At 39.3% G+C, this 57,671-nt stretch carries 45 protein-coding genes; 17 read left to right on the top strand and 28 right to left on the bottom strand.

All coding sequences use genetic code 11. The features are described 5' to 3' along the window. The first annotated feature begins 244 nt into the window (after window positions 1-244). A complete protein-coding gene (locus KO525_RS07085; protein ID WP_215963098.1) occupies window positions 245-1,240 on the top strand; it encodes a LacI family DNA-binding transcriptional regulator in 996 nt (331 codons plus the stop codon). Between the two features lie 104 nt (window positions 1,241-1,344). On the opposite strand, the gene KO525_RS07080 is transcribed toward KO525_RS07085, so the two are convergent. After that, the gene (locus KO525_RS07080) at window positions 1,345-2,751 is read right to left on the bottom strand and encodes an MFS transporter (protein WP_252736533.1); all 1,407 of its coding nucleotides are present in this window, start codon (window positions 2,749-2,751) and stop codon (window positions 1,345-1,347) included. 577 nt (window positions 2,752-3,328) lie between these two features. Between KO525_RS07080 and KO525_RS07075 the strand changes: the two genes are divergently transcribed. From KO525_RS07075 to KO525_RS07055, 5 genes are read left to right on the top strand one after another with little or no spacing between them, the layout of a single operon-like run. Beyond that, the gene (locus KO525_RS07075; protein ID WP_215963097.1) at window positions 3,329-4,504 is read left to right on the top strand and encodes an AGE family epimerase/isomerase; all 1,176 of its coding nucleotides are present in this window, start codon (window positions 3,329-3,331) and stop codon (window positions 4,502-4,504) included. Further along, window positions 4,491-5,093, top strand: coding sequence for a sulfatase-like hydrolase/transferase (locus KO525_RS07070; RefSeq protein WP_215963096.1), 603 nt, complete (start codon window positions 4,491-4,493; stop codon window positions 5,091-5,093). The genes KO525_RS07075 and KO525_RS07070 overlap by 14 nt, the downstream gene beginning before the upstream one ends. 13 nt (window positions 5,094-5,106) lie before the next feature. Next, window positions 5,107-6,471, top strand: a complete 1,365-nt coding sequence (locus KO525_RS07065; RefSeq protein WP_215963095.1) for a phosphomannomutase — start codon at window positions 5,107-5,109, stop codon at window positions 6,469-6,471. Window positions 6,472-6,484: 13 nt separating this feature from the next. Beyond that, complete coding sequence (locus KO525_RS07060; RefSeq protein ID WP_215963094.1) at window positions 6,485-7,279, top strand: GDSL-type esterase/lipase family protein; 795 nt, start codon at window positions 6,485-6,487, stop codon at window positions 7,277-7,279. A gap of 1 nt (window position 7,280) precedes the next feature. Continuing rightward, a complete protein-coding gene (locus KO525_RS07055) occupies window positions 7,281-8,546 on the top strand; it encodes an SGNH/GDSL hydrolase family protein (protein WP_215963093.1) in 1,266 nt (421 codons plus the stop codon). Between the two features lie 125 nt (window positions 8,547-8,671). Here the strand turns inward: KO525_RS07055 and KO525_RS07050 are convergent, their stop codons facing one another. From KO525_RS07050 to KO525_RS07010, 9 genes are all read right to left on the bottom strand, one after another. Then, entirely contained in the window at window positions 8,672-9,445 is a 774-nt protein-coding gene (locus tag KO525_RS07050; protein WP_252736534.1) for a DUF2167 domain-containing protein, read from the bottom strand. A 509-nt stretch (window positions 9,446-9,954) separates the two neighbouring features. Beyond that, window positions 9,955-11,196: a glycoside hydrolase family 27 protein gene (locus KO525_RS07045; protein WP_215963092.1), complete on the bottom strand. Its 1,242-nt coding sequence runs from the start codon at window positions 11,194-11,196 to the stop codon at window positions 9,955-9,957. Window positions 11,197-11,341: 145 nt separating this feature from the next. Then, window positions 11,342-14,461: a TonB-dependent receptor gene (locus tag KO525_RS07040; protein ID WP_215963091.1), complete on the bottom strand. Its 3,120-nt coding sequence runs from the start codon at window positions 14,459-14,461 to the stop codon at window positions 11,342-11,344. Window positions 14,462-14,571: 110 nt separating this feature from the next. Continuing rightward, window positions 14,572-17,817, bottom strand: a complete 3,246-nt coding sequence (locus KO525_RS07035) for a glycosyl hydrolase (RefSeq protein ID WP_215963090.1) — start codon at window positions 17,815-17,817, stop codon at window positions 14,572-14,574. Window positions 17,818-18,733: 916 nt separating this feature from the next. After that, window positions 18,734-19,342, bottom strand: coding sequence for a glutathione S-transferase family protein (locus KO525_RS07030; protein WP_215963089.1), 609 nt, complete (start codon window positions 19,340-19,342; stop codon window positions 18,734-18,736). A 102-nt stretch (window positions 19,343-19,444) separates the two neighbouring features. Continuing rightward, on the bottom strand, window positions 19,445-20,497 hold the full coding sequence (locus tag KO525_RS07025; protein WP_215963088.1) for an NADP-dependent oxidoreductase: 1,053 nt from the start codon (window positions 20,495-20,497) through the stop codon (window positions 19,445-19,447). A 26-nt stretch (window positions 20,498-20,523) separates the two neighbouring features. Then, a complete protein-coding gene (locus KO525_RS07020) occupies window positions 20,524-20,952 on the bottom strand; it encodes an organic hydroperoxide resistance protein (protein WP_215963087.1) in 429 nt (142 codons plus the stop codon). A 139-nt stretch (window positions 20,953-21,091) separates the two neighbouring features. Beyond that, complete coding sequence (locus KO525_RS07015) at window positions 21,092-22,249, bottom strand: iron-containing alcohol dehydrogenase (protein WP_215963086.1); 1,158 nt, start codon at window positions 22,247-22,249, stop codon at window positions 21,092-21,094. Between the two features lie 165 nt (window positions 22,250-22,414). Further along, the gene (locus KO525_RS07010) at window positions 22,415-23,101 is read right to left on the bottom strand and encodes a type 1 glutamine amidotransferase domain-containing protein (protein WP_215963085.1); all 687 of its coding nucleotides are present in this window, start codon (window positions 23,099-23,101) and stop codon (window positions 22,415-22,417) included. Between the two features lie 200 nt (window positions 23,102-23,301). On the opposite strand from KO525_RS07010, the gene KO525_RS07005 reads away from it, so the two are divergent. Then, complete coding sequence (locus KO525_RS07005) at window positions 23,302-24,204, top strand: LysR family transcriptional regulator (RefSeq protein WP_215963084.1); 903 nt, start codon at window positions 23,302-23,304, stop codon at window positions 24,202-24,204. A 112-nt stretch (window positions 24,205-24,316) separates the two neighbouring features. Here KO525_RS07005 and KO525_RS06995 read toward each other — a convergent pair whose 3' ends face one another. From KO525_RS06995 to KO525_RS06985, 3 genes are all read right to left on the bottom strand, one after another. Then, entirely contained in the window at window positions 24,317-25,774 is a 1,458-nt protein-coding gene (locus tag KO525_RS06995; RefSeq protein ID WP_215963083.1) for a hypothetical protein, read from the bottom strand. 232 nt (window positions 25,775-26,006) lie between these two features. Further along, window positions 26,007-26,657, bottom strand: a complete 651-nt coding sequence (locus tag KO525_RS06990; protein WP_215963082.1) for a DsbA family oxidoreductase — start codon at window positions 26,655-26,657, stop codon at window positions 26,007-26,009. A gap of 141 nt (window positions 26,658-26,798) precedes the next feature. Continuing rightward, complete coding sequence (locus tag KO525_RS06985; protein WP_215963081.1) at window positions 26,799-27,350, bottom strand: carboxymuconolactone decarboxylase family protein; 552 nt, start codon at window positions 27,348-27,350, stop codon at window positions 26,799-26,801. Window positions 27,351-27,560: 210 nt separating this feature from the next. Here KO525_RS06985 and KO525_RS06980 point away from each other — a divergent pair, with 210 nt between their 5' ends. Beyond that, window positions 27,561-28,223, top strand: a complete 663-nt coding sequence (locus KO525_RS06980) for a haloacid dehalogenase type II (RefSeq protein WP_215963080.1) — start codon at window positions 27,561-27,563, stop codon at window positions 28,221-28,223. 62 nt (window positions 28,224-28,285) lie between these two features. Here the strand turns inward: KO525_RS06980 and KO525_RS06975 are convergent, their stop codons facing one another. After that, a complete protein-coding gene (locus KO525_RS06975; protein ID WP_303520908.1) occupies window positions 28,286-28,894 on the bottom strand; it encodes a TetR/AcrR family transcriptional regulator in 609 nt (202 codons plus the stop codon). A 273-nt stretch (window positions 28,895-29,167) separates the two neighbouring features. Here KO525_RS06975 and KO525_RS06970 point away from each other — a divergent pair, with 273 nt between their 5' ends. After that, window positions 29,168-34,213, top strand: coding sequence for a C39 family peptidase (locus KO525_RS06970; RefSeq protein ID WP_215963079.1), 5,046 nt, complete (start codon window positions 29,168-29,170; stop codon window positions 34,211-34,213). A 122-nt stretch (window positions 34,214-34,335) separates the two neighbouring features. Beyond that, window positions 34,336-36,318, top strand: coding sequence for a bifunctional diguanylate cyclase/phosphodiesterase (locus KO525_RS06965; RefSeq protein WP_252736535.1), 1,983 nt, complete (start codon window positions 34,336-34,338; stop codon window positions 36,316-36,318). A gap of 39 nt (window positions 36,319-36,357) precedes the next feature. On the opposite strand, the gene KO525_RS06960 is transcribed toward KO525_RS06965, so the two are convergent. From KO525_RS06960 to KO525_RS06940, 5 genes are all read right to left on the bottom strand, one after another. Further along, a complete protein-coding gene (locus KO525_RS06960) occupies window positions 36,358-36,885 on the bottom strand; it encodes an NUDIX hydrolase (RefSeq protein ID WP_215963078.1) in 528 nt (175 codons plus the stop codon). 122 nt (window positions 36,886-37,007) lie between these two features. Continuing rightward, complete coding sequence (locus tag KO525_RS19650) at window positions 37,008-37,922, bottom strand: hypothetical protein (protein WP_252736536.1); 915 nt, start codon at window positions 37,920-37,922, stop codon at window positions 37,008-37,010. A gap of 203 nt (window positions 37,923-38,125) precedes the next feature. After that, window positions 38,126-38,464 carry a DUF3718 domain-containing protein gene (locus KO525_RS06950; RefSeq protein WP_215963077.1) on the bottom strand — a complete coding sequence of 113 codons (339 nt, stop codon included), beginning with the start codon at window positions 38,462-38,464 and terminating at the stop codon, window positions 38,126-38,128. Between the two features lie 337 nt (window positions 38,465-38,801). Next, complete coding sequence (locus tag KO525_RS06945) at window positions 38,802-40,583, bottom strand: GGDEF domain-containing protein (RefSeq protein WP_215963076.1); 1,782 nt, start codon at window positions 40,581-40,583, stop codon at window positions 38,802-38,804. Window positions 40,584-40,829: 246 nt separating this feature from the next. Then, window positions 40,830-41,225: a hypothetical protein gene (locus KO525_RS06940; protein ID WP_215963075.1), complete on the bottom strand. Its 396-nt coding sequence runs from the start codon at window positions 41,223-41,225 to the stop codon at window positions 40,830-40,832. Between the two features lie 572 nt (window positions 41,226-41,797). Between KO525_RS06940 and KO525_RS06935 the strand changes: the two genes are divergently transcribed. Genes KO525_RS06935 through KO525_RS06915 form a run of 5 tightly spaced genes read left to right on the top strand, consistent with a single transcriptional unit; the run spans window position 41,798 to window position 50,617 of the window. Beyond that, window positions 41,798-45,571, top strand: a complete 3,774-nt coding sequence (locus KO525_RS06935) for a DUF1592 domain-containing protein (protein ID WP_215963074.1) — start codon at window positions 41,798-41,800, stop codon at window positions 45,569-45,571. After that, entirely contained in the window at window positions 45,568-46,923 is a 1,356-nt protein-coding gene (locus tag KO525_RS06930; RefSeq protein WP_215963073.1) for a DUF1552 domain-containing protein, read from the top strand. Before KO525_RS06935 ends, KO525_RS06930 begins: the two co-directional genes overlap by 4 nt. Before the next feature lie 46 nt (window positions 46,924-46,969). Beyond that, complete coding sequence (fucP, locus tag KO525_RS06925; RefSeq protein ID WP_215963072.1) at window positions 46,970-48,319, top strand: L-fucose:H+ symporter permease; 1,350 nt, start codon at window positions 46,970-46,972, stop codon at window positions 48,317-48,319. Window positions 48,320-48,357: 38 nt separating this feature from the next. Then, the gene (locus tag KO525_RS06920; protein WP_215963071.1) at window positions 48,358-48,882 is read left to right on the top strand and encodes a sigma-70 family RNA polymerase sigma factor; all 525 of its coding nucleotides are present in this window, start codon (window positions 48,358-48,360) and stop codon (window positions 48,880-48,882) included. Next, window positions 48,872-50,617 carry a LamG-like jellyroll fold domain-containing protein gene (locus tag KO525_RS06915; RefSeq protein WP_215963070.1) on the top strand — a complete coding sequence of 582 codons (1,746 nt, stop codon included), beginning with the start codon at window positions 48,872-48,874 and terminating at the stop codon, window positions 50,615-50,617. The genes KO525_RS06920 and KO525_RS06915 overlap by 11 nt, the downstream gene beginning before the upstream one ends. A gap of 189 nt (window positions 50,618-50,806) precedes the next feature. Here KO525_RS06915 and KO525_RS06910 read toward each other — a convergent pair whose 3' ends face one another. Continuing rightward, a complete protein-coding gene (locus KO525_RS06910) occupies window positions 50,807-51,241 on the bottom strand; it encodes a hypothetical protein (RefSeq protein WP_215963069.1) in 435 nt (144 codons plus the stop codon). 366 nt (window positions 51,242-51,607) lie between these two features. After that, entirely contained in the window at window positions 51,608-53,317 is a 1,710-nt protein-coding gene (locus KO525_RS06905) for a sulfatase-like hydrolase/transferase (protein WP_252736537.1), read from the bottom strand. 423 nt (window positions 53,318-53,740) lie between these two features. Here KO525_RS06905 and KO525_RS06900 point away from each other — a divergent pair, with 423 nt between their 5' ends. Beyond that, entirely contained in the window at window positions 53,741-53,980 is a 240-nt protein-coding gene (locus tag KO525_RS06900; protein WP_215963068.1) for a type II toxin-antitoxin system ParD family antitoxin, read from the top strand. 54 nt (window positions 53,981-54,034) lie between these two features. Further along, a complete protein-coding gene (locus KO525_RS19645; RefSeq protein WP_371744384.1) occupies window positions 54,035-54,271 on the top strand; it encodes a type II toxin-antitoxin system RelE/ParE family toxin in 237 nt (78 codons plus the stop codon). A 58-nt stretch (window positions 54,272-54,329) separates the two neighbouring features. On the opposite strand, the gene KO525_RS06890 is transcribed toward KO525_RS19645, so the two are convergent. The 7 genes from KO525_RS06890 to KO525_RS06860 all read right to left on the bottom strand — a co-directional run bounded on the left by KO525_RS06890 (window position 54,330) and on the right by KO525_RS06860 (window position 57,464). Beyond that, on the bottom strand, window positions 54,330-54,773 hold the full coding sequence (locus KO525_RS06890) for a hypothetical protein (RefSeq protein WP_215963067.1): 444 nt from the start codon (window positions 54,771-54,773) through the stop codon (window positions 54,330-54,332). 128 nt (window positions 54,774-54,901) lie between these two features. Continuing rightward, window positions 54,902-55,201 (bottom strand): type II toxin-antitoxin system RelE/ParE family toxin, encoded by a 300-nt coding sequence (locus KO525_RS06885; RefSeq protein ID WP_215963066.1) that lies wholly within the window; start codon window positions 55,199-55,201, stop codon window positions 54,902-54,904. Further along, window positions 55,189-55,446, bottom strand: coding sequence for a type II toxin-antitoxin system Phd/YefM family antitoxin (locus KO525_RS06880; RefSeq protein ID WP_215963065.1), 258 nt, complete (start codon window positions 55,444-55,446; stop codon window positions 55,189-55,191). The genes KO525_RS06885 and KO525_RS06880 overlap by 13 nt, the downstream gene beginning before the upstream one ends. A 166-nt stretch (window positions 55,447-55,612) precedes the next feature. Continuing rightward, entirely contained in the window at window positions 55,613-55,900 is a 288-nt protein-coding gene (locus tag KO525_RS06875) for a hypothetical protein (RefSeq protein ID WP_215963064.1), read from the bottom strand. Window positions 55,901-56,010: 110 nt separating this feature from the next. Next, window positions 56,011-56,304 (bottom strand): HigA family addiction module antitoxin, encoded by a 294-nt coding sequence (locus KO525_RS06870; protein ID WP_215963063.1) that lies wholly within the window; start codon window positions 56,302-56,304, stop codon window positions 56,011-56,013. Beyond that, window positions 56,304-56,582 carry a type II toxin-antitoxin system RelE/ParE family toxin gene (locus tag KO525_RS06865; protein ID WP_215963062.1) on the bottom strand — a complete coding sequence of 93 codons (279 nt, stop codon included), beginning with the start codon at window positions 56,580-56,582 and terminating at the stop codon, window positions 56,304-56,306. The genes KO525_RS06870 and KO525_RS06865 overlap by 1 nt, the downstream gene beginning before the upstream one ends. Before the next feature lie 162 nt (window positions 56,583-56,744). Then, window positions 56,745-57,464 carry a CPBP family intramembrane glutamic endopeptidase gene (locus KO525_RS06860; RefSeq protein WP_215963061.1) on the bottom strand — a complete coding sequence of 240 codons (720 nt, stop codon included), beginning with the start codon at window positions 57,462-57,464 and terminating at the stop codon, window positions 56,745-56,747. Window positions 57,465-57,671 lie beyond the last annotated feature (207 nt).

Here is a 57,671-nt window from a genome sequence, read left to right as displayed (position 1 = left end):
TAAAACTCAATCCATTAATAATTAGTATTAAATGAACCGCAGCAACTAAATGAAAAAGCAACTGTTACCAGACGCTTCTAAATACTAAACAACCACAACATGAACCGGTTCATTTACGTAATTTATATTGTTTAGTCATTATTTACTAGAATTATTTCACCTTGATTGAATATTCAGGTTAAAATATCGGAATAATTGTTTTAATTTCATCGAAATACCGTCAAATATTTTGGAAAGGATCTGTATGAGTACAATTAGAGATGTCGCAAAAGAATCGGGGTTATCCACCGGGACGATTTCAAAAGCCTTGAGTGACCCAAAATCGGTGTCACCTAAAAGTTTGTCTAAAGTTCAAGCGGCTATCACTAAACTTAATTACAAACCAAACATGCTTTCCCAGAAATTTCGAAACAAACAATCAAAAACCATCGTTATTTTAGTCCCGGATATTGCCAATTTATTTTTTGCACAGGTCATTAGTGGCATAGAACATGTGGTGCACAAACATGGATTTAGTGTATTGCTAGGTGATACCAATGGTGAAAAACAACGGGAACAAGAATACATAAAGATGGTTGAAACTCGATTGGCTGACGGTCTAGTTAACTTGTGTCCGCATATGGACCAAGGTTCAATATTACCGTTAGAGAATGTGGTCGCAGTAAGTGCTGGAGGCTGTGAAAACACACCGTACCCTTCGGTTAGAATCGACAACGTTGGCGCCAGTGAAAAAGTAGTCGACTACTTAATTTCACTTGGCCATCGTCGTATTGGGGTGATTTCGGGACTAGAAGATAACCCACACAGTATTGACCGTTTAAAAGGTTATCGGAATTCAATCGAAAAAGCAGGGATCAAATTTGAACCAGAATTAATATATGGCGGCGACTTTAACTTTTGGTCTGGATTAAGTGCATCAGAATATTTCTACCGACTAAAAGATAAAATGCCTACAGCGCTTTTTTGTATGAATGACGACATGGCAATTTCAGCAATGAAAGGCATGTTAAACAACGGACTTAAAATACCAGAAGATATTTCCATCACAGGATTCGATGATCTACAGGTGTCTCGTTACGTAAACCCTGCCCTTACGACTATTTCTCAACCTGCCCAAAAGATTGGTGAAAAGTCCGCTGAATTATTGCTGCAATTACTAGAGGGGAAAAACCCAAATCAAACCGAATATGTACTGCCGTATGACTTTATTATTCGAGAAAGCACTTCAGCAATTAAATAAAACATTAAAAAGCCTAATCGAATTAACTCGCTTAGGCCTTTATTATTATTTGAAAAATCTTATAGACTGTTTTACCCGTCTCATAGTTAACGTTAATTTACGCTCTATTCAGGATTAGACACCGCTGTGACACCACTGCGTAATTTAATATTAATATCTTCTACCACGTCATCCGTTAGGCTATAAAAATAAATGAAGATCCCAGACAACAGTGCGCCAAGTCCTGGTAAATAACTCACCATCATTCGTAAGCCTTCTTTCGCTGACTCACTTTGATCTACATTTGCTTCATAACCGTAAAACGCTAATGTCCAGCCGGTAATAGCCCCGCCAATTGTCCAACCCATTTTTTGGGCAAACGATGCGGATGAAAAGATAAGCCCCGTAGAACGGCGTCCTGTCGTAAATTCAGAGTAATCGGCCGTGTCTGCATACATAGACCACAACAAAGGAAAAATAATACCCGCACACATACTAATCACAACTTGGGATAGTAAAATCATCCACACTTGGTCATTACCCAAGTAAAACACCGATATACTTAAAAATGCAGCGATAAACATGGCGTACATAAACGTATTCTTTTTACCTATATATGTCGAAATCGGTTTTGCTAAAATAACCCCAACAATATTGGCAGCTTGACCAATGACAAGGTATGTCGCAATCAAACTAAATGAAATACCAAAAATATCGATTTCTTTTATCGCAAAAAAGTACTTTAAATAGTAAACGGCAGAGCCATCTCTTATGCTGTTAAAAATAAGCGTCGATAAGGCCGCACCTAATAAAATAAACCAATGTTTGTTTTTAGCTAGATTTCTAAAATCTGACTTTAGCGAATTTTGCTGTTCTGCCGGCGGTTGCACTCGTTCTTTTGTCCAGGCAAACGTAAAATAAAACATAATTGAACATATCAAGCCAAACACCATAACCGTATACATCCAGCCAGCTTTCATGTCGGGTTCCGAGCTGCCGAAAGTACTAAAGTATGCAAGTAACGGCTCAACCATAGCTAATGAGGCAATGCCGCCTGCAAAGGCAAATACCATCCGAAAAGACGCAAGACTTGTTCTGTCTTCGCTGTATGAAGACATAACACCTAACAATGAACCATAGGGGACATTTACTAGCGTATACACCATCATCATTAAACTGTACGTAACATAAGCGTAAACAATTTTGTATTCCATCGCCCAATCCGGCGTGGTGAATGTTAATACGCCAACAAGTGCAAATGGGATCGCGCCGAATAATATGAAGGGTCTAAATTTTCCCCAACGGGTGTTAGTTCTATCAGCAATAATCCCCATAATTGGATCATTTGCAGCGTCCCAAACACGTACCAACAAAAACATTGTACCTACCGCTGCGGCAGACATACCAAAAACATCGGTATAAAAAATCATTAAATAAACAGCAAATAACTTCCAAAACATCGATGACGCAAAGTCACCAAGGCCATAGCCTACCTTTTCTTTTAAACTTGGACGGTCATCATTCAAAATCATATTTTAGTCTCTACAGTCATGTTACTGACAATTAATTTTTGTATCTGGTTTGTTAAATTATGCTCATTTTCTATTATTATTTTGCACCTACCCTTGAACCGGTTCACAAGATGACTGTATATAATCAATAATAATTTAGCCTGTCAACTTAAATTGTTATCTCGAATCAGTAACATTTGCGCGCCATACCTAATCGTAACAACCGGCCTTCTATACCTATAGTGGATCTTATTTCCGCCAAAATATTTTAATATAAACTTGTTAAAGGTGGCATGTTCACGCGAATAACATTTTCAATATAAGAAGCTGATAACAAACACTTTAAAATAGGTAGAATGTTTTTTCCACCTAACACGCATAGGGTTAACGAGAGTTTTAGCCAGTTAACCAAAACAATAATTAGTCGTTGCGTTCTTCTGTTAAAATTATGTTTAAAAATAGTAGGCTTATACTTTTATTTCCGTTAAAACAAAATAACAATTGAACCGGTTCACTTCATATGTCAAAGTATGTTCAGTTGATTAAGGAACAACCTTAACCAACGCCCTAATTTTATGACGTTAATTTGAGGTTTTATATGTCTAGTTCGCTTTTTGAGAAAATTTACCAGTTTGAATCATGGCTAAAAAATCAAGCGATACCTTTTTGGAGCCAGCAAGGCATAGATGAACATGGCGCTAGCTACGAAAAATTTAACGCCGATGCCAGCCCAGATTTAACCAGTAATCGACGCGTTCGTGTACAAACCCGACAAATGTTTGTTTTTGCTCTCGCTCAAAATTTGGGATGGATTGATAACGGTACCGAACTTATTGCCAATTTAAATGCCTACTTACTACGATTCGCAAAAGATCCCACTGGCCAACATTTTGTTCATATTTTGGATAAAGATCACAACATTATTAATCGTCATCAAGATTTGTACGATGTTGCTTTTTTATTACTTTCCTATGGCTGGCGTTATCATGTTCTAAACGATCTTAATGCGTTAAATGCCGCCAACTTATTATTGGGAGATATTGATATAAAACTCAAAGATCACCCAGGTGGTTGGAAAGAAGGTGACTACGATTCGCCTTATCGACGCCAGAACCCCCACATGCATTTATTTGAAGCGTTTCTTACCTTATATAAATTTACGCGTGATGGTAAATGGTTAGCAAAAGCAGGCGAAATATTTTGCTTGTTTGAAACGCAGTTTTTTGACCATGAAAATGGAGTTTTATTAGAGTTTTTTACCGACAATTGGCAACCTGTTGCCGGTGAGAAAGGGAATATTGTCGAACCTGGTCATATGATGGAATGGGTTTGGTTATTACGCGAATATCAAAAATACACCCAAGCCCCTGTAGATAAATATTGTCACGAGCTATACCACAATGCAATAAAGCTCGGTTTAGATAAATCGGGCGAGTTATTAGTTGACGAGATTAACCACAAGAGCAAAGTAACCACTGGTAACAAACGTTGTTGGCCAATGACTGAGTGGCTAAAAGCCAGCTTAGCTCAAGCGCAATATACCAAATCAGATCACGACTATTTATCAGACGCAAATAAAGCCGTCGCGGGGTTATTAAAACATTTTATTCGTAACCCAGACCAAGGACGTTATATTGATCAATTAAATAATAATAACGAAGTGATCAACGATACTGCCCCGGCAAGTACCCTGTATCATTTGATAATGGCCGGCTACGAAGCGACAAACTATGTTCAATCAAGCCCTAAAGAGCTTATTTATGCAGTTAGATAATACTAGCCGGTTTGGCTTTTTGAGCACAGTTAAGCGCAAAATAACTTATTGTGGCGTCTTATTCGTCCAGTTATTAGTGACTTGTTTTATTTTATGTTTACAACCTGCTTTTGCAACAGAACAAAGACCGAATATATTGCTAATTACAGCGGACGATTTGGGTTATGACGATTTGTCCTTGCACAATCATGACTCAATCCATACACCCAACCAAGACAGACTTGCCAAACAATCGGTACAGTTTAGCGACTTTTCAGTTACACCGGTATGTTCAACTACACGAGCGTCATTGTTAACGGGAAGAGATTTTTATAAAACGGGGGTTTCCGGTGTCCACGGCGGTCGCGACTTTCTTAATTTATCCGAAACGCTGTTGTCTAATATAATGAAAAAATCTGGCTATAAAATAGCAACATGGGGAAAATGGCACTTAGGTAAAACCGAAGGGTACATGCCACATGACCGCGGTTTTGATCAAGCTTATTATGCTGAATTATATCAACATAAAAATAGTTATGGTTTTAGACGTCTGATTTTAGTCCCAAAAGACACTCCATTATTACCTCAGTATCTGGCATTGCCCAATTAACAAAGAGTAAATTATGTATTCATTAAACTGTTTCAAAGCGTACGATATTCGCGGCATTGTTCCTGACGAGTTAAATCCAACATTAGCCTATGAAATTGGTCGAGCTTACGCCACAATAATAGACTGTAAAACCGTGGTCATTGGGCATGATATTCGTCTATCTGGGCCAGATATATGCCAAGCTCTCGCTAAAGGGTTAATTGACAGTGGCGTGAATGTAATTGATATCGGCCAATGTGGCACCGAAGAAATCTATTTTGCTGTTCCATTTTTTAATGCCGACGGGGGTGTTTGTGTAACCGCCAGTCATAACCCGGCAAACTACAACGGGATGAAACTCGTAGGTCAAGGTTCGCGTCCCATAAGTGGCGATTCAGGCTTAAGCGCAATTAAAGCCTGTATTGCTAATCAAAGTTTTGATTCATTACAAGCGCCGCAATCTAAAGGAAGTTATCAACAAGAACAACCTAGAGCTTTCTACATTAAAAAGCTTTTAACGTTTATTGATGTTGACCAAATAAAACCGCTTAAAATTGTAGTGAATCCTGGTAATGGCGGTGCTGGCGCTGTTATTGATGCCATCGAGCCCTTTTTACCTTTTGAATTCATTAAAGTGAATTTCGCCCCAGATGGTCAGTTTCCTAATGGCGTTCCTAATCCCCTTCTTGTTGAAAACCGAGCAGTGACACGACAGGCTATTATTGACCATAAGGCTGACTTAGGAATTGCGTGGGATGGCGATTTTGACAGATGTTTTTTCTTTGATGAACATGGTGAATTTATCGAAGGTTATTATTTGGTTGGGCTATTGGCGAGTCAGTTATTAAAAACCAACCCTAATCAAAATATCATCTTTGATCCGCGTTTATATTGGAATACCGAAGTTGCGGTAAAACAAGCTGGCGGTATCGGCATAAAAAGTAAAACAGGTCATGCATTTATTAAAGAACGAATGCGAACTGAAAACGCTATTTACGGCGGCGAAATGAGCGCACACCATTATTTTAGAGACTTTTACTTCTGTGACAACGGCAATATACCTTGGTTGTTAATTACAGAGTTACTTTGTATGTCTGGGAAAACCCTATCACAATTAGTGAATCAAGCCACCAGTCAGTTCCCATGCAGTGGCGAAATAAACTTAACAGTAAATAACAGTGACAAAATTCTCAAAGCACTATCGAACAAGTACGCCAATGGAGCATGTAAAGTCGAGTCCATTGACGGTATAGGAATTAGCTTTGACCAATGGCGTTTTAACGTGCGATCGTCAAATACAGAACCCTTGTTGCGAGTTAATGTAGAAACTCGTGGCGACCGAACACTTTTGACTGAAAAAACCAATGAACTTATCGCGTTTATTAAATTAATTAACTAATGAGCATGTAAAAATGACAAAAATAAACCTCCGTTATCTTTTACCATTGCTAGGATTTTTTGCTGTATGTTGTTTCAACCTTTTTGCACATGATGATGCAATGTCAATTGGCAAAACGCCGTCACAAGCTAACAAGTATCGGTCAATCAACGCTGTACCTAGACTAATTGATCATTCGTGGATGACATTATCGACATGGTATCAACGTCATTCCGAACATCTACAATTAGCCCGCGAAAGCTCTCCAGATATACTGTTTTTAGGTGACTCAATTACCGAAAGTTGGAATTGGGGGGAAGGCAGACAAGAGGTTTATCAACAATACTTTAGTCAATACAAAGCTGCTAACTTTGCTATTGGCGGCGATATGACACAAAATTTACTATGGCGTTTACAACATGGTTTAAAAGGTAATTTGTCCCCTAAAGTTGCAGTTATAATGATTGGTACCAACAACTTTCTGCATCAACATCAGAGCCCAGAAGAAGTCGCCATAGGTGTAAAACACGTTATATCCCAGGTACAAATTATGTACCCAGACATCAAAGTACTTACTCTTGGTATATTACCGCTATTTCAAAACGCAGATAACAACAGTCGTTTGTACGTCGCACAGACAAATAAATTAATAAACAATTTTGCTGATGATATGTCTGTGACTTTCTTAGATTTTAGTAGCAAATTTTTAGATAAAAATGGCGACATACCGCAGGCATTAATGGCAGATTTCATTCACCCAACAGCCCAAGGTTTACATATCGTTGCAAAACATGTGGCACCCGCCATAAAAGTATTATTAGGAAAATAACATGACGATACAAAGTAAATTGGTTATCGCTAAGGTAGCTAAAATCAAATCTACAAGGTTAAAATCAACACTTAAAAGGTTGTTAACCGCTTGTCTTGTAACCCTAACTTTAACGTCATGTGTCACCACAGAGAACAAATCGGGTATAGTAAAAGCCAACAACGATAAAATAACAGTTATGGGTCGCACCATAACAACCCTGGACGGCGCTGTGCAGTTTAGTTATCCAGGCGTTACCTTTGTAATGAATGTGAAAGCAAAAGGCTTCACGGCAAATCTATCAAGCACGAATGGTACAAACTATATCGATATAAGTATTGATGGTGGAGAACCTAAATCTTTTAAAATTTCCCAACAACGCCAAAACATAACATTATTTATGTCACAAAACATTGAGCAACATAATGTCGTTATTCAGCATCGTTCAGAAAGCTGGCATGGCACTACCACATTACATAACCTAACGCTTAATGATGGGCAGTTACTAGACGCCCCGACCTTACCAAATAAAAAGATACTATTTATTGGCGACTCCATAACCTGTGGTGATGCGATTGACCGCCCTATTCCATTGGCTAAAGAACAGTGCAAAAAAACTAATGCTTGGTGGAATGCCAAACAAACCTTTGGCATGTTACTCAGTGAAAAATTTGACGCTCAGGCTCACCTTGTTTGTTTTGGTGGCAAAGGGGTAGTAAGAACATGGCAAGGCAAAACTAACGAACTTAACGCTGAAGACTTTTATCTCTTGTCCGCACCAGACAACAAAGATAAATCAAGATTATTGGCTACGTCTTTTCGAAACCAAACAAACCTAGACGTTAACAAAAAGGCCAGTGACCAGCATAAAAGTGACATATACAACAATGACAATCAAATAGAAAAACGCCTTTGGCCTCAACAAAACTATCACCCGGATCTTGCGGTTGTCGTGTTAGGCACTAATGACTTCTCAAGTGCTGCCGGAGCATTTCCTGAACAAGAACACTTTGTTAAAAGTTATCGACGACTAATATATAAAATACGCAACGACCACCCAGGCGTTAAGATAGCGATTAGCGATGGACCAATGTTAAGTGGCGAAGCAAAACGAACGCTCAGAATGTACTTAACGGAAATAGTCGAACATTATAAAAGCGACGAAGTATCTTTGTTGTTGGCCGAACATAATCCAGGTGATAGTTGCGATTATCATCCAAATAAAGACATCCATAAAGTTATTGCAAATGACTTTTATCAACCGTTAAAACAGTTGATGCATTGGTAAAGACGGCTTGAGTTTGGCTGTTAACAACGAATAAGTAATGCGCTTTAAAATAGAAGTTGGAGGCCATTGGGCCTCCAATGTTAAATAAAATAGGTACAGCTGCTAATTTGATTATTTAAGCTTATCTATGCTTCTTTGCGCTTAAACTTGCGTTTAAAAAATGCCCCTATTGCAACAATAAAGATGACCCCAAATTTTTTCAGAAAAATAATTGCAGCGGCAATAAATCCTGTTTTAGCAATAACTTTACCTGCCACTAATGCGCCTAGGCCATAAGCGGCAACGTTATCAATTTCTGGGTCAAAATCTCGATAGGTGGACCCTTGGTCGAACTCTGCTATCGCCAACACCGAACCTAATCTCGATTCAATTAACGCTTGTTGTTCTATACTCGCGATGAAATTAAGTACTAAAACTCCTTTTCGACCTAATACGCGAATGTTGTAATTCAGAGTATTTATCTCTTGCTCACCAAACTTTATTTCTTTTGCCCAGTGCAACTTATGGCTCTCTGCGTCGTAATAAGGTGGAGCAGCCCAGCCGATTAAAGCAACAGCACCATAACCAAGTTTAATACGTTCTTCATTGACCGAATCAGTGTCTGACTTCATTTGCACTAACAGCTCAGAATAGTCAATGTCATCTGCGTCTTCGTCAGATACATAACCATCTTCCTCATATTCAATAGTGACTGCCCAAGATGTTTGATCAAATGGCGTCATGTCCGCTGGGAATAACATGCCTAATGTGTTTTGTCCTGGAGGGTTGCCCCAAATTTCTACCAATACCTTTTCCGCATCTTCAGGACTTAAGTAGTAAAAATCTTCAGGGACGTTTAGGGTGGCAACTGCATTAGGTAATTTAATATTACCAGTCTGTAGGTCTAATGAGGCCAACATCTGTTTGGCCCATACTGTGTACTTTTATTCATCCGTTAATTCTGTCCCTTTACTTGCATTAACAAATAATGGCAGGAACAAAAATATTGAAATAATATTTCCTGTGAAATTCATCTATATTCCCTTATATGATTTTTGACGCTTTGGCCTCTGTAATTCAACCAATCGAATTGGCATTACCTACCTGTTGGGGTTGTAAATCAACACCCAGACACAATATTATTTATAACGTAATTAATTCCTTATTGAAATAACTCAGGCCATAAATTAGCTAACACCAAGCAATAAGTAGAATAAGTATGTTTTTCGCTATTAGGTTATCGAAAAATAGAAGCTCAAAACACTAAATTTAGCTACATGCATTGTACCTATGGATAAGCGGAGTTTGGCCGAATGAAAAACACATAAAGTCAGGTGAAGTTTCAACACCAGCCAAGCCCCATTTAACATATTACCTATCAAATTGTCTTACACAACTAAACGCAATAAGGCACTGTTTTAGTTTTTAGTTAATGTTTATCTTTGTTGCTGATCTTATCAAGACGATAAACAACCACACTATGACTTGCCACTTCGACGGTTAGCGCTTTATTGGTTGTGCCTAGCGATCTTTTATTCCACAAATCAGTTATTTGAAATCGTGAATTAATAAAGTTGGTTTTATATTTATTGCCTTCTACTGGAAAAAACGGGTCAACGACATCTTCTTTTTTCCAGTCAAAATGGACTTTTTGTGACTTCTCACCACGATTTAATATCATCATCGCCCATGACTTGTCAGCAAGTGGTTTAAACCAATATTCCATCTCGTGTTCCACTTTATATTTAAACGCCTGTACACCATGCTTGTCTTGATTTATCGCAATAATGTCACTATTTGTTAATGTGTTTTTAGCCTCTACTGACATCGTTCTTAGGTCATTTCCTGCAATAAGTGGCGCGGCTAACATAGCCCATATTGAGAAGTGAGCTCGGTCTTCATTTACCGACATAGAGTTACCAACTTCCATCATGTCAGGGTCGTTCCAATGCCCCGGTCCAGCGTATTGACGCAGACCATCCTGCATATCTAAGATCCGCATGATGCCCCACGATGACCAAGTTCCATGGTCAACTTCACAATCCCAACAGTCGATAATATCACCTGTAGTTCGCCACAGGTGTCCCATTTCCTCTCCCCATAACCAAGGTTTGTTGTCGCCCCATTCGCAGATACTTAATACCACAGGTCGTTTGGCCGAAAATAAGGCATCACGCATAGTGCGATAAGCGCCTTCAGCTTTTAGATTTTCAGTATTACACCAGTCGTATTTTAAATAATCTACTCCCCAACGTGCGTACTGCAAGGCATCTTGATATTCATAACCATTACTGCCAGGTTTACCGCCACAGGTTTTATCCCCTGCGTCTGAATAAATACCCAGTTTTAATCCTTTGCTATGTACGTAGTCGGCAACTGCTTTCATTCCCGATGGAAAACGCGTTGCGTCAACTTGAATAAACCCATTATTGTCGCGTTCACCGTGCCAGCAATCATCAATATTAATGTATTCGTAACCAACAGCTTTCATGCCAGACGAAACCATTACGTTGGCCATGTCTTTAATTAGTTCTTCGTTAATATCGCAGGCAAATGTATTCCAACTATTCCATCCCATAGGCGGCGTTTCAGCAATTCCTTCAAACTTATTAGCGCTAGCTTGCACTGACAATAGAAGGATACCTATAGCTGCAATTTTTTTTGTTTTCATAAACACTTTATTTCCATTTCATTTATTATTTACATCAACGTCTTAAAGGAAAAACCAACTAACTCTTGTGTTAGACATCGATACTGTTTTTTAATAAAAGCAAAAAAAAAGCCCATTTATATGGGCTTTTCTATCGTTAAATTAATTACATTTTAACTTGTATACCAAAGGTTAAACGACGTTCCGCATAAACACGGCTATCAATGTTTGATTCCCATTGGTGGTAATTTTCTTGATACTCTTCAGTTAAGTTTGTGCCTTGAAAAGACACAGTAACCAATGGAGTAACGTCATAACTTATTGAGGCATCAATATAGTTTGTTGCATTGGTGTAATAAGCAAATGCATAGTTACCTTCATATTTAACACCATTAAACATTTTGCTACGGTAGTTATGAGCGATACGCGCCTGTAAGCCGTAGTTTTCATACCATAACGCTAAGTTTGTTTGGGTTTCTGAATTACCAATGCCGGGTAACGAACCACCGTAAAAGTCCAAATCGTTACTGTCACTTGGTGAATAAGTAAAGTTAGCAGTTACGCCAAAGCCACTCCAAAATCCGTCTAAAAAGTCGAATCCTTGTTGATAACCCACTTCAACTCCTGGGTCACTCCAGTCGCCTTCAATGTCGAATGTTTCAGTCGTTTGAATTGGCACCGTACCGGTAAACTCACCAGACGTTAAGTTGTAACCACGGACAACACCATCACTATCTACAATGTCGTCACGTTGAATAAGTGATGTCCTAAAATCAGTATTCCCTTTAACCATAAAGGCACCAATATTAAACATACCGGTTTCGCTAAAATACCACTCGTAAGACACTTCGGCGTTGTCATTACGATTTGGTTGTAAATTAGGGTTACCATCTTGGCCGCCGCCAGTGGCACAGAAAACCTCTTCGCCCTGGGCATTGTCTATCGCACAGTTTTTAACGCGATTAACGGTTAAACCACCAGCTAAACTATCCGTGTTATGAGTAGAAACTGTTTCGGTATAACTAAACCTAAGAATTTGCTCTTCAGTTAAATCAAACGCGATGTTGAGAGCCGGCAAAAAGTCCTGATATTTATTAATCGTATTAATTTTATTGCCATCAGGTTGTAAAATCCCTGGGCCAATTAAATAAGATTGTCCATTAAAAACGGCTGAATTGCCCTGTAAACCTTCACTTTGGGTAATATCAAACTCGGTTTCGATATAGCGAAATCCAACATTACCTGAGTAAGGGAAGCCCGCTAGTTCACCTTCAAGGTTAAATTGAACATACGCTGACGAAGTCGTTTCTTTAACGTTATAGATATTAGCTGCGTCTGGTACAAGTACGTTTGTACCATAGATGTCATTATGCCAAGCGATAGGATCTTTCATCGCTTCTGGGTCAATAAAATACAACTCGCCTAACCCTTCTGCTCCATGAAAATCGCTAATGCCTTTAATCATGCCTTTTTCGTTAAGCTCGGTAAACGACATGGGGTCAATATAAGACTCTAACGTAATTGGTGCCTGAGTAGCTGTATCTTTCCAACGAGCTAAAAACGCATCACCGTATTCATTTGTCCGTGCAACACCGCCATACCAGCCTTGTTTAGTGACTTCTCGTTGCCCTAAACGTACACCAAAATCAACAGATGTCACCATTTCAACGACATCCAATTCTAAATCGTAAGCGCCGTCTAAACGAACTACGTCAAGATTTGCATTTGAAAACTCACCGTAAAGGTTACTCGACTTATTGCTATAACGATTTAAGTTACTACCAAACTTTTCTGTCGAACCATCTTCTAGTACCACGTCATCGAAGGCCCAATTTTGAGTGCCACCAAAATACGAAATATTCACTGGAATTTGGGTATATGAATCCACTTCAGTACCATCTGGCAATCGTGCATTTACGCCATCGTAACCCCAAGGATTAGCATCGCTAATAAAGTCAGTACCTGGACCGTGGAAGGTATCGCCAATCTGAGAACCAGAAGTTACAAATGAATCGATAATACTGCGACTCATATCGTTATTTGCTTCACCGTGCACCCAACGTAAGCTGAGTGTAAGTGCCTCACCGTTGTCATACGCTAACTCTAAATTAGTATTTAGCGCTTCTTTTTCTGTCGCCCAAGTTTGAGAATGGGTTTTTACTGCTCTAGCTTGGTAATCAGCAGACTGAATTGTGTAAAAACTACCTTCATTAGTCACCGGCTCACCATCAACCTGAGTAATATTTGGGTATTCAGTTACAGACTCTGGCGTATACCACCCTGTAACCCCCTGCCAAGCCTGGCTCGCAACAACACCTGCAAAGTATTGATACTCGTTAAGTTTTGTATAGAAAACGTCACTCGTTATGCTCCACTCGTCCGTTATTTGAAATTGAACCGAAGCGTTTACGCCTGTGCGTTCACGGTCAATAAACCGGTTAGCGGCTTGATGCCCTTGGAAACCGTAATACACGTCATTTAAGTCGCCATCGCCATTTACATCTACATTGTCTTGGACAAAATTAGACGCCTCTGACGCCATAAACGCCCAACCACCATATTGACCAGGTTCACCACCTTGAGACCCAGTAGTATAGTCAGCCAAATAGCTGTCTGATTTAGACACGTTTAGTGTGAAACCAAATTCGCTATCGAGGTTATAACCAACAAATGCTGAGATTGATGGGTCAGTTTCTTTACCTAATGAACCTTGGCTTACTTCTGCTTTACCTAAAGCAGTCCAACCATCTTCAAGTAAAAACGGACGGTTTGTACGTAAATCGATAGTTCCGGCCAAACCACTAATTAGGTTATTGGCTTGTGATGACTTATAAACATCTAAGCCAGAAACCATTGTAGATGGAATGTCAGCAAAATCAGGTGTCACGGTTGTAACATTACCTGCAGATAACATTTGCTCGCCATTCAGCGTGGTCATTACGTTACCATTACCACGAATGTTAACTAAGGCTCCTTCACCGCCTGAACGTGTGATTTGGATGCCCGTAATACGTTGCAGTGAATCTGCAATTGTTGCATCGGGTAACTTACCAATATCAACAGCAGATATTGAGTCAACAACACTTCCTGAAAAACGTTTGGTGTTCATCGCATCAATTAACGACCCTCGAATACCTGTGACCTCAATTACTTCTATTTTATCAGCACTGTCTTTTTCATTTGTCACTTCTTCCGCTGCGTATACTGGTACCGCAGTCATAAAAATTCCTGCAACGATACTTGCAGACAGTAAATTCTTTTTAAACTCTTTCATATTGGAAGACATATTCATTCCTATTGACATCAGGTTAACTGTGTAGTGGTTGGGGGGAATATCCACGATATTTCCCCGGCATTACCACTACTTATATTTATTATTTTTAACGGTGTTAGGGATTACTCAAACGTAATGTTGTCGACATAGTATTTCGACTCAGTTGCGTTGTTCACCGCTCCCATAAATCGAACACCAAATCCACTAATCTCGCCCATATCACTAATATCTAACATCAGTTCAGTTCCAGTTGATGCTAAGTCAACTGCACCGCTGTCGCGCCAGACACCCTCTTTGTCTTTTGCAAATAGCTGTACTTGAACGGCATCACCTGCATTAGCGGCCAGCGCCGTGACCTTTAACATGGTTACGTCACCTAATAACAAACCACCTGCTGGGTAAGTTTGTAAAATCACGTCATCGTCGCCATCAACTAACTGTGCTGTTCCAACAAGAGAATTTTCTCCTTGTGCTGCCCAATCAGTTGCTAACAGCAAACCTGCTGTTGGTGTCCAGTTAACTTGGAACTCCCAATTATTTGTCCCTTCAAAGTCGTATATAACTTTGTCGTCTAAACGGACGTTATCAAGATAAAAGCGTGCGTCTGTAGCTGAAGCGTCTATGCCTTCATATTGGAATCCAAGTCCGGCTAACCAATCAAATTCAGTAACATCAACAGTAAGCTCTACACCACCGTCAATAATTGTTACTGCGCCACTATCTGCCCATTCCCAGTCATCACCATGTTTAACAAACAGTTTTACCGTCACGCCCACACCGGCACCAATAGCATGACCACTAACTTTTACTGTCGTCACATCACTAACGTCGATACCACCTTCTGGGTATGCTTGGAACATTGCGCCGGTAGGCTCTGTAAGCACACTAAGATCTTTGATCATCGTTAATGCTTTGTTGCCACTTGCAGACCAATCAGACGTTACAGTTAGACCAGGTACACCACTCCAGTTTATTTGGCTTTCAAAGCCTGATGTATCAGGTTCAAAATCGTAAATAACTGTGTCGTCTAGGCGTACATTATCTAAGTAGAATTCAGCAGCAGTTGATGTCGCTTCAAACCCTTCAATTTGGAAGCCGAAGCCCGCTAACCAGTCAAATTCAGTCACGTCGATTTCTATTTCAACACCACCGTCAACAACTGAAACCGCACCACTGTCAACCCAAACCCAGTCATCTCCATGCTTAATAAAGAACTTAATCGTTGTACCAGCACCTGAATTTATGGCGTTTCCGCTCACTTTAATCGCAGTGACATCAGTAACATCTAAACCACCAGCTGGATACATTTGGAACATCACACCCGTTGGTAATTCAGCCTCTGCACTTAAGTCTTTAACTAAGGTTAATGCGCGAGTACCACTTGCTGCCCACTTATCACTAGTTGCAATACCTGTTGTTGGGGACCAATTGATTTGTGCTTCAAAATTAGCCGTGCTTACTTCAAAACCCTCGAACAATCCTGCTTCTGTTTTGCTTCTTCCACCTGGGATATCCGCTAAGTTAATAACACCTTCATAGGCATAGTTTGCGTCAATAATTGTCGCCTCCGCGCCATCAGGACCGATGTCATCGCCTTCTTCCCAAATATTAGAATTCCACGTAATAAAGAATGACCACCAGGCGTTTTGCTCGTGCATGACTGCAATGTCTGGAATTGTGCCAGTCTCTGTTAGTGCAACAAGTTTTTTGCCATTGTGACGATCTTTAAGTTTGGAATATTGGCTTTGAAAACTGTCGCTGGCATTATTAGTTGGTTCGGCATAACCGTCATAACCTACAATGTCGACATACATGTCACCTGGATACCACTCAGTATCGAGATCCCTGGCGTGGGTATAAACCCATATCAAATTGTTAAGGCCGTGATGATTAGTCATACGGTCATACATGATGATCCATAATTCTTTTAATGCATCTGGACCAGCAGCCCCCCACCAAAACCAACCACCTTCTGCTTCGTGTAATGGACGCCATAAAATTGGAATATCCATATCCGTCGTAAACTTTTTAAGCTCTAACGAAACCGTGTCGATATCAGCAATTAGCGCAGCGTAATTCGCACCCGTTTTATCAGCAAGCGCCGCAGCTAAATCAAATGTTGTACCATTTGGATAACCTTCAGATTGAGTATAAAAACCCTGCCACCAATTTTCTTCATCAATATCAGTTGGCGCATTCCAGTGGAATAACGCCGACAATATGACATTTTTATCATTGTGTGCGGCTATCATGTCTTCAGTAAGACCTTGAGGTGATGTATGTGATGCTCGTGTAGCAGAAAAATCAAGATAATCGAACGCAACAATTGCAGGCGCATCATCATTTGTCGCAGTTACAATTTTATCAAATTCAGTTAACGGGAAATGCCCATCCACAAGCGTAGGGTATTCTGTTTGACCAGATAACGTAGCCGTTCCGTAGTTAGAGGTTAAATACTCCATTAAACTAACCGTTGCTGCTGTTGCATTGGGGTTAACCAAATCAGCAGGTACGGCTAATGGACCGGCAGGCTGTGCTGCTGGGACTGTCATCAAGTAGTCAAAACGGTAATAATTCCAACCATCGCTGACCTCAATAACATTATTACCAGCATTTAACTTAACAACCCCAATGCGGTATTCAGAAAAATTACCAGTCGCATCTACGGTAAATTCATTACCTACCCCGTTTACCGTAATTACCGCATTTTTACTGCCATAACCCGATGCTGGAATACCAAATGCGGCATACAAGGTAACAAACGTATCTTGTTCCATAGTAATGTTATAGGTAACTGATGCCCCGGGAATGATATCGAGGGTATGAGATCCCGACGCGCCATTTAAATATCCATCTTCACCTGCAGATACAAGTTCAACACCAGCTAACGTCGCGATACTGTCATCTTCAACTTCGTAAAAAACTTTTGTTGCAGGGTCAAAGACCACAATTTCTATAATATCAACTAAAGGATTTCCGTCAGCATCAACAGCTGCAGTGCCGTCACTTTCACGAGCAGAAATTTCAAACGTAAATGATTCTATACCAAGGATATTTGGTGCAATAAAAGAGAGCTCAGTTGACGACCAATCGGTAATACCTGTGATAGGTGTACCTGCGGTTTGCGTCCATAAAACTGTTTGGTCCGTTACTGTTCCAACAAGACGACCAGAAAGCAACACTTTACTTCCAGGTTCGTATTCAGCGCCTTCACCAGCGATTACACCAAGTGGTCTCTCTTCTGGTGTATATTCAACAGTATCAGTATTTAATTTTGCTTCTTCGATCCCACAACCGCTAAGAAGTCCTGACAGCGACACTGCTACTATCAATGCCCCCACAGATTTATTTTTTAATAACACACTCATTGTTATTCCTCTTTTTATTTTTATATTTACCAACCTAACAATAATGAGGTTGGTAATCTCCCCGTAGATACAATTTTTTCACACCACACAAATGAACCGGTTCATTTAGTTATGCAAAAAAAATCCGATTCAATCCTAAAACCAAAAGAATGAACCGGTTTATTTATTCCATCGATAAAGCTAAACTAAAATTAACCTCATTTCAATAACTATTTTTAGTTAAATATAAACGACTAATATTAAAAACAATTTTGATTATTGGTCTATTTCATTACAACTAATTTACGTAATAGGATAATAAAATATGACTAAGGAAACCGTTCGTTGTGGTTCTACTTTGTTGCTAAGAGTATATAAATCAATAAAGTAGATTAATGTCGGAAGGAAATATCTTTGCATTCTCGTCTGCATCATCTAACAATAGGTTTGTAACAACCACTTCTAATGCCAGCAAGGTATCTCACAAATTAGTTGGTTTTTATTTTAATACAAAGCCCCTTTTAGTTTTTTAAATGATATTTACGGCTTTTTTTTCAGCCCAATTGACGTTAATCGCACAATCAAGGAAGAAAACAAACCGACTAACAAAACAACAATCTAAATATTCAATATACATCGTAAGTGTAATACCTGAAAATGTAATCTAGCTTGTTGTTAACCATTAAATTAAAATGAAAAAAACTAAAATTGTTACTTCTATAAGAAGGTACAAAAGATAAAAAATGAGGATGTGAATTATACGGTATTCACAATTCAAAATTGGCTATTTTTGAACCGGTGCATAATATTAGGTGTGAGAATAACAAGGGTGATAATACTGCCCAACACAGACACTTTTTACCGAAATTACAGCAGTAAACCGAGATAACGTGCCTAATGATTGATTAGGCACTTCAATGCAAGTTAGCCTTTAATTTTAGCCTTGGCTAAACGCCGCTTGATAGGCGGCCCTGCTTTGCATCGTTGTTAAATAGGCCAATGTATTAGTGCGTCCCTTTAACATGCCTCGTTTACCGGCAATTTCTAACATAATGGTCATCATGATGTCAGCCGCGGTAAAGTTATCGCCGGCAAAATAAGGACGTTGGGTTAACGTCGATTCAATATAAGAAAAATCGAGGGCAATTTCTTTAGCGATATAACCATCCATTGGTTTAGTGCCGTCGCGCCCTTCCATCGTCATAAATAAAGACGTAATCACGGGGAGGCTTAATGAGCCTTCAGCAAAGTGTAACCATTCTAAATAATGATAATATTCCTGCGAACGGGCAACCGGACGTAATCGGTTTTGTGGGTCTTGGTCTAATAGGTATTCCATAACCGCACCTGATTCACAAAGTGTTAGCTCACCATCGACAATGACCGGCGCTTTTGCAAGAGGATGAACTTGTTTTAAACTATCAGGAGCCAATTGTGTTACCGGGTCCCGCTGATGCTTTACCACGTCGTAAGGTAACTGCAACTCTTCGAGTAACCACAGAACACGTTTTGAACGTGACGCATTTAAATGATGTACCGTTATCATAACTTTCCCTTAGCTTATATAGCCGTTAACTGGTCTATATTTTGATTCATACAAACAAAATGCCCTTACTGTTAAAGTAAAGGCATCCATTTAAAATTTAAGTTAACTTAGGTTGTCAGGGCCAATACGAACCACCAACTTGCCAAAGTTTTTACCTTCAAGCAAACCGATAAATGACGATACCGTATTCTCGAATCCTTCCACCAAATGTTCTTTGTATTGAATTTTACCCGCAGATAACCAGCTGGCCATCGCCTCGCTAAATTCATTGTATCTATGACCATAGTCATCAAATACGATAAACCCTTGCATCTTAATGCGCTTAACAAGTAATGCGCCCATCAATGCCGAGGTACGGTCAGGTCCACTTGGTAATTCGGTGGCATTGTATTGTGAAATAAGACCACACAGCGGAATACGTGCACTTGAGTTAAGTAAAGGCAATACCGCGTCAAAGACTTTACCGCCAACATTTTCGAAATACACATCGATACCGTCACCGCATGCATTTGCGAGTTGTTGTGGTAATTCATCTGAGTAATGATCTAAACAGGCATCAAATCCAAGCGTATCGACTACGTATTGGCACTTCTTTGCGCCACCAGCAATACCAACGACTCGACAACCTTTGATCTTAGCTATCTGCCCTACTAAACTGCCAACGGCACCAGACGCTGCTGCTACGACTACGGTTTCACCGGCCTTTGGTTGACCTATATCTAACAATCCCATATAGGCAGTTAAACCAGGCATACCCAATACGCCTAACGCATATGAAGGGTTAGTGATCGTATCATCAAGCTTAAGCAAGTTGTCACCATCGGAGATGCTGTAATCTTGCCAGCCACCATATGCAACAACCCAATCACCTTGATTAAAGTCAGCATGATGAGACTCTTCAACACGACACACACTGCCGCCGACCATCACACCATTTATTGCAACAGGGTCGGCGTAGGATTTGGCATCATTCATTCGGCCACGCATATACGGGTCAAGTGACAAATAAACGGTACGTAACAAAACCTCTCCACTTTTAGGCGTAGGTCGGTCAGTTAATACCGTTTTAAAATTGTCAGTTGTTGGTGCGCCAAACGGGCGTGATGCCAATACAATCTGACGATTGGCCGTTGCTGATTGGTTATCTAACGTCATCAAAAAAATCCCTCTTAGCCAGTTATTTATAAAACGTTTAACGTAACTTTAATATTGCCACGTGTTGCATTCGAATAAGGGCAAACAACATGCGCTTTTTCGACCAATGCCGTCGCTGTTTCTTTATCAATATTACCTAAAGAAATGTTGAGTTCTGCTTCAATACCAAAACCTTGAGTAATTGGACCAATAGATACTTTTGCATTTACATAGCCATCTTCAGGAAACTTAATTTTTGCCTGGCCCATAACAACTTTAAGTGCGCCGATGAAACATGCAGAATAACCCGCAGCAAACAATTGCTCAGGGTTCGTGCCTTCGCCGCCAAGTCCGCCGAGGCCTTTTGGCGTCGACAAAGAAATATCTAAGTGGCCGTCAGTTGATTTAGAAGCGCCGTCACGGCCACCTGTTGTGGTAACTTCCGCGGTATAAAGTACTGAATTTAATTCGTTCATATTAATCTCTCTATCTAATGAGTCGTTAGGTTACTAAGTGACGGTTTTGCTTTATGACAGACAATCAGTAACCTAATTATTTGAGTCCAATTCTAAGATTGGCTCGGCCGTAATCATGGAATAATTCGTATGTTTTAAGCTAAAGCGCTAACTCGACAATTTCACGACTGACATCCAATGTAATATCACCGTGTTCGCCAAGTTGAACCATGCCATGTTGTTTTAACTTATCTATAATGCCATCAACGTGTGTTTCGTTAATGTCGACATCCGATAGGCGAGTTGGTACACCCATACGTTTAAAGAAGTCTTCGGTTAACTCGATAGCTTTATCAATTTTTGCAGCATCGTCATTACCCGACAACGACCATACTCGCTCAGCATATTGAATGAGTTTTTCACGTTTTTCATTTCGCTTAACTTTCATAACGGCAGGAAGAATAATTGATAAGGTTCTTGCGTGGTCAATACCAAAACCACCAGTTAACTCGTGACCTATCATATGAGTAGACCAGTCTTGTGGCACACCAGCCGCAATGAGGCCATTTAGCGCCATCGTCGCGGACCACATAATATTAGCGCGAATTTCTAAGTCTTCTTTCGTATCTGCTTGTAATGCTTTTGGCCCTTCTTCGATTAGAGTCAATAATAAACCTTCTGCGAAACGATCTTGAACCTTGCCATTTACGCTGTATGTTAAATATTGCTCCATTACATGCACAAATGCGTCTACTACACCGTTACTGATCTGACGGTCAGACAACGACAATGTCACCTTAGGGTCTAGTACAGCAAACTGCGGGCGTAATAACGGGCTTGAGAATGGTATTTTATTCCCATCACGTGTCACTACTGAATTACCATTACTTTCAGAACCCGTTGCCGGTAAGGTTAACACTGCGCCAATGGGTAAAACGTTATTTACAGGTGATTGTTTAACAAGAATGTCCCAGGGATCGTCGCCTTCAAATAAAGCGGCAGCTGAAATAAACTTAGCACCGTCGACAACAGATCCACCACCAACAGCCAGTAAATAATCAATACTTTCTTGTTTGATGATATTTTGTGCTTTCATTAATGTGTCGTAGCTTGGGTTTGGTTCGATACCGGAAAACTCAAACCATGTGTGATTAGCTAATGCCGTGACAACTTGGTCGTAAACACCATTACTTTTTATCGAACCACCGCCGTATACTAATAAAACCTTAGCATCTGCTGGAATTTCTTTAGTGATCTTAGCGATTTGACCTTCGCCAAAATGAATTTTTGTTGGGTTTTGGAAACTAAAATTTAACAAGGCTAATTCCTTTTCTTTTAGGGTAATGCAACGCAATTAAGTTGAGTCAGCTGCATGGAAAAATAAAGCGCTTAACTATATACAACATAGGTAGTTAGCTAAGCGAAAAAATGATCACTTTTATTTAACTATTTTAGAAATAACGTGGTTATGTCCAAACGGTAATTAAACAATTGTACTTAACAGCTTCTGTGCCACTAGTACCGAACTTGCTGGATTTTGACCTGTGATAAATAAACCATCTTGAACAGAAAACGCATTCCAGTCAGCCACCTTTTGGTAGTCGCCACCACGTTTAATTAATTCATCTTCTAACAAAAATGGAACAATATCGGTAAGTTGCACAGCGTCTTCTTCAGTATTTGTAAAGCCTGACACCGCTTTTCCTTTAATCGCATATGCACCAGTAGCGTCTTTAACGTTTAAAAGTGCTGCCGTTGCGTGGCAAACCGCCGCAACCGGTTTATTTGCAGCAAGAAAGTTTTCAATCAATTTAATGGAATCGTTATTATCTGTTAGATCCCATAATGGACCGTGACCGCCAGGGTAGAACACAGCGTCGTAATCTTCTGCATTAACATCAGCTAATACGTGCGTGCTCGCAACAATGTCCTGTGTTGCCTTGTCTGCATAATATTTGATTGTTGCAGGGGTTTGGAAGTCATCTAATTCGCTTTTTGGATCAATCGGTGGTTGCCCGCCTAATGGCGACGCTAATGTCACTTCAATACCCGCATCAATAAATGCGTAATATGGTGCAGCAAATTCTTCAACCCAAAAACCTGTTTTTTCGCCTGTATTGCCTAAATCCGCATGCGAAGTAAGTACCATTAATATTTTTTTTGCAGTCATGTTGAGCCTCTATGTGTTCACTTTTTGAAAACGAATAACAAACTATTTTGTATCGTTGTTCTTGTTAGTTCTATTAACTTGGGTAGAGCTTACAGAACGCAAACAAAGCTGACAATGCAGACAAAACAAACATCTTTGTATCAATAAATGATACAATCTAAATTCAATTGTCTATGGCATATATGAAGTGAGCTAACCCATTGGATATTTCGTTTGATCAACTAAAAAGTATGGTGGTATTTGCCCAAGTTATCGAGCAAGGCACCCTAAGCGGTGCGGCAAAAAGGCTGGGCCTATCTCGTGCCGTGGTGAGTTATCATATCAAAAAGTTAGAGGCACATTTGGGCATAAAATTGCTCAATCGGTCAACACGTACCATCTCGTTAACCGAGGCCGGCAGCGACTACTATCAACATTGCCGGGTTATTGCCGAACAAGCCTCCGCTGCCAATCAACAAATCGAAAACTTAAAACATGAACCTGTGGGTCTTCTTAAAATAACCTGTCCAGTTAATGTTGGACTTCAAACCATAGTGCCGGCATTAAATGAGTTTAAAACCCTTTACCCTAAAATCGAACTCGATGTCATGTTAACTGATGAAGTTGTGAACATCATGAAAGAAGGCATAGACTTGGCAATTCGTGGCGCTCCGCTTGCTGACTCAGGGTTACAAGCCACAAAACTATCTACGCTTCGTACTTGCCTTTGTGGTGCACCGTCCTATTTTGAAAAGTTTGGTATTCCTACACACCCGACAGATCTTGATAAACACCAATGGGTTATCTATAAACTGACCTCTGGCACTTTGGAGTTAACCAAGGGCACACGGTCGTTTAGCATTGAAATGAAAGGCTCTATAAATACCAATAATGCTGCTGCAAGAACAGCCTTTGTGGAAGGTGGACACGGGATCGCTCGAATTCCAATATATGATGCTAAGCCCAAAATTCAACAAGGCTCGCTTATTTCCGTATTAGACGATTATGCGATGAACGATATTAATGTCTACGGCGTATTTCCACCCGGCGGCGCTGACTCAAAAAAGCTAAGGTTGTTAATCGATTACTTAAAAGCATACTTTGTGAAGCCCCTGTTATTATAAACAAAGGCGTAGCCACTAATTTATTAGTTATGGTTTAGGTTTAGGTTTAGGTTTAGGTTTAGGTTTAGGTTTAGGTTTAGGTTTAGGTTTAGGTTTAGGTTTAGGTTTAGGTTTAGGTCAATGTAAATACCATCGGCTTTTTCAACCAATCTTGTTTTGGTAAACCTGTTTTACGATCTTTTTCGCGAACTAACCACGCACGCACAGTAACCGTTAACTCACCAGCGCTGCTTTTAACAAAATTTAGTGTACAAAAGTGCTCTTTGGTTCGACGATTTAAATAACGTATATCAAACAAATTATATTCAGATGTGACTTTCCAGGGAGTTTCATAACTAATTTTACAGTTTTCAACACCTGGCACCGTTATCGGGGGGAAGTTTTTGAGTCTGGAGCTTCGTGTAATGTCGCTGGTTGCAATACTGCTCATACCGGACAAATTAGACATTGGAGAAGAGACAACTTCGATTAATTTATTATCGCGATTAGAAAATTCCACAGTTGAAATACGGCCATGATGTACATCCCCGCTTAGCACCACAACGTCATGTTCTGCGTCATGTAACGCTTTTATGAGTTTTTTGTATTGCTTTTCATAATACACAAAATTTCTATCGTCATTTCCCGACTGTTTTACCATAAGTGGCTGAGACAAAACCAATACGCCCGGACAGGTTAACCCCTTCACCCAATTTAGAATGTCTTTAAAATTGGTTTCCGGCATTATGTTTCTTGTCGTACGATAAGCTCGAAGATCAGCCAGACAAAATGACAATTCATTAGCGATGGTAAACACTCGAACAGGTTGACTTCGCTGCACATTTTTAACCCCATCTTTAGCGGTTTTTCGCCACGCATCTTTTACCGATGGGATCTTCAAAGCCTGGATAAACGGTGACAACCCTTTCACCAGCGGGTAGTTATTCCAAAACTCATGATCGTCCGATAAAAACCAAGTTGCGCCATTCCTAAATGCGCCCCTCAACGCCTGCCAATGCAGCGCATAATCGTTTGCTATTCGATCTCGTATTTCCTTCGGAACTAAACTGAGCGAATCCCAACCAATATCTAAATATACTTGGTCCCCCGTTAGAAATTTAATATGAGGTCTGTACGTAGACTCATCAAATTTAACTAAGGTTTCGTAGGCAAGTCCTACGTGTCCGCCATCAAATTCTTCATAAAAACAACTGCCAAGCCCAACCGTAAAACCGTTATCCATGTCGGCAATCGAATTAGGTAATGTGGTGAACGTACCCGCAGAGAGCATGATTTCAGGTTGCATACTTGGATCAGCAAAAACCTCACTGACCACTACTTCATAATCCTGACCCGGTAAAAGTCCATCGAAGGTGACTAACTTGCAGAAACGTTGGGATTTTATGTCGCTAAATGGTCTTTCCCATTCGGCTTTTAAAACAGATTGGGTAGCAACGAGTTGAGAGTTTGTATCGGTGATCTTAACGTTTACTTTGATAGGTTTCCGGCAATCATGGAACAAGGTGCCCAACCAAATATTTACGGTTTGTTCTGTGACTTCGTGTACGACTAAACTCCATCTGTTTTTCATATTAGTTTCCTTACTGTTTGCCACTTCGATTGTATGTTTTTCATACAGAGTGTCAATGTCTTATTGTTCGGCGTGTATGTATAATTCAAGCGGCATTTTGAGGTTTTGAGGTTTTAAACACGAATGACGTCGTGTTTAAAAAGTAGAGTTAACTAAAACTAGCATTAAAAAGGCCGCTCTGTAAGCGGCCTTTTACTTATGTCAGCTATCATAAGTCACTAACACAGCAATGTTAATTGCTAATATTAAGTTCTTTTGCGAGAAAACTTTTGAATGTTTCTACAGGGTGGGCACCTGCAATGCCACTCGATTGATTAAAGACAAACGTAGGTACGGACGTCACACCAATACCTTGCCAAAATTTTTCATGCTCTATAACCGCTTGAATCGTGTCGTCACTGTCTAATGTTGCCATCGCCTCGTCAGCATTTAAACCAACGGCAGCAGCTTCTCTTCTAAGCACATCACGGTCTGACACGTCTTTGTGCTCGGAAAAAAATGCAGAGAACAAACGTAATTTCAGCTCGGTTTGTAAGCCATACTCTTTGGCGTACTCTAACAAAATGTGATTTTCGCGAGTATTAACTATCTTCATATTATCGAAATAGTCAAAACTGAAACCAACTTCCTTGCCACGGTTTGTCATATCAATTCTAAACTGAGCACTACTTTGTGGCGTTGAGCCGTATTTTCTTGCTGAGTGGGCCCGTAACTCTTCCCCTTCAGGTGGCATATCAGGATTGAGTTCAAATGGCTGCCACTGTATCTCGACCCTATCTGCAACATCCAACTCGGCAATTGCTTGTTGCAAATTTTTGTAACCGATAATGCACCAAGGACATACAACATCAGATATGATGTCTATTTTCACTTTATCCACCATTAACACTTTCCTTATAAAACCAACTTAAAGCGCATTTAAACACGTAAATTGTCTAAATATCGTTAAACAAACATTAGGCTAAAAACACAAATTGATAAACGTGTGCATCATGTTGGGAACACGTTTATCAGTGGAAGTGGCTTACGATTTTTCCCAACCAAATGGTTGAAAAGGTGCATCTAGTGGCGTGTTTGCAATGTGATTTGTATAGTTACTGATCACTTTTTGAGACAAGCCTAGAATGATTTCTAGCACTTGTTGCTCACCGTATCCTGCCGCATAAAACGCAGCAAGTTCTTCAGGAGTGACATGACCTCTATGACGGACAATTATTAATGTCATGTCTAATAGTGCCTGTAACTTTGCCGTAGGTAATGCCGTTTGGTTACGTAATGCTTCAGTTATCGCTGGATCAACTTTCATTGAATGTGCAATCGCCGTATGCGCAGGGACACAGTATGTGCAGCCGTGTTCCACATTAATGCCCTGCCATACAACTGTAAGTTCTTCAGCGTTAAACGACGAATCCATAAACAACTGATGTAATGATTGATAGGCTTTTAATGTACTTGGTGCAGATGCCAAAACACCGTGTAGATTTGGCAACATGCCATTGGTTTTTACGGACTGCTCTAATACAGGCTTGCTTTCAGCAGGTGAAGATTCAATTGTATGTATCGTTAATGATGTCATTATAATTCCTAATTTTTAGCGATTTGAATAGAACGGCTCGGACTGAAGCTTCGACCTAATAATAAGCGTCAAAAACATTTTCATACCGACCGGTACATTATAATTTTCCCGAATTATACCGACCGGTACGATAAAGTCAATGATGAATTAGTACAAAGCGCTATTTAAATCTATTACTATGCGTAAATCGCTTTTAAAAAGAGGTAGAAGATGAAACCAACACTTGCTTTTGACGTATACGGTACGTTAATTAATACCCATGGCGTTGTAGCGCTTTTAGAAACTTATATGGGTGAGCATGCAATGGTGTTTTCAGAGACTTGGCGAGCTAAACAACTCGAGTATTCTTTTCGCCGAGGCCTAATGAAGCAATATGTTCATTTCTCGATTTGTACCAAAGACGCCTTAGCCTTCACATGTGAACATTTAAACCTTCATTTAACCCAAGCGCAGCAAGACTCGTTACTGCAAAGTTACAAAACCTTGCCTGCTTTTGATGATGTTAAAAAATCACTGTTGAGACTCAGTGAACGCTTTACGTTAATCGCATTTTCTAATGGCGAGCGTAGTTCGGTCGAAAGCTTACTAAACTATGCCCAAATAGATTCATTATTTAACGACATCGTATCGGCAGATGAGATCAGTACATTCAAACCAAACCCAGATATCTATCAACATTTATTAACTCGAACAAACTCTAAAGCGGGATCAACTTGGTTGATATCGAGCAATCCGTTTGATGTTATCGGCGCTAAGTCCTTTGGTTTACAGGCGGCTTGGGTAAAACGAAGTGATAATGCTGTATTTGATCCCTGGGGCATTGAGGCAGATTGTATAGTCAATAGCTTAGAGGCGCTATTTCAACACAACTGAATCTTAGGTGCGGTCATAAATAATAAAAACAGGGTTAACGAACAACAGAATAGATGAATATTCTAGTGGAGCTGAGTGCTTATGCCCGCAAGCACAGCGTCGACACTATATTCAAGTTGAGCTTTATCGACACCTGAACGGGCCATAGCTGCGGTACCTTTTAGCGTCGTGTACAAACACAAGGCATTCTCTGCCGCCTTAGTGTTCAGGCCAAGCTCTATTGACTCCGGATCCGTTTTAAATAATTCAGTGAAAATTTGCTTTGGTATTGCATCCGCTTGTTTTAACAAAGTTTCAGCTTCTGCAGGAATTTCGCCGCTTTCGAGTTCAGATTGGCATAAAACGAGATAACAGCCTTTGGCTCCGTCATCGCTGCATTGCATCGATACAACCGACATCATATGATTTTTTAAACGTTGTTTAAGGCCAACTCCCTCTGCAAACAACAAGTCTAAATGGGGTTTCATTTTAGTATCGAGATAACACTGAGTGGCTTTTACAAATAAAGCTTCTTTATTGCCAAACGAGCTGTACATGCTTGGCTTGTTAATGCCCATACGTTGAGTTAAGTCAGTTAACGACGCACCTACATAACCCTTTTGCCAAAAAACATCCATCGCAGCATTTAAGGCGGTGTTTTCATCAAATGCTTTTTTTCTGCCGCTCGCCACAATGTTCCCAAACTTATTTATTCAAAGAGCTTAAATTGTACCTACCGGTATACAACGAGTCAACTATGGGCGATATCGACTCAATCTAGATGCATTTCCCACCTTAAAAACACTCTACATAAACGACGTTATAACAAACAAAAACATATATTTTATAGTGCTAAAGCATTGTTCTGGTTAACTTATCAGTTGATGTTTTAATTTATTCGCAATACCTATACACTCAAACAAAAATTATTTTATGCGTTTAAAGTCAAGATTAAGGGAATGTAAATGACGACAGTTGCAGTAGAAAAAGAAGATGAGCAATTAAAAACTGCTGTAACAAAAACTAAGGCGTTATTGAAACAAGGTCTTTACACTGATGCCTTAACGTTTAGCACAAACCTCTGGGGGCCAATAGACAGTTGGCAACTCATTGCGCAACGTAAAATTGCCAGTGCCATTTATGCGCATTTAGGGGGGGACAGAAACGCTGAGGCCATCTCGCTAAAACTCTATAGACAATTTCCAGATAAAGCGGAACAACTTAAAGATCATTGGTACTACTTACTTAATAAAGACGGTTGCATATTAGCCAAAGAGTTTTTTGACCGGACAAAATCCCAAATAACCGAGCCCAAAGATGAAGATGACATCATTGGATTTGAAGCCATTTTACAACGACTTTTTCATAACTACGAACAGTCTGAACAACTAATAGAAAAAGGCCGGCAAGTCACCGATAACAAGGCTTGGTTTGAAATATTGCATATTTCAAACCTCATTGCTCAGGATCAATTTGAACAAGCTTATAATGTCGCTAAATCCCTATATGAATCCGAGCCTAAAGTATCAACTTTACGTGCCTATTTTAATTCAGCTCAGCACGCTAAAGGCCTAGAATTTGCGATCGACATTTATTGGCGTGAACTGCCAAAATTTCAATCAGCGTCAATGTGGTTAGACTGTGCAACAAGTTACGCCGAACTTTTAAATTGGCCACAATGTGAACTCGCATTACAAAAATATGATGCGCTAAAAATAGCAGAAGACCGTCAAAGCAAACGCAACTATTTAATATTACATGGCCAGTGTTTACTCGCAAAAGGTGACACTGAACAAGGCCAACAGGTGTTAAAGCAAAGTAAACAGTACTACTGGCAAGCGGTTTGTCGCAACATAGACACGTTTAAACAAACGGCATTAGGAGCCAAAACTAACCAAAACACTGACCAAAACGAAAACATCAATGAACACGTCAGTGCTGGTAAAAAAATTCTCGATGTGCCCTTTTACCGACAAAAACACCTGACTTGCGCACCCACTACAATGGCAGCGATTGCGAGTTTTTTTGGCAAGCAATATGACTCTGAGCTTATCGCTGAAGATATTTGTTTTGATGGCACGCCAGACACCAAAGAACGACAATGGCTCAGAGACCATGATTTTTCATTTGCAGAGTTTGAATTAACAAAGCCACTTTTGATTAACTTAATTGATCAAAACATTCCTTTTGCTTTAGTCACCACATCGGGCTTTAGCTCTCATATGCAAGCCGTAATCGGCTATAATTTGCCCCACGGCAGCATGTATATCATGGATCCGAGTTCGCCTGCGATGCAGGAAATGTTGATAGACGAAACCATAGAAAAAGAATCGTTTCTTGGCGCTCGTTGCATGGCTTTTGTGCCAAAAGAAAACAGTCACACATTAGATTTTATCGATACAACTTGTCGTCACATATTCCCAATTCAAGATCAATATCAACTCGCAAGGCAAGTACAAGACGCTGACAAAATGACAAGTGTGTTTGAGCAAATGAAAACTATTGCGCCTGATCATCGTTTGACCCAAATTATGGAACGCGATTTGGCGTGTTTTTTCAACGATACCAAACTGATCCAATCCGCCAACGACAAATTACTTGCCATAGCCCCAAATGAAACCGTATTACTTAATTCACAATATTTCTGTATCCGTGACTTAGGTGACCGTAAAGGCGCGTTAAAGTGGCTTAGTGATTATTTAGACAAAAATCACAATCTCGACCTTACAGAAACCCTATTTAATGAAATATGTGACACTTCAGAAAACCCCAAATTAGTAGAGAAACTTTTATTAAGATTAAAAACTATTGGATGCAGAAGCGCTTCGGTTTACTACTCTATCGGCAATTATTATTGGGCAATTCAAGAGTTTTTAAAGGCCAAAGAATATTACTTTATTAGTCACTGCATGAGCGAAACTAACGCGGTTTATGTAGAAAACTACTTTAAAATGGCCAACATTTTAGGTGAAAGTGAAAGTGCCCTTTCTTGGTTACAAAGACGCGTAGAAAAGTATCAAGAACGTTCGGCCTCACCCGCAATTTCACTTTACCACGCCTATTGCATTATCAATCAAAAAGCCAAGGGAATTGAAGTACTGCAAAATGCGTTAACCATGCATCCAAAAGACAGTGACTTGGTTTCAACACTCGCCTTTGCCTTAGCCGACGTAGGAGAAATTGAAGCCTTACAAGCACTAATTGAAAGTAAAAAAGACGTCCTATCCGAACGTCTAAGGGTAAAATTAACTGCCCGGTTAAATGAATTACAGGGATTGATGGAACAAGCCTGTAACTGTTATTACCAGTTATATTCTGACGCCCCTTTTATCACTGACATTGCCAACCTATATTTCCAGAGTTTAAGTAAATTTGGGGCAACTGAAAAACTCAATCTAGAGTTACAGTCACTCATTAAACAACACCCTAAAATTTCATCTGTTTATGTCTATGCGGCCAACTGGCATAACGATCCTCAATTTCTTGTTGATAACCTAGTCACTGGGTTAGCGTTGCGACCAGACAATTGGTTTTTGCATCAAACGTTAATCAATGCATATTTGCAATTAAATCAATATCCAGAAGCGTTAAAACAAGCACAAGAAGCATACCAACGACATAATTGTGGACCATTCCAAACGGCGTTTTTAGCTAAGTGTTATTACTATTGTAACGACTTCGAACAAGCAACACAGCTAGCAAAACAAGCGTTAAACATCGATGTTGATAATAGCGCCGCTCTTTGGCTGATCACGGCAACCACTTCGAGTCGCGAAGAAAAGCAAAACTCCCTCGCCTTTGTTAAACAATTGCTCTTAAAGCAACATTCAATAGACAGTGGAATTTGGCATTACTGGCATGAAGGACAACACTTACTGCCGGAAAGTGAATTGCAAGATTTTGTCGACATGTTGTTAGTTCGCTATCACAACGAGTGGTTTACATACTGCATCGCAGCGCAGTTTTACAGTCAGTTTCATAAGATGGATAAAGCCATTGAGATCCTTAACACCGGTCAGGAAAAGTTTCCGCTAATTCCAAGAATGTACAGTGAACAAGCCGATATAGAGCTTGCCATTGGGGATATTTCAGCAGCGATAGAGAGCACTAAAAAGGCACTAAAGATAAATCCATCTTGGGACACAGTTGCCAAAAAACAATCGGAGCTATACGAAAAACAAGGCAACCTAAATCAAGCATTGCAAACCATAGCGGATTGCTTAAGTCACAATAGTCTTGACGGTATACTGCATGGCTTTTACGCTGATTACGCATTAAAATTAAATAAAAAACAAGAAGCCTTAACTCATCTGAAACAAGCCATTCGTTTTAATATTGATTACCCGTGGGGCTGGGAGCAACTTCAAGAAATAACGGCCGAATTAGGGGTGCCTGAGCAAGCATTCGAGTTAGCAAATGAACTCACGACTCATCAGCCACATTTAGCACCAACATGGCGTTTCAAAGCCTTTTTAGCCGATGACAGACAAACTAAAAAGCGCTGCATTGAACAGGCGATTCAATGCGATCCAATGGATGAGTCCAGCTACGCCCAACTGTCGCAATTATATACACGACAAGGTGAATTTACCGCTGCGATAGACCTACTCAATTCAACTCCCTGGGGAGAACAATTGCCCGTGGAATTAGCCACTGCGAAAGCTGAACTATTATCTCAAACAGGTAGAGACGATGAGGCCGCGACAGTACTCTATCAATTATTGTTTAATAAAAGTGGGTTAATTCAAGCTTGGCAAAAACTCTATGGCATTTTCGATCGACTGATTGAACACGACGATAAATCTAAATTACGAGCGGTTGAAGCTGCACAACGGCACATTACACTAAACCCACACGACCCAGACGTTTTGTGCGTTGCAGGAGAACAAATTTTAGCCTACGGCGATAAACAAGAAGCTACGGATTGTCTAAAACGAGCTTATGAACTTTCACCGAGCGATGAATATATCATGCTGACTTACGTCGACCGATTAGTCGACTTGGCACAGTTTGACGCTGCCCTGACATGCTTAGTTGAATATGAAAAAGTTAGCTTGGTAAACTTTGCCCTCGCAAGGAAAGTAAATGTATTGACCCAACTTCATAAAATTGATGAAGCTCTTGACGCCTTTACGTTGCTAATAAGCAACCACTGCGATATATACGGCACCTTGCACCATGCATATAAAAGTTTAAACAATCATGTTCCATCTGAAAAACTCATCGAACTGTTGAGTCTGCAACTTGAAAATTGTGGCCGCATGCAATCGAGTTTATGGGCAGATAAGTTTCTTCTGCATAATAAACGCAAACCGGTTAATAAGTTACTCGTACAAATCGAGGCCATTCAATCGCAACCCAGTTGGGCCGGCGCATTTTCAAGCATTCTCGACTATCTACATGAAAAAAGTGAAATACCAGACGACAAAATGATTGCAGATAACAAGTCTCGTTTACATCAAGATGACCAGTTAGTCATGAGGCTAATGGATGTCTATATTCAAGCGGGTCACTATTATAATGTGATCCATTTATTTGATGGAATTGACGACCTATCAAAATTACCAATGGCAGGATTTTACAATTATGCAGTTTGTTTATTAATGCTCGACAGAGGCCAAGATGCCAGCCCAATTATTCATCAAGGACTGCAAGTAGATGCCGATCACACTTTGCATAACTTGTTAGTGTGGAGTCATGCCGATAACTGGATCCAAACAAATCAAATTGTCCCCGAAGAGCTTAATTTAATTGACCAAAGAGAGCTTATCGCCACCGAACAATACATATTTGATGCGCTAAATCTTATGTCTGACTTAGCGAAAAGCGAAAAACACAACAGCATTTTAGCAATAAAGCCCAAACTTAACGAACTTAGAAATAGGTATAAAGTGGTCGCGGGGATGACCGTATGTGATGGCTTTCATCGCAAATGTAAAACCGCAATTAAAGCCCTTATTGCACCGCAAGGAATTTGGCAAAAGTTGCAACTTAGCTGGCTACTTAGATAGTGCTAAATACAATGGAATAGCATATTTTTACAAAACCGTCATTTTAATTATGCAAAACGCGCTTTTTATTAAATTTAGGCTATGGTTAAGGTCATAGTCTAAATAGAAGTAAGATTGTTTTTTTGAACAAAAATAATTTGGAATTAAATAAGCACGTCGAACAAGACGCGGCTGTGCTGTTATATGGTAACGCCATTTCTGGCATTTTAATCACTTTACTCACCTCCAGCTTTTTAGTTTTTGCTTTTGACAACCCGCAAACCGCCGATTTCAAAACAGTATGGTGGCCGATAATGGCAGCCGTCCTTTCTCTTCGATTTATTGATGCTATGTGGTGGAATTTTAAAGAAAAAAACACCGACTTTGACGGAAAAAAAGCAATCACACGGTTTATTATCGGGGTTAATTCAACCGCTATTGTATGGACCACTTATCTAGTTTATGCCACAACACATAGTAGCGGTATAGAATTGACCACCACCGTTATTACTGTCGCTTCAATGGCTGGTGGTGCGGCAACGATACTTGCGGCTCACAAATACACTTCGATGTTTTATCCGGTTATTTTGCTCGTCCCCGGCGCCATTGGTTTACTTTTTTCCGATATAGAGGCATTACAACTCCTCGGTGTCCTCGGTTTAGCATTTGGCTTTGTTATGTTGGCAACATCAAAAAAATCGGCTGATTTCACGCGAAATGCATTATTTTTAAAAAATGAAAACGCGGTTTTAGTGCACCGGATGGAAGAAAAAGTAAAACAACGTACTCAAAAAATCTATGAATTATCCAATTTGGATCCCCTTACCGGGCTATACAACCGCACGGCATTTTTAGACGCGCTAAAAATGATGGTATCTAAACCAATAGAGCCCTTCTCATTGCTGTTTATTGACCTCGATGGCTTTAAAAAAATAAATGATTCAATTGGGCATAAGGCTGGAGACCAAATTCTAAAGAAAACAGCCAATCGCCTTAAAGCCTATACGTTAGAGTCACAATTGTTATGTCGTTGGGGCGGTGACGAATTTATTATCGTGTTTACCAATACCCGCCAATCAAGTGCCATAGAAAAATCAAAACAATTAATAGAAAAGCTGTCTGAACACCACAAAATTGAAAACAGTGTTTTATCGGTAGGTGCAACTATTGGTATCGCTTTGTACCCAGAACATGCGACAACTGAAGATCGCCTAATTCAATTAGCCGACATGGCAATGTATTTTCAAAAGAAGCAAATGCGCTCTACCGTTGCAGTGTTTTCAGAACAGATGGAAAAACTTTATTCCAAAGAGTTACGTTTAAAAAACGGTTTGACCAAAGCAATCGAACAACACCAACTCAGGATAGTGTACCAACCTATAATCCGCTCAGAAGATAACACAATAGCGGCATTTGAAGCCCTACTTCGATGGCGAAATGAAGATGAAAACATACCACCTGATGAGTTTATTCCCATTGCTGAACAATATGGCCTCATTCACGAAATCGGCGCCTGGGTACTCAATCATGCTTGTCAGCAAGCGAGTCAATGGGGCTTAGGACGTAACGTAGCTGTTTGCGTGAATGTTTCAGTGATCCAATTTCAAAATGAAAATTTTATCAATGTTGTTGAAAATGCTCTTTTAAACAGTGGGCTGCCGGCAGAATTATTACATCTTGAAATAACCGAGTCAGTTTTTGCTGCCGATTTCGACTCAACATCTAACCTGATAAAACAACTTCAAAGAATGGGAATTAAAGTCTCTATCGATGACTTTGGAACAGGGTATTCATCGCTATCTGTATTGCAAGATTTAGCGGTAAATATGGTCAAAATAGATCGTTCATTTGTCGCTAAAATGGATTCAAATGGTGCAGCCATTGTGACTGCCGTTATCAATATTGCGGACTCTTTTAACTTTTTGGTCATCGCGGAAGGTGTCGAAACAGAAAAACAAACTAATGCCCTTAAAAAACTTGGAGTGCAATATCTTCAGGGTTATTTTCATTCTCGCCCGTTAGAGGTGGAAAATATCCCAAGTTATCTCCAAAGTGGCGTTTCACCTTCTACCACAAATCTGTCGCATCAAGTTGACCAACGTGGTGAGTCAATTGAAATCAACTAACTTTATTTCAAGCAAGATGTAAATCAGTGGTTTTCCTTACTAGTTTTCTAATCCCAATAATTGCTTAACAATAAGTTTTAATAAAAAGGTTTCTCTGACAATAGACAATCCTTTTTTAGGGTTGCTCGCTAAGGTTTCTTCATTATGCTTTATGGCATCAAAAATATTGATCCAAACCGGTGTCATGCCATTTTGAATTTCGTGCGGTTCTAACTTTGTGGTCAACAATTCACTATCGATATCACACACAAAGCAATAAGATTCCATGTGGACAATATCAAAGTCACTTTTGTGCCATGGCCGAAACTCTTCATATAAACCAAACTCTTTAATATTAGTTACGGAATGAGCACCGGTTTCTTCTCGCAATTCTCTTATTAATCCTTCTACATGGGTTTCACCGTCATCTATGCCACCTCCTGGTAATGTGTAGTCATGGTATCTTTGGGTGTAAAGAAGCAATATATCTTCACCCTTAAGCACGATGGCGCGTGCCGCTTTACGGGTAAACGTTGGGGCAGAAAGATCTCGTATTTCAGGGTGAACAGCTGACTTCAATAATTTCATGTATAAACTTTAGGATTTAATTTCAAGAACTAAGAACAGGTACTTAGAATAATTTAATGGCCGCCATTTTAGGTATTTACTAAGAAAATAATAGTTTTATTATATGTTCCAGAGGCTCGATACTAGTTGTTTCTATCGTGAACATAAAAGAGTGTTTGTAACCATCTTAGATCTTCCGGTCCAAGTGAGGCTTGTTTATGCAGCCTACTGTCTTCATAAACCTCCTTATAAACATGACAAATCGCTTTTTCAGTTAGCTCACGCCACCTATCATCGTCCAACTCTTTAATGCTGCCATCAGCAAGGCTTGGGTCAGTTAGCGGGTCATGTTGTGATTGAGTCGTCCTTAGCGCAAACTCTAATTCTTGTAAGATCGGATTAATAACTTGCAAGGTATCCGCGCCTTCAAATTCCTTAGCAATATGTGCTTCTGCTTCTTTTATCGATTTATCTAATTGATACTGAGAAAGCTTTTCACCCGTGGGACGCAGTCCGTATCTATTAAGTAAGCCACCAACGCTCGGTATGAGTGCTTTAGCTGCTATTCCTGCTCCTAATAGAGGATTTACAATCGCCGCCAGACCACCCACTAACAACATGCCATAGGTGAGCTTTTTATCAAGTAAATCAATTTGGTTGGCTAACGATTCAAGACTATTTAGTTTTCCATCGTTTCGAGTCCTAACCAACGTCTCAGCAGATTGACGCATAAAACCTTTAAGCATTTCTTCCGAATGTTCGTTCGGGAAATGGAAAATACGTTTTTTCGGAAGATTATTAATTTCTGGTACGCCGTTTGGTAAACACCGCATTGTATGTAACGCAAATTTATAGTCAGATAGCTCGTAGGGGATAACAAAGTAGTGTTTTTCATCGTATTCGGTATCGTCGTAGTTACCCGATTGTTCTGCCGACATAAATATCGGCAGCCCGTTTACCTTTTCTTTAACAAGGGTATAACCCGACGTTAACTCTTCTGAAGCCTTATCAGCCACAGAGCGAACCGCAGATAAACCTTTTTTTAGAAAGTTATGCATTGAGGCCGTAAATTCCTTTTTAAGTAAAAATACTGAATAGTGTAGCGCCACTATATAGGAAAATTAATAGAAAAATCACAGGTTTTCACCACCCACAAAAAAGTGAGCAATAAGCTCACTTTTGAGTTAAATCATTATCGAACCCTGTATGTTTACATTCAGATTTTGAGTCTGACCGCTTACATCAGTCCAAACGACGTTGCCTAGTATTGTACAGCGGCTAAGTCAGTAATTTTTACTTGAGTATCATACTGACCATTCATCAGTAGATTATTAATTTTGGCTGGATTTTCAGCGTGCGCTTCCACAAAAGCTAAGATGTTCTGGTCATTACACGTAACTTTTTCTGCAATGAAGTTTTTACTTAAACGGGAGTCTTTAATTGCTTTGTGCAGTTTAATTCGATCTCCTTGTGCTGCAACAACACATAGGTTAGTGGTGACATAATCATCAGCAGCGACAACTGAATTTGCCGCATTTGCCATACCAATTGTTGAAAGAGTTAATACGATTGTTGAAAGTGTTTTAGTTAATTTGTTCATAATTTTAATCCTCATGTTTAGTTATTTTCTATTTTGCAACGAGGGTGCCAACATTTAATTTATATAATTAACAATAACTTAAATAAAATTCGATACAAAAAATCAAAAACAAAATAAACTCCAAAACCAATATGTGGTCATATTAGCCAAAATTTAGCATCATATAAAAATGGAAGTTAAAATTGATTTAGGACGGTGGCAATTAAGTGTTAAATGACATCCAATTTCAGAGGTTATTAAAATGAAATGTAGATATATAAGCGTCTAGTATCGATAGAAGCGGTCTAATTAAATGGGACTAAAGCGCTAAAATCCCCTAGCTTATCGCAGGTGTTTTTTATGCATTAGATAATGTTACATTAAGCACTTGATCCGTTGGGTTGACACAAACTTGGTTCTTACCGTTGTTTTTTGCAGTATATAGACGTTCATCAGCTATTTTGATCAGTTGCTCTAAGGTGTTGTGACCACCATGCAAATCCACAGCGCCCATACTAAATGTCATATGGTTTAAACCATGTTCTTGTCCGCTATTACTGAGTTTAACTGAGATCCGCTTAAACAAGGCGTTAGCTTCTGCCTCTGTGGTATTTGGCAGAATAAATAACCACTCTTCACCACCATACCGACCAAAATAATCAATACTTCTAACTGCAGACTTCGAAGCATCCGCAAACAGTTTTAACGCCTCGTCACCAATGTCATGTCCATACTGGTCATTAATCTTTTTAAAGTCATCAATATCTGCAAGCGCAACGGTCATCGGAATACCAGTACGTTTTGAAACGTCTACTTCCCTTTCACCACATTGTAAGATTGAATATCTATTTTTTTCACCAGTCAATGTGTCTGTGGTTGCTAATTTTTCATATTTTAGTTTTGATTTATGATTTTTCTGATACATAAATAATACAAACGAAAGCCCAACGATGAGTAGACCAACAAGTAAAAATAAATTAACCATATGTTGTTTGTTATTTTCAATTTTAAGCTCAGATACTTTAAGTGTTTGTTCCTGTAACATTGCCTTATTTTTTTGTTCGGCCACTTTATAATTTGCTAACAACATGTCTAAGCTTTCTTCAGGTAACGACTGTTCTAAAATTGATTCGTAATAGTATTCCTGCCACACAATTGCCTGTTCAAAGTTATTTTGATTCTTAGAGATTAAAAATAGGAATTTATATAACCTGGATTTATCCAAACCAGTAAGTATTTTTTCTGTGAGTAAGTCGTTGATAACCGCTACTGTATTGTCATACAAACCATATTCAAATAATAACTCAGCCAAACTGACCCTAGCGCTGATCGAAGAACGTCGCACACCAAACATATCGAATAATTCTATGCTGTTTTCAACAAAACGAATATTTGATTGTGCTGTATTTCCAACATTGGCTGTGCCTAACAACAATTGCACATCCGCTTTTGTAACACTACTTGGCATATTGTTAATTAACTGTAGCCATTGCCTTTTTTTTGCAAAAAATTCGCGATCAGAATCAACATTCCTTAAAGGAATGGAGTCACCAATATGATACAAAACATAAGCCAGTAACTCTTTATTTCCTTGTTGCTGAGCAAAACGCAACGCCTCTTTGTAGTAAGCTTGGTGTTCCAATTGCAGCTCGGTCTCTGCATTCCAGTATAAATTTCCGATTAATACAAACAGTCTTACTTCAATCTCAGTGTTAGCAATCGGGTTAAGGTAAACGTTCAGTTTCGAAAGGGTTTCAATGGCTACTTGATAATCGACATCCCAATAGTGACTTTGTAATACCGTAAACAGCTGCCAATGAAAGTAAGGATTATTTTTATTTAGCAAATGCTGATTAGCGATCTTATCTCTAAGTTCAACAATGCTTCGTCCGTCGTCTTCTGCATCTGCGATGGCAAGTTTAGTAAATGTGAGGTGTGATTGATCAAAACAAAGTGCTGATAGTATATGAGTTTTATTTTTGAGATCCGTTACATTGAGTAATTCAATTGAAGAGTACACTTCCTGTAAAAAGGCATCTTTGTTATTACATTCTATAGGGGATAGCGCGTTAGCCGTGTTTGAGAATAAACATACGGCTAGGTAAAAAATGACGGCCCACCGACTTTTTACAACATCCATTTAATAACTATTCCTTTAAATTCCATTTATTTCGGGTAAATCCACTAAAGCCATTTCCGATATTAAAACAACATTAGCGCTATAATTTACCAGAGCTATAATTTACCAGAGCTAAAGACACAAAAAAAGCCCCTTTTACTTTTAGGGGCTTTGTCAGAGTTTAAACTTATTTTTCACGTCCTTATAAATGGCATTCCTACAAATAACATATTGCGAACACGAATTTATTTATACATAGCAATACAACTAATATGCCACTTTAGCTTTGTTTTTAAGTTTATCCTTGAATACAGGGTACAGATTATACGTAGGGTAAAATTCCGTAGAAAACGCCTTCCATGCACTTTTTTCAACAGCAAGATTAACCTCTCTTAGTTTATGGGCCGGCACCTCCAAAGTAACCACCTGCCCTATGCCCATCATCACGTACCAGCTAACAACCGTTACCCCTTTTGGTGGAAAGTTGTCAAAAAAACCTTGTTCTTCAAGGATTTTTTGAAACTCCTCAAAACTATGGCTTTGATCATGTTTGAGAAAAACAGTCAGTAATATCGCATCGTCAGGTTGCTTATGAGGGGTTTTAGATGCAAACGATGTAAAGCTAAGCATTAACAACACAATTAATATAAATAATTTAGACATAACATTGACCTTTTATGGGGGAAGGAACACCTCATATTCGAGGCGCGTTTTTCCGTTATTCATTTTAGTATTAAAAATTAGACCTAGCGCAAATAGTAAATGATTAAGCCAAGACTTAACACCAAATATTAACGCTCTAGCAACCCTGCGTATTTTGCAATACCTATCATTAATTTTATTGTAGCAGGCTTCGATAAAGTGTTGTCCAGAAAGGCCTCCCCCCCTTTAGCTTTAGCCTATGTAAACATCAAATATATTAGCGGTGCAGAGCAATAAAATGGACAAAGAAAGTAACCACCGAATAAAAGCTTAAATAGCGTAACCCTGTCATTTATCGCTCCCCACATCGCTAAAAATAAGAAGTGTCAAAAAAAGATTACGTTCTTACTCTGCTAAATCGAATCTGTTATCCAAGTTAATAAACGGTTTTTGGCTCCCAAACCTGTTATAAGTATTTTATTATAAATAATGAAACACTTTGCTTAGTCATGACAATTATATAAAACAACCAAAATAATAATAATGTTCAATGCTGTTTGTTTTCGGATTAACAGCGACAACTAGGGAAAAAGATGTATTTACGTAGATTGATTAAACCAATTCCAATTTTAATTGGTTTAGCATTAATAATAATCGCCTCCGCGCTTACAATTCCATTTAATGAAATAGATGGTCAAGGTATCGCCCGATTCTTCGGACGTTTTCATGTATTGGTATTACACTTCCCCATTACACTTATCGTGCTAATTCCAATCCTAGAGTTCTTTGTACGCAAGAAGTCACCGCCTCAAATTAGCGAAATTATTCTGTTTATATGGTGGTTTGCTTCGTTCTCGGTTTTTGTCACTGTTATGTTAGGTATGACTCTAGCCTCCAATGAAGGGTTTGGTTTTGATCAAATTCAAACCCATTTAACCGCAGGTATATGCGTTGCTCTAATAACCTTTATTTGTACAGCGTTAAAGCACACGTTGATTAGTAAAACCAGTGAAACTGGTGAAAACCCCAAAAACCAAATATTGTTAACCTCTATCTATACAACCTCATCTATCGCGTTACTCATTATTTTGTTTTTTGCTGCCCACGCTGGCGGCAATTTGGTACATGGCGAAACCTACTTAACGCGGTTTGCACCTAACGCCATTAAATCATGGTTACCTGAAGACGCTAAGGCATTTGATTTATCGGAAAGTAACGACGAAGTGTTTGTGCAAACCATCCAACCCTTGTTTGATAAATATTGCTACAGCTGCCATGGTGACGAAAAACAAAAAGGCGGAGTACAAATTTCAGCGCTAAATCCAGACTTTGTTAACGGTTACGATGCCCCGCAGTGGCATGCAATATTAGATATGATTAACTCTGGAGAAATGCCACCGCCGAAGGAACACCAACTCAGTACAGAAGAAAGACGTGCCGTAGTAGATTGGCTTACAAATGGTATTGCTACCGCCAAAGAGATGAAAAAAGGCTCAAGCAAACAGGTAATGCAACGCTTAACTAAACAGCAATACTCAAATACCTTACAAGACTTATTAGGTGTATCGGTAAACTTTGAGAGTGAATTGCCTGACGACCCATTATCCGAAATTGGTTTTAGTAATAATGCCGAACTTTTGTCGACATCAAACTTGCATCTCGAAACCTTCCAAAAAATTGCCAGAAGCGCATTAGATAAAGCAATTAACTTGGGCGACAAACCAGCAGTAAGTCATTACCGAATGCATTTTGGCAAAGGTATCGGTAAGGGCGAACCTAATACTTTGACAAAAGGTTATATGGAAGTTGCCGTTGCTAAAAATGATTTTTATGTAGAAGTTTTGGATGAAAATGGACAGGCGAAAAACGGCCAACAAGTAGAACAAATAAAACCTTATTTCAGTGCGAGTTTACGAGGTTCAAATCCTAGACGATTCAAAATGATGGAAGATGGCATCACTCTTTATTCCGCGTTGCCGCACAAGGAAACAACTCAAGCTGGCAGATATGGCGCCTGGAACGGTCCTTCACCTAACTTATCGATGCAAATTAAAGATCAATACCCACGCAATGGCGATTTTGCAATACGGGTGAAGGCGAGCAAAGGATATGCTTTTGACGTACTAGCGCTAAATGCGAAGTCATTAACCAAAGCCAAACCTTTAGCTGAACTAGATAAAAATAATACCTCGCTTAAAAAGCCAGCTAAAGGTGTAAATCGATTTGTTGTTTTAGCTAAAAATGCAAAAAAGACAATTGGTTTTGAAAAACCAACTAAAGAGACACAAATATTATTACCTAGTCCAAATAGTAAAAACGTGTCTGGCGAAATTGTGGTTCAGGCACCAGCGCGTGGCGGTGACTATTTTCAAATAGATTTAGTACACCCAGCATTGCCAAAAGGCGTTAACAGTCATATTAATTTGCAATTTACTAAAGATATTGGCTTTAACACACCTCTTGTCTCCACTGATAAATCAACGGCAAACAATTTGGTTGTTTCCAGCATAGGGGTCGCTTACTTAGTTCGAGGTGACAAACTAAAAGTAGCATTTAGCAGTGACAAACACTTTCCCGGTTTCAGCCACCTTGTATTTACAAAGTTAAAGGCTAACCATAAACATGTTAAAAACCTACCTGCGAAATATCTCGACAACAGTCAGTTTGAAGACGCTGTACCAGAGATCATGCCTTATATCGGAACCCGGACCGACGATGGTATGGATTATAAAACATTTACTAAAAGTGTCCGCGTAGAAAATATTGAAGGCAACCAAAAAGTCTTTAGTTTTTATGGCCGCCTAGAAAACCTGCCAATCCCTTTCCATGGTACACAGGGAGATCACATTACCAGTAGCAGCTTAAAAGTCGGACTTTGGAATAATAATTTAGTAAAAAGTTCAGATGAATTTGGCAGTCCTTTGCATATAGATTACATCGAATTTGAAGCCCCCTATTTTAAACAGTGGCCTACGCAGGCACATCAAAAGATCTTCATAGAATCGGCGAACAAAAACAATCCTGAAGTCTACGCCAATGAAATCATCACACAGTTTGTATCAAATGCATATCGGCGACCCGCTACCGCAGAAGAAGTGATGTTTTATTTTAATTATTGGCAAAACATAAAAGATGATTACTCGTCCTTTGAAGAAAGCATAAAAGAGACCTTAGTTGCGGTTCTATGTTCAACAAACTTCTTATTTATATATCAAGCTGATGATGAACAAATGAAGGCAGAGCTCACTGACTCTTTAACACAAGCAGCACCAGTTATAACGACGAGTAAAGTAAGTGATGAGACAACGCGACAAATGCACCAATACGCATTAGCAAGCCGTTTATCCTATTTCCTTTGGAATTCACCACCTGATAATGAATTGTTGATGCTTGCCAAAAATGGCCAGTTGGAGAGTCAACTAGAGACACAGATGAAACGAATGATAAACGACGACAAAGTCATGCGTTTTATCGATGTATTTACGAGTCAATGGCTAAGATTAGACAGACAAAAAAATCAATCTGTTGATATTGCAACCTACCCCGACTACACCCGTTTTATTAAACAAGATATGGCGCTAGAAACCCAACACTTCATACGAATTTTACTGCAGGAAAACCTACCAGCATTAAATTTGGTTAAAGCCGATTTTACGATGTTAAATCAAAATTTAGCGGAGTTTTATGGCATTGAAGAAGTCAGAGGCAGTGAGTTTGTCAAAGTACTTTTAGGTGAAGATAATGCTCGAGGCGGTTTATTATCCCAAGGGACTTTCCTAACAGGCCATGCCGACGGCGTACATAGCCACCCTGTTAAACGAGCTGTATGGTTAAAAGAAAAGATCTTAGGGGATTCTCCACCTCCGCCACCTCCTAATGTTCCAGAGCTTGATCCCGACACCCCTGGATTCGAAAACTTAACATTAAAACAACAATTAGAGTTGCATAGAGACAAAGACTCCTGCCGAGACTGCCACGCTAAAATCGATCCCTTTGGTGTTGTATTTGAAAAATACGATGCGGTTGGTCGCCTTCGTGCATCTTATAAAGGTGGCGAAATTGATGATTCTGTCGTTTTACCAGACGGCACAAAAATCAAAGGTACAGCAGAAATTAAGCAGTACCTTGTGACCGAGCAGAAAGACAAGGTGGTCTTATCGCTCATCAAACATCTATACGCCTATGCCCTTGCCAAAGAAGTCAGTTTTCATGATGAAGACGCGTTAAATGCCATATTAACCGAAGTTAAAAACAACCAGTACCAAATGCAAAGCATAATTACATCAATAATAAGAAGCCCGGCATTTGTTAGAGCACCTTCTGCACAAACAGATAAACCAGCGCCCAAGTTAAAGGAGAAGATATGAATTACATTAAAGGGTTTAAATTAGATCGCCGCAGTTTCATCAAAGGTATTGGCGTGGCGGCAAGCTTGCCATACTTAGAATGTATGGCGGAAACTAAACAACTTGGTAGTCGACTCACCGCCCCTAAACGCATGTGTTATCTGTATGTTCCTAATGGTGTTAGTTTGCCTGGCTTGGACTCCGAATATAAACAATGGAACTGGTTTCCTTCTGGCGAAGGCGACAATTATGAATTCACCAACGTATTGTCTTCACTCAACCCGCACAGACAAGACCTTTCAATTATAGGTGGTTTAAGCCACCCAAAATCGAGAGAATTACTTGGACATATCGCCGGTGATAGTTTCTTAACAGCTGGGGATCTCCGTGGCGATTACAAAAATAGTATTTCTGTAGACCAATACGCTGCTGCAATTAAAAAACACAATACCCGATACCCGTCATTGATCCTTTCCGCCGACGGCGGTGTTGGGTTTAAGTCACGAGCTTCAACCTTATCGTTTAATCATCAGGGTAAAGCCTTGCCATCTGAGCATAGCCATAGACAAATTTTTGAGCGTTATTTTGCCCCAGACGGCCAAAACACATCTGTCGAACGCAAGAAAAGTTTGCATCGAGACAAAAAGGTAGTCGACTTGTTACTCGAAGACGCTAAACGATTGCAAAAACGTTTGGGCGTTGCAGATAGAAATAAAATTTCTGAGCACTTAGCGTCGTTAAATGATCTAGAAGAACAGATTAAGCGCAATGAAGCATGGTTAGACATCCCGTTAGGGGCCTTTAATGCGGATCATATTGACCTTGCAGTAGATGCTAAAATAGACCCACAAGCCTATATCCGCACTATGTACGACCTTATTGTCTTGGCATTTCAACTCGACCTAACGGAAGTGGCTTCATACATGATTGCCCGGGAAGACGGCATGGGACTTGGAGATGCATACCCTAAAATTCAACTAGGCCTCAAAAAAGGCCACCATGCAATTACCCATGATAAAACAACCGGACATTGGCAAGATTGGGGTAAATATGACCAATGGCTTGCAAGCCATTTTAGTTATTTTATTGACCGAATGAAAAATACGACCGACCAATTCGGATCGCTATTAGACAACACGCAAATACTTTATGGCAGTGCATGCAGTAACACCCATAACGCTCGAAATTGCCCACTTATTTTAGCTGGCGGTAAAAACATGGGACTTAAACATGGTCGCTATCACAAGTTCTCCGAAGACATCCCAATGTCTAATTTATTTCTAAAAATGCTTCAAGCCGGTGGTGTACCTACAAGTCAATTTGGAGATAGTAATGAACATTTGGCGGGGTTTAGTCCGCTATTTACAGGGTAATTCAAACTACTCATATTAATTATAATAACGAAAAGATGAGAACATAATGGAAGTTAATCAAACAATCGAGGCGGCCCCAATCAGGCGAACAGCCCAAACAGACGCGTCAAAAGATGCTAATAAGATTATTTCAAAAGGCTTATTATTGCCCTTTATACTGATTACTGCCTGTTTTGCCCTATGGGGCGCGGCAAACAACATGACCGACTTGCTCGTACCTGCATTTCAGAAAGTACTTAGTATGACCTTGTTTCAATCTTCATTTATCCAATCTGCCTTTTATGGTGCTTATTTTTGCATGGCATTACCCGCGGCTTATTTGATCCAAAAGTACAGCTACAAAAACGGTGTATTAACTGGATTAACAATTTACGCCATTGGTGCTTTTTTATGTTATCCAGCAAGCCAGGCCATGAGTTTTGAATTTTTCCTATTTGCCTTTTATGTATTTGCCTCTGGTTGCGCCATCTTAGAAACAGTTGCTGCGCCATACATTATGTCTATGGGGCCAGAAAAAACCGCAACTCAACGGATTAACCTTGCGCAATCGTTCAATCCAATTGGTGTGTTAATGGGCGTATTTTTAGGTAAGGAAGTAATATTAAAAGGCTTAAATAGTGCAAATGAAACTGAACGAGCAGCCTTGTCGCCAGAGCAACTCAATACTATGCAAGCTCAAGAATTAGGTAATGTTGTCTCGGCTTACGTAATCGTCGCTCTTGTCGCATTAACATTGGCCGCATTTATCTTTTTCACTCGCTTTCCGTCTGGTAAGTCAGACGACAAATTTGGAAATTTAAAAGCTTCGTTTGGCAGATTAAAGAAAAATAGTAAATGGAAGTTTGCGGTTATTGCGCAGTTTTTCTATGTGGGTTGCCAAGTTGGAATATGGACGTATGCCATACGGTATATCATGGACAACCTATCGGGCATCACAAACGAAGCTGAAGCAGGAGACTATGTCTTTTATGGCCTGTGTGTTTATACTTGTTTTCGTTTTATCTGTACTTTTTTAATGAGTTATATTCACCCAGCTCGTCTTCTAACAATAATGGCAAGTTTAGCAATCGTGTTAATTTCTATTGCCGTTTTTGTCGGCGGTAATATTGGTACTTATGCCTTGTTAGCTTGTTTTTCTTGTATGTCATTAATGTTCCCAACTATTTACGGTTTAGGGTTAACTGGCGTTGGCGAGGACCGAAAACTTGGTGGCTCATTTATTATTATGGCCATTTTAGGTGGCGCGATAATTGTACCTATTCAAGGTCGTATCATTGATCAAACCGCCAATGTAAATCTTAGCTATTTGCTACCGTTATTCTGTTTTGCGGTCGTTTTAGTCTTTAGTTTATTTGCCCGTAAACAAGAGCAAGCCGAAGGTTATGTTAATGACTAATCCGACTGGCATCAACAACGTCAATAGCTGATGTGGACATGACTAAAGAACATCAATTATTTACATCGTTTATTCGGCAATATCAAGCGACTCTCAGGAGCTATATTCGTGGACTTGGAGTATTTTCACACGCTGTAGATGATATTGCCCAAGAAACCTTTATCGTTGCATACAAAGAGTTGGAAAAGTTTGATCAAAGTTTAGATTTTGGTCATTGGTTAAAAGGTATTGCTCGAAATTTGGTTAGGAATGAAACTCGTAAACATGCTCGGCATAACCGAATAATGAACGACAAACTAACCCTGTTTCTAATTGACTCGTTTGAACAAAGTTATGAAGTTACTTTTGGTGAGCATCAAGAGGTTAATGCATTAAAAGAATGTATCAATGCGCTACCATTAAAAAGTAAAGAACTTATTGGTCGTAAATATCATATGGAAGACGACACTCAGGTCATTGCCGAGCAAATGGCAATGACCCCAACCGCCATTCGATTATCGCTGATGAGGATCCGAACTAAATTGAAACAATGTCTAGATTTTAGGTTGAGTTATGAACAATAACATGGAGCATAAAAAACAGTTTGAAGCATTGCTTGCACTACTTTTAGATAACAAGCTAGCTGATCACGAGTTTGACGCGCTTATCGCATTGGCCGAACATAATCCCGAATTAAAAAATCAACTCAGTGAACAACTCACTATTGATAATTTAATTCGACAACGATTTGAAGCGACCGACCAACTCGATAATTTTGTGAACCAAACGGTTACTACTGCTTTTGAAAATAAGACCAATAAACGTTTTGAGTCAGACATTATTTCAGCAATTACCAACAATCAATTTGATAAAAGGCCAGCCGATGACAATATTGTTCGAGGCTATTTTCCTTGGTTACTAACCGCCTTAAGCACAGCGGCATGTGCGTTGTTGTCATTTCATTTTTTAACGGCCGAGCCTAATCACGACAAATCCAACCACGCTGAGGCCACTCAGTTAACCACACAATTATCAGAGCCAACAGAGCATAAAGCCAAACCTCAATACGAATATCAAGATCTGGGCGTTGCGGTTATCGCCAATGCCATTGGCTTGCACGAAAACGCCATATTTAAAATTGGCGACTCTGTAAAACCCGGTCAATTACATTTATCAGAGGGCTTTCTTGAGCTCGAATTTTACCGCGGCGCACAGCTAAAAATTTCCGGCCCGGCCGCCATCAATATTATTAATGAAGAACGAGTAGAATTAATAAGTGGCAAAGTAATGACCGATGTTCCCAAAGTGGCCATCGGTTTTACTATCGATACACCTAATAGCGAAATCATAGACTTAGGGACCGAAATCGGGGTTGAAGTAACAAAGGATGGCTTATCTCAAGTCCATGTTTTTGAAGGCTTAGTTGAAGTTAGAAATGACTTAGGCTATCAACAATTAATTGAAAAAGGACAAGCAATAAATTTTTCTGGGGAGACCCGTTCTGAATGGCGCGATGATATCGCCTCAAAAGCCAAATTTGCCGAGTTTAATACTATCGACGATCTCACTGGCACAGCAATAAGCCAACAGCATCAAAAATGGCTTTCAGTTAAAGCTGAGGTTCTCGCTGACTCCAATTTGGTGACGTATTACGACTTTGAACCAAGTGCTAAAAAGCCTAGAATTCTCACTAATTTATCCAGCCATGGCGATAAACATCACGGCGCTATCGTTGGTGCTCGTTGGAGCCAAGGTCCATGGCAAGGCAAACACGCGTTAAAATTTAAACGAGCAAGTGACCGCGTTCGTGTTGATATTGAGGAGAAGTTAACCAGTTTTACCATGGCAACATGGGTTAAAATAGACAGTTTAGATAGAAGATATAATTCTCTGTTATTAACCGATGGATATAAACCCGGTGATATACATTGGCAGATTTCTAACTATCGTGCCCAAGGTATAAATGCAGGGATTGGCACTATAGTTTTAGGTTTATTTTCACGCGAACTTGGCCCCAAAAACTATACTTATGAACCATTTTTTTCTGTTTCAGATTCGGGCACTTGGTATCATTTGGCAACGCGAGTTGACAGTGAACTTAAAACCGTCTCATTATTTGTCAATGGCGAAAAAGTCAAACAAACTAAATTAATGAAACCTTCAGATTATTGGTTGATTGGCCCGGCTTCCATAGGTAACTGGGACCCCAAACGGCTTCAAAAGCCATTAAGAAACTTAAATGGCAGCATTGCGGAAATAATGATATTTAGCCAAGCTTTAGATGACAACTACATTAAGCGTTTGGCCTTAATTGACTAACATTTTTGAACTTGAGCCACACAATTGTATGTTAATTTGTGGCTCAACAATCGGCCTTGATCGATTACCTCAAAATGAATCTAACTCATCTAGGCTCTCCAATAAAGGACGAACGTTACGGCTAAATTTCGTGATATAGGAGATACTAGAACTTTTATCAGCCTAAGGTTAACTGGCTACTCGGAGATATTATTCGATACAAGGTTTACTCACTTTATTGTTTGTGCCTTCTTCAATAATCCAGTATAAAACGCGCATGCCGTCTCGTTTTTTAGTTGCCAAGTAAACTTTGCCTTTTTCTGCTTTAAAGACAACGCAACCATCTCCCGATACTTGACCCTGAATATATTTCAACTCAATCTTATTATTACCGATAGGGATTTTTGCTGTTTCTGGATAACCGTCCATAGACATAAAGTCGTATGTACTTTCACCGTTTATTGAGGAAATGTAGAGTCTTTCATCGAATGCGACAAAAATACCATGGTCATGCTCTGAATCGGCCTTTAGCGTGACAAGATCAGTGTCGGCTGTATTTACAAGAGATTTAGGTACATATACCGATGTTGATTTACACCCAACAAACAAAAGACACATACTAGTTATTAATATATTTCTAAACATAAAAACCTTAAAGCAGCTAACTATCGTCGCGCAAACATACGTTAGCCTCGTTGTTTATTTTCAACCAGCGTAGCTTGAAACCTTAAAACAAACAAGATACTAGAAGTGTACAAGCGTGTTGTTATTGAGCTATTTTCCAAGCTCGGTTCTTGCCCATACAAAGGCAAGATACCTATAATAAATACAACCAGAGCATAAGCCCGCACGCCCCAAACCAGTAAGCCGGCAAAGGCAACAGGTCTATTAACCCATTGCCGTTGATTAGCTCTGCTAGGTGCACAAAGAAACAACTCCTAAAGCTTTGCCCCTAAGCTCTATCCCTAAGCAGTCCCCCTGTCCGAGGCCGTCGATATAGTCGTGCAATAGTTAATAAGGGTCTTGTGGTTTTATTTTAATTATCTTTTCATAATCAACTATTTTGTTCTCTTTTTTCCATTTGTCACACATAGCTGTTAGTTTTTTTACCAGGTCTGGTTTTAATTTTGCCAGATTATTAGTTTCACCCGGATCGTTGTTTAAATCATAAAGTTCGTATGTGATCCCTGGTTTCGCAAGTGTTTGTAGATACCAACCAGCCTCAATTAAAAGCTTCCATCGACCTTGATAAATGACGCTTTGCTGTCCTTTATCGTTGAAAAAAATAGCTTCAGGCGGTAACATTTTTTTGCCTTTAAGACTCGCCAAAACACTCCGCCCGTCTGGTTTTCTTGGTACTGATCCATGAAACTTTTCAGGAAATTCGGTGTTAGTGATCTCTAGTAAGGTAGGAGTTATGTCACCAACCCACACTAAATCATCTGAAATCGTTCCCGGCTTTATTACGTCAGGCCAACTCGCAATAGCATGCGTTCGTGCACCACCTTCCCAAAGCAAGGCTTTAACCCCTTTATAAGGTGAATTCATTAGATCACCAATATGAGATGCCGCACCATTATCTGAAAAGTACAAAATAAGCGTATTTTCATACTCGCCATTATCTTTTAGGCTTTGTATCAGCTTACCTACATTTTCATCTAACTTCTCTACCATAGCAGCGTGTACAGCAGCTTGTAGACGGAATTTCTCAATTTTTTCTTTATCTTGCTTTGTCCATAAAAAGTTATTATTAGCGATATCACCATTTTGCGGAAACAAGCCTGCAGAAACCAATCCCTTATGGCGATCATCAGCTACTTTTTGTAGATCTGTATATCGTTTTAGATATTTTTGAACGAGTTCTTCTGGAGCCTGCAGTGGTTTATGTGGCGCTCGGTAAGCAACATACATAAAAAATGGATCTGTTTGATCTGTAGCTTCTTCTATCAAATCAACGGCTCGGTCTGTAATGCCGTCGGTTGAGTAAAAGGCTTTCCCCGATTTTCCATGACAAGCACCATAATGCTTTTTGAGAAAAGGTGTGTCAGCATAGCAGTGCATATTATAATTATAATCGTATTTTAACGTTGCCCTATCATTCCCATCATAATATTGATGTTCATCTTCCGGAGTCGCAAAAAGATTTCCTTGTGCTCCAATGAAAACTAAGCTTTTCTGAAAACCTCGCTGAGGGGGCAAACTAAGGTAATCTTGGTCCATTTCATATTGGGTCAGTTCCATACCTGAATGCGACGCTATCCATTCTGGTGACATTTCTTTCGGGTTCTCTTTAATATAGCTTCCACCTAAATGCCATTTACCAACCATCATTGTTTGATAACCATTACTTCCAAGTAATTCGGAAATTAACGGTTGCTCATAAGACAATCGCCCACGGTGAGCTTCAAAAGGTAATTCACGCACCCAATCACCAACAACGCCGCCACCAAAACCAACGTGTGCAGCATCTACCCCAGTTAATAAAGTTGCACGTGTTGGACTACATCTGGCATTACTATAAAAGTTACTAAAACGGACCCCATCATTAGCTAGTTGATCAATATTAGGGGTTTCAATTTCACCACCAAAACTTCCTAAATCGGTATAACCAGAGTCATCTGAAAGAATAACGATAATGTTAGGTCGTTTATCTTCTGAATAACTACTAAACGAAAGCAAAATGGTGAGCATAACAAACCAAAGAGTTAATAATTTTTTCATGGATTCGCATCTATTGTTTATTGTTGACAATTAACGAGTATATATTAATGAATAATAAAATACAGTAAGGCAGAGCAAGTTTATTTTATAGGCTATAACTTTCAGCTCAGATCCCTCGTCATTCGTAAAGATACATAAAAGTGACTAAATTTGATTAAGGCATGCGCACATGTTTTTAATTGATTAAGAAAGCTTTAATGGAATCTTTATTTCTATAGTTACGGCAAACTATCCTACTCGAAGACACTACTGTTCAAAGGGGAACACAAAATGGAGAGCTAGAACTGCCCTTCCTTATTCATTGATGATATTTAATAGACGCGTAGCGGCACGGCAAAAAGCCAACTGTTTTTGTCCGTTTGATTACCTTGATATATTTTTCAAACTATTACCCAATATATATTGGTACTTGAGGTTTACATTATGGCTAAGAATACGAGCGTAACATTAGGCGAGCATGTTGATAAATTTATACATCAGCAACTTAACTCAGATCGTTCTGGCACTGCAAGTGAAGTCATTCGTGCTGGTTTAAGAGCATTGGAAGATCAGGAAGTAAAAATACTTAATTTAGGTAATATGCTTATTGAAGGTGAAAACAGTGGTGTTTCCGATTATTCCTATGATTCTTTGATCTTTGAGTTGGACAAAGATAACCACTAATACCTAAATTCACATTATCAGGAAAAGCTAAAACGATTTAATAAAAGTAGCAAAATACACTCTTTAACATGGGAAACCGCTCAACGAAATGATTATTTAATACTATTAGTTAATACGTTCCATCAATTAGCTGATGAACCTGCGTTAGTAGTTAATTGCGATTATTTAAGAGAAGGTTACAGAAAACGCCCTCAAGGTGGTTACGTAGTTTATTATAAAAAGCACAAAACAAATCAAATTTTGATTGTAAGAATGTTACACAAAAGTATGGGTGTTAATCGCGCGCTCTGAAAAATATAAGGCCGCATTCAGAGGCTAGAGGCTAAAAATAGTGATGCACGAACAAAAGCTAACTTGGTTTTGTCCTGTTTAAATGCCCTATACGTTTAAACACAAGCAACCAGAGTACTGGTAGCAATATAATTTCCAAAAATACACCGACAGAACCAATATCACCATAAACAAGTGTCGTTTTAAAAAAACGAACAAAACCATTAGGATCAAGCGGTATATAATTTATGTTACCGTGAAAAAGCATAGAAACTAAAATAACAATAGAAATACTTAACCACTTTTTACTTGGTTCATAACTATGAACGAGAAATGCTGGGATCAAAGCAGCTAAGCCAATACCAACAAAATTTTGAGCGATATGGTAAAAATCAAAATTATCTTTCCATTGAAACCACCAAAATATTTTACCCGCAGCAGCAATCCCTATTGCGGAAATTGTCAGTGCATAATAACAAGTGGCTATACACATACTTAGTAAGATTAATTTTAGGTAATTCATACAATATCCTTAAGAAGCGTATTACGCCTCGTTAAGAGGCAAATAATATGTTGGCTAAAATTGCGAGGAACGAGCACTAGCCAACTATTTAGCAGTGTCCGTTTAAGCAACTTGTATGGATAATAACTTCACCAAATTAGCAAGAACCGCCTAAGATCTTGTTCTTGACGCATAACGTGCAATATAAAAACCTTGTTCCCATCAATTTTATAAAATACTCGACATGGCTTTATTACTAGCTCCCTGTAATTAAGGGTCGGTATTTCCAAAGGAACTTTTCCCGATTCGGGGTGTACTTCTAGCCTTTCTATTTTACTAAATACAGTCTGAACTAGTTTTTTCGCAGCAATCAAATTAGCCACTGCAATGTATTCAGCAATTTCATCAAGCTTATTAAGAGCTGGTTGTGTCCAAACTATTTCAGCCATTTATTCATTTGCTCTTTAGCCTGCGTATTTGAAACGACTTGCTCATTTCTAATTGCCTGCTCTCCTCGAGCGATTCCTTCCAATATCGACATACGCTTTTGCATCATTTCAAAATCATCAACATCGACCAAATATGCAGATGGCTGACCATGCTCAGTAATTAAAACTGGTTCTTTAGAAGAATGGAGATCTGCCAATATTTTAGTGGCCTGCCTCTTTAAGGTTGTAACTAATTCTACTTTCATAATCGAACTCTTAACAGGGGTGAGTGCCACTATAGTATCACTGAAAGCAAAACTTTCAACTGTATAGCTAACGCCCAAATAATGGGCGGATTAGCTTGGCTAAAATGTGAAGCGGAGCGAAACCTAGCCAACTGTTAGCAGTCCCGCTTAATTTTCTTTTTATATTTCAGTTGCTTCTTTGATCTGCAAGAAATGCCGCATACTCAGATCTAGCTTTACTATCAGGTTTTATACCTTTAGATTCACACCAGCTAACAAGCTTACTAATTTTGATAGATATCTTTTTAACTTGCTCGCCATTAGCCCTAAGTTCACCAATAGCATTTTCAGCATTATGTCGCCATTCTTGATAAGTATCATCTAGCGTAGTTGGATCATCTACTGTTTCTTTTAAACACTTCCATTTTTCAGGCTGAAACCATGCGAAAGAATAAACTATTTGTTGTTCACTCATGCTTGAATACTCCGTGAAATATAACGCCTAGCTAAGAGGACAATAATGATTGGCTATAATCTTGGAGTGATGGCCAACTGTTATTTTTCCTTTTGAGCAACTTATAGTTTTTATGCCACTGTAAAATTTACTGCATGAACATTTGTTAAATTAATTTGCTGTTTAGCATGCCAAAGATCATAGTTATCTTGCATTGCTAACCAACTCTCAGGGGTTCTGCCAATTGCTTTAGACAAACGAAGTGCCATTTCTGGTGAGATAGCACTTTGCCCTTTTAGAACCCTATTTAAAGTAGATGATGCTACATCTAATTGTTTTGCCAAATAACGACAGCTAAAGCCTGCTGGCTCTAGATATACGTCATAAATAAACTCTCCAGGGTGTGGCGGGTTATGCATAGTCATTAGTGATAGTCCTCATAGTTGAGAATATATGCATTACCATCGATGAATTCAAAAGTAATGCGCCAGTTACCATTTACTGTAATAGACCAAATCCCATCACGATCCCCTTTTAATGGGTGCAATTTAAAACCGGGTAAATTGATATCATCAATTTCTTGAGCGGTATCTATTGCGGTCAGTTGCATACGTAATTTACGTTGATGTTTTGCCTGAATACCTGAAATACTTCCAGTTTGGAAGTATCTCTTAAGGCCTTTGTGTTTAAAAGATTTAATCATGCAACAAGTGTAGCGTGATGCGCATCAGTTGTCGATAAGAATATAACGCCTACTTAAGTGGAAAAATATAGTTGGCTAAAATTGTGAACGGAGTGAAACAGCCAACTGTATTTTTTCCGTTTGAAGTTCTTGTTAGCTTTCAGTCTACGATCTTTAGATACTTTAACTATTGTAGGTTGATATAAAAGCAATTGTATTGCCAACACTATGTGCAATTATAGTAGGCCACAGGTTGCGTCCACAACGATAGTAAGCCGTTCCCCATATTAAGGCTAAAACACCAGCTCCCACTATCCCTCGAGCTCCTTGCCAAAAATGAGCTAAACCAAAAATCAGTGAAGATACAACAATTGCCAGTATCCAACTTTTAGTTGTACCACCAAACTTCTTCGCAAGAAAATTCATAATGAATCCTCTAAAAAGTAACTCTTCACCAATAACGGCTAGCCACATCAAAGGAGTAAGTAAGAGTAACAAAGGTAAATTCCCTACCAATACACTTTTTCTTGGTGATGAGTCCGTCACTGTCCCTACAATAAGATCGAAAGACTCCATGACGATAGAGCCACTCACAAGTCCAATCAGTATAATGATTAATGCCCAAAGAGATGCGAACAATAATGATCTAAATCTAGTACTGCCAAATGTGGGCCACGACAACCCAAGTTCTCTAAGGTTATTACCATTATTTTTATATATAAAAATTAAAGAGATTGTCAAAACGAAATAGGGAATACTTCCACCTAATACAGGTAGAAAATCATAAATATGACCAAAGTTTTTTGATTCACGTATATAAATTAAAACTGCAAACACGCAAAAGGTAATAAGGTAGAGGTAATTAGCTTTTTTGCTAGATATTTTGTTAACTAAATTTTCCATTTTAAATCCGTTTAAATAATCTTACACCCAAGCCCGTATTGAAAGCTAACGCCCCAATAAGGGGCTAAAAATTGTTTGCTAAAATGTGTAGCGAAGCGAAACCGAGCAAACTGTTTTTTGTCCCGCTTGAACAGCTTGATACTTATTGAACCTTCTCCCCGAAGTTTAGCTTTTAGCTAAACTTCAAGGCGACCAAACCAAAAGGAG

Origin of the sequence: Psychrosphaera sp. B3R10 (assembly GCF_018861025.1) — a bacterium.
Taxonomy (GTDB): domain Bacteria; phylum Pseudomonadota; class Gammaproteobacteria; order Enterobacterales; family Alteromonadaceae; genus Psychrosphaera; species Psychrosphaera algicola.
The sequence above is the reverse complement of the archived record's forward strand: the minus strand, read 5'-3'. Positions and strand labels throughout refer to the sequence as shown.

Bases quoted from the DNA above. Each gene is read 5' to 3' on its own strand.
- KO525_RS06920 (WP_215963071.1), top strand. From the start codon at position 48,358: ATGACTAAAGAACATCAATTATTTACATCGTTTATTCGGCAATATCAA.
- KO525_RS07075 (WP_215963097.1), top strand. From the start codon at position 3,329: ATGTCTAGTTCGCTTTTTGAGAAAATTTACCAGTTTGAATCATGGCTA.
- KO525_RS06935 (WP_215963074.1), top strand. From the start codon at position 41,798: ATGTATTTACGTAGATTGATTAAACCAATTCCAATTTTAATTGGTTTA.
- KO525_RS06900 (WP_215963068.1), top strand. From the start codon at position 53,741: ATGGCTAAGAATACGAGCGTAACATTAGGCGAGCATGTTGATAAATTT.
- KO525_RS06960 (WP_215963078.1), bottom strand. From the start codon at position 36,885: ATGAAATTATTGAAGTCAGCTGTTCACCCTGAAATACGAGATCTTTCT.
- KO525_RS19650 (WP_252736536.1), bottom strand. From the start codon at position 37,922: ATGCATAACTTTCTAAAAAAAGGTTTATCTGCGGTTCGCTCTGTGGCT.
- KO525_RS06940 (WP_215963075.1), bottom strand. From the start codon at position 41,225: ATGTCTAAATTATTTATATTAATTGTGTTGTTAATGCTTAGCTTTACA.
- KO525_RS06915 (WP_215963070.1), top strand. From the start codon at position 48,872: ATGAACAATAACATGGAGCATAAAAAACAGTTTGAAGCATTGCTTGCA.
- KO525_RS07050 (WP_252736534.1), bottom strand. From the start codon at position 9,445: ATGTTGGCCTCATTAGACCTACAGACTGGTAATATTAAATTACCTAAT.
- KO525_RS07045 (WP_215963092.1), bottom strand. From the start codon at position 11,196: ATGAAAACAAAAAAAATTGCAGCTATAGGTATCCTTCTATTGTCAGTG.
- KO525_RS06930 (WP_215963073.1), top strand. From the start codon at position 45,568: ATGAATTACATTAAAGGGTTTAAATTAGATCGCCGCAGTTTCATCAAA.
- KO525_RS07040 (WP_215963091.1), bottom strand. From the start codon at position 14,461: ATGTCTTCCAATATGAAAGAGTTTAAAAAGAATTTACTGTCTGCAAGT.
- KO525_RS06870 (WP_215963063.1), bottom strand. From the start codon at position 56,304: ATGACTATGCATAACCCGCCACACCCTGGAGAGTTTATTTATGACGTA.
- KO525_RS06945 (WP_215963076.1), bottom strand. From the start codon at position 40,583: ATGGATGTTGTAAAAAGTCGGTGGGCCGTCATTTTTTACCTAGCCGTA.
- KO525_RS06990 (WP_215963082.1), bottom strand. From the start codon at position 26,657: ATGGTGGATAAAGTGAAAATAGACATCATATCTGATGTTGTATGTCCT.
- KO525_RS07080 (WP_252736533.1), bottom strand. From the start codon at position 2,751: ATGATTTTGAATGATGACCGTCCAAGTTTAAAAGAAAAGGTAGGCTAT.
- KO525_RS06880 (WP_215963065.1), bottom strand. From the start codon at position 55,446: ATGAAAGTAGAATTAGTTACAACCTTAAAGAGGCAGGCCACTAAAATA.
- KO525_RS06875 (WP_215963064.1), bottom strand. From the start codon at position 55,900: ATGAGTGAACAACAAATAGTTTATTCTTTCGCATGGTTTCAGCCTGAA.
- KO525_RS06995 (WP_215963083.1), bottom strand. From the start codon at position 25,774: ATGAAAAACAGATGGAGTTTAGTCGTACACGAAGTCACAGAACAAACC.
- KO525_RS06985 (WP_215963081.1), bottom strand. From the start codon at position 27,350: ATGACATCATTAACGATACATACAATTGAATCTTCACCTGCTGAAAGC.
- KO525_RS07010 (WP_215963085.1), bottom strand. From the start codon at position 23,101: ATGACTGCAAAAAAAATATTAATGGTACTTACTTCGCATGCGGATTTA.
- fucP (WP_215963072.1), top strand. From the start codon at position 46,970: ATGGAAGTTAATCAAACAATCGAGGCGGCCCCAATCAGGCGAACAGCC.
- KO525_RS06860 (WP_215963061.1), bottom strand. From the start codon at position 57,464: ATGGAAAATTTAGTTAACAAAATATCTAGCAAAAAAGCTAATTACCTC.
- KO525_RS06950 (WP_215963077.1), bottom strand. From the start codon at position 38,464: ATGAACAAATTAACTAAAACACTTTCAACAATCGTATTAACTCTTTCA.
- KO525_RS07020 (WP_215963087.1), bottom strand. From the start codon at position 20,952: ATGAACGAATTAAATTCAGTACTTTATACCGCGGAAGTTACCACAACA.
- KO525_RS06970 (WP_215963079.1), top strand. From the start codon at position 29,168: ATGACGACAGTTGCAGTAGAAAAAGAAGATGAGCAATTAAAAACTGCT.
- KO525_RS06885 (WP_215963066.1), bottom strand. From the start codon at position 55,201: ATGGCTGAAATAGTTTGGACACAACCAGCTCTTAATAAGCTTGATGAA.
- KO525_RS07065 (WP_215963095.1), top strand. From the start codon at position 5,107: ATGTATTCATTAAACTGTTTCAAAGCGTACGATATTCGCGGCATTGTT.
- KO525_RS06980 (WP_215963080.1), top strand. From the start codon at position 27,561: ATGAAACCAACACTTGCTTTTGACGTATACGGTACGTTAATTAATACC.
- KO525_RS07025 (WP_215963088.1), bottom strand. From the start codon at position 20,497: ATGACGTTAGATAACCAATCAGCAACGGCCAATCGTCAGATTGTATTG.
- KO525_RS07060 (WP_215963094.1), top strand. From the start codon at position 6,485: ATGACAAAAATAAACCTCCGTTATCTTTTACCATTGCTAGGATTTTTT.
- KO525_RS06905 (WP_252736537.1), bottom strand. From the start codon at position 53,317: ATGAAAAAATTATTAACTCTTTGGTTTGTTATGCTCACCATTTTGCTT.
- KO525_RS07055 (WP_215963093.1), top strand. From the start codon at position 7,281: ATGACGATACAAAGTAAATTGGTTATCGCTAAGGTAGCTAAAATCAAA.
- KO525_RS07085 (WP_215963098.1), top strand. From the start codon at position 245: ATGAGTACAATTAGAGATGTCGCAAAAGAATCGGGGTTATCCACCGGG.
- KO525_RS06865 (WP_215963062.1), bottom strand. From the start codon at position 56,582: ATGATTAAATCTTTTAAACACAAAGGCCTTAAGAGATACTTCCAAACT.
- KO525_RS07030 (WP_215963089.1), bottom strand. From the start codon at position 19,342: ATGATAACGGTACATCATTTAAATGCGTCACGTTCAAAACGTGTTCTG.
- KO525_RS07070 (WP_215963096.1), top strand. From the start codon at position 4,491: ATGCAGTTAGATAATACTAGCCGGTTTGGCTTTTTGAGCACAGTTAAG.
- KO525_RS06910 (WP_215963069.1), bottom strand. From the start codon at position 51,241: ATGTTTAGAAATATATTAATAACTAGTATGTGTCTTTTGTTTGTTGGG.
- KO525_RS06890 (WP_215963067.1), bottom strand. From the start codon at position 54,773: ATGAATTACCTAAAATTAATCTTACTAAGTATGTGTATAGCCACTTGT.
- KO525_RS07035 (WP_215963090.1), bottom strand. From the start codon at position 17,817: ATGAGTGTGTTATTAAAAAATAAATCTGTGGGGGCATTGATAGTAGCA.